Here is a 57,671-nt window from a genome sequence, read left to right on the forward strand (position 1 = left end):
CAGTGGGGATCATTTACTGTACAAGCAAGCCGTACTAACGATCCCGAAGCGCAGTGGCAAGCCTTTCCGATTGTTTCCGCTACGGGAACCAACCCGAAGGTTCCGCTCCGGTTCAGCACCAGCCAGTTTTTAGCCGTGAATAAAAACTATAAGCATCCTGAAGCGCTCGTGCAGCTGTTTAATTTGCACCTGGAGAAAAATTGGGGCGAAACTGCGGAATACGATACCTATTACAGTAATCCGTATCCCGTATGGAAGATTTCCCCTGTAACGCCATATCCCATTAAGAAAAACCAGGAGGCCTTTCAACAAATCGATAAAGCCCGACGGACAGGCAATCCAACTCAGTTAAAGAACGAAGCGAAAAGCATACAAAAGAAAATCGACATTTATTTATCAGGAAATGCCAATAGCGAATCAGGATGGGGATGGGAACGGACGTATGGTCCTGAGGGCGCTTTCGCGGTACTTGAACGATACGAAGCGAACAATCAGTTAATGTATGAAAAGTTTGTTGGGGCTCCTACGGCAACGATGGTCGAGAAGCAGACGATTTTAACTAATTTGATGCATGATACCTATGTCAATATTATACTAGGCAGTTCGATCAACGAGTTTGATCGTTTTGTGGAAGGTTGGAATAAACTAGGCGGGGAAAAGATAACTGCCGAAGTAAATGAGTGGTATGCTGCAAAACAAAACAAGCAGGAATGAATTATTTAGAAAAGAGCAGCAACGGAGGCGGTACATTGCTTAATATGCCGGCTAAAATAGGGAACTCCATTTTTGTACGACTTGTGATTACTTATCTTGTCATCATCGTTCCCATTTTGTTTCTAGGGTTGTATTTGTATAACTGGAGCTATAAAAATGCGAGCGAAGAAATATCCAGAAATACAAAGGCTCAGTTAACGTCCTATTTAGCTGACTTAAACCGTGAGATTGAATGGCTGGAAATTCAGCAATTTGATATTTTACAAGATAATGAGCTTAATAAGCTTGTAGTTACCTGGGAGATGATGGATAGCGTTGAGCGAAAAGCGAGCATGAATTATTTATTAACTCGATTGAATTCTATTAAAAATAGCAGCAACTATATAAAGGATATTTATGTGCATATTCGAAATCTCGATAAGTCAGTTTCATCTGTTAATGCGGTTCATGAATTTGAGACCGACAAGTATAACGAAATGTTGTCTACTATGGAGCAGAATAAAGAGCGATTGTATACACAGGACAAATACCTGTATTTAAGTGCTCCTAAATTTGGAGGAATTAAGGGCGCCGAGCCTTTATACATTGTTCAGATCGAGGTGGACACGAATAAGCTGAAAACCTCCTTGGAGCAACTGAGGATATATCCTGAAGGCGGTTTATTTCTATATTCCGATCAAAGTGGATTTTCTTTAGGCAGTGATGAATTTGCCGAGTTAATTAAAAGTTACTTCATCAGGCAGAATGATACCGAAGCGAATACGTTGTTACTCTTCGGCAGCAGAAAGTATTTAATTGTCCAGGCCTGCTCCGAACAGCTTGGACTATCCGCAGTCGCCTATTTGCCGGAAGCAGCGGTCAAACGGCCGCTCACAAAGTTCAAGGCTTGGGTCTGGATTTTTGCAGCAACGTCATTGTTAGCTATTTTTATATATTCTTATTCTACCTATAAGCTTGTTCACAAACCCGTGCTGTTTCTCGTTCAGAGCTTTAGAAGAATGGAGGAAGGCACGCTGAACATCCATATTGTACATCGGCGAAAGGATGAGTTTGGATATCTGTATGAACGTTTTAATTTGATGCTTACGAAGCTGCAAAACTTTATCGACCAGGATTACAAGCAAAAGATGATGATGCAAAAAGCGGAATTGAAGCAGTTGCAGTCACAGATTAATCCACACTTTTTATACAACAGCTTTTTTATACTCCATTCGTTGGCAAAGACCAGAGATACGGGACGGATTGAACAGTTTACGAATATGCTGGGTGAATATTTTAGATTCATAACTCGTAATGGAAATGACAATGTATATTTGTCTGAGGAAATCCGGCATTCGCGCATGTATACCGACATACAGACACTGCGGTTTTCAAGACGCATTCGAGTGCAGTTTGATGAGTTGCCAACGGAAATGGAACGAATACAAGTACCTAGGCTCGTGATTCAGCCTATTATCGAAAATGCCTATGAACATAGTTTGGAGAAAATGATGGATGAGGGCCTGCTGCGTATAACTTTTGAGATAAACTCCGGGGAAGCACTAATTATGATAGAAGATAACGGAGATCGCCTTGAAGATTCTGAACTAGAGGCATTGAAGGAACAATTGAACAATGTCGGGGAATCTGTCGAGATGACAGGCATGATGAACATTCATCGCCGCATTGTGCTTATTTATGGAGAAGGAAGCGGCGTGTTTCTGTCAAGAAGCGAATGGAACGGTCTAAAAGTCGTTATTCGAATCCAACTGAAGGAGCAGATGGGAAATGTATAGACTGTTGATAGTGGATGACGAGGAGATTATTACGGATAGTCTATATGAGGTGTTTCACCAGTTGATGTCAAATCAGCTCGACATTTGTAAAGCTTACTCTGGCAAGGAAGCACTCGACTGGTTATCCCGAACGCGAATCGATATCGTTCTAACCGATATCCGGATGCCTGGCATTGGCGGTTTGGAATTATCAGAATATATCAGACTGCATTGGCCAAGATGCAGAATTATATTCCTGACGGGCTACGGCGAATTTGATTACGCTTATAAAGCGATTCAAATTCCGAATGTTCGCTATATATTAAAGACAGAAGGTTATGACAAGGTAACAGATACAGTAAGCGAAGTGGTTGGCGAAATTCAGCAGGGGAATAAAATGCTTGATTTATTGCAGCAGTCTAACGAGCAGTATGCCGCACTGAAAATGATGACCCAAGGAGACTATATCCGTTATTTGCTGCAGGATGGCAGCATTTTGTTCGACGAACCGGAGCTGCTAGGCAAGGAGTTCGGAAAATTGCACATCGATTTGGAACCGAAACACAAAGTCCTGCTTGTACTTGGCCGTATTGCATTTAACTCCGGTACGACGTACACCGAAAGAAGCGAAGCATCGGCTGCTGCACGATTCATCTGGAATTCGTTTTTGTCCGAGCATACGCGAAGCGTCGGAATAGTGGATAAGCAAGGAGATATGCTGTGGTTCATACAGCCGTCCTCTCTTGCCTCGAAGGAGAAGCCGGGTAGTCCATTGCTGCGTTATGTGGAGGGTACCCTTGAACTTATCCAGGAAGCTATGCTCTCTTCGCTGGGCTTGTCCATTGCTTTTACGATCAGTGGTGCCAGCTGCGAGTGGAGACACGTGACACAGCAATATGAGAGGCTTCGCCAGTTGCAACAGTTGAAATTTGGCGACGGCATCTCGATGATTTTGAAGGATCATACTGAAATGCTTGATTTGTCGACCGACAAAGAAGGGGGCATGATGGCTCATAAAGCCGCAATGCTCGAGTCTCACTTGGAAGCAGGAAGAGCCGCAGAGTTTTTTGCCGAACTTGGAGAAATATCCGATTCCGTAATGTATGACAAAGGGAGCGTCCAAAGATCGATCGAAGCGTATTATTCCATTGGGCTTGTTTTGCTTTCCTATATAAACCGCACTGGAATCCATGGACAAGTTGACGATTATAGCAAGCTCATGCGATTGGATGACCACTCTACAATAAGAGAAGGATTCAGATATTTGCTCCAAATAGCCGAATCGGTATTTCGTTATAAACAATTAGATGAACGGGACCGTACAACCCAAGTCATTTCGCGCATCTGTCAATTTATTGAAGAGCATATTAGCGAAGATTTGTCTCTCGTTCGGTTGGCCGAAGTGCATTATTTCAATCCGTCGTATTTATCCCGCTTCTTTAAGCAGGAATGCGGCATCAATTTATCCGAGTATATTGACAAATGCCGGATAAGAAAAGCAAAGGAACTGCTGATCGGCGGTGATTTGAAAGTGCGTGAGGTGGCGGCATCGGTCGGGTATGAGGCATCTCATTCCTTTACCCGCTTTTTTAAGAAAATGACGGGCCTGACCCCACAAGAATACAGGGAGGCTCTTCTGGAAAAATAGCACATGGAGAACAACGGCAACGGCAGACAGAAGACTCGGATCAAGTCTTTTGCTGCCGTTTTTTTTACATTAGGCTGTTTCATTTACGGCATCGGTATCGAGCGCTGAAGGCATTCATAGTTTGTATTTTATCAATCCGGTTATTGGCAGTTCAGCAAATAAAGCTTCGTTGTCGCTTTCCGATATTGATTCGCGCTTCTACCGGTATATGACTTGAATTTTTTATAGAACCAGTCCATTTCCGAATAGCCGACTTTGTTGGCGATTTCATAAACTTTCATATCCGTATTTTCTAAAAGAGTTTTTGCTTTTTCCATTCGCTGCTGCAGTAAGTACTCATTAAAGGTCATTTTTTCATGATCTTTAAATTTCTGCCCTAAGTACGAGCAGTTATAATGCAGAACGTTCGATATTTCTTTTAACGTAATATTTTGATGGAGCGCATCTTCTACATACTCTTTCACCTTATCGATAATGTTATCAACTGCTTGAGGCTTTTCATCGGAAATCGGGTAGAGCAGCGATTGGCCTTTGCCAGACGCCTGATCAAGCTCCCGTCTGATAGTTTGTAAACTCGTTATTAATTCATCAGGTGCCACAGGATCAGGCAAGTAGTCGCTTACATGATAGCCAAGTGCCCTCCGGGCCAGTTGAAAATCATTGCTGCCGCCGATAAGTATAATCGGTATGCGGCTATGTCTACGAATTTGATCACAAAGGTTCAATCCGTTCGTATGTTCATTCATGCTTATTATTACGAGTGAGAATTGTTGCATGCGGAAAATAGCGCCAGCTTCCTCCGTATTCACGATAGAGCTTTCCAATGAAAATCCAATTTGGCTCCACTCTATCATGGCGTGCAGCTTATCCCTCCATCGTTGATTCGAATCAATAATCAGCACTTTATACATATTGGCTCCCTCCCCTTGCATTCACAGATCCCGAATATTGAGCTTCGAAAAAATGATTACGCTTTCATTATGTGAATTGGCCAGGCTCAATACAACGTGCTTTTTTTTATATTGCTAGCAGCTTTTTACTTGTTGATGTAAATCATCGAGCGGAGAAAATGCGATCTATACTTTGACGGGTGAACAACTAAGTTGTGACAGGTTGTTGATCCTGATATGAAAGCGCTACACTTTCGGTGTAGTAAATTCGACAAGGGGGATTGGATATGCGAAATCGCAAAGTGATGATTTTATTATGTGCGCTAGTTATGGTGCTGGCGGCCTGCAGCAATGGATCAAAGCAAAGCGGTACTAATGATGCGACCCATAACGGTACGAACAATAGTACGGCTAACGAGACGAAAGATGCTGCCGAAAATAGCCTCAAGGAAACGAATAGTACGCCTGAAATGGAGTTCGATTTGAATGGAAAAACAATCAAAATTGTATCGTGGTGGGACATGACGATCCCTGAGGACAACCCGGACAACATTCAGCGTAAAAAAAACCTGGAAGAGCTAATGAAAAAGCACAATTTCAAGGTTGAATACGTGGCGATTGATTACGGCGAATATCAACAAAAAGTGACCGCATCCTTGCTTGCCGGCGAACCGATTGGAGATATTGTCAGATTGGGCAAAGCCTATACCATTCCGGCGCTAGTGAAGCAGGATTTGTTATGGCCGGTAGATGAGTACACGAAAAATGACAACGTTTTCAATCAAAAGGTGACGAATGAATATATGCAGTATGAAGGAAGAGGCTACGGCTTTACGGAAAATAAAGCGAATTTGGTACAGGGGATTTTCTATAACCGTACACTTATGAGCAAGATGGGGATTAAACCGCTTCAAGAATATGTGAATGAAGACAACTGGAATTGGGATACATTTATTAAAGTTATCAAGGAAGCTAACAAAGATACAAATAACGATGGCAAATTGGATATGTGGGGCTTGGCGAATTCATCGCTTATTGACCAGGCGCTGTACTCTAACAATACGGAGCTTACCAAAGGAAATAAGCATAATCTGGATGACCCGGCAACGCTTGAAGCATTAAACTTTATGTCCAAGTTGGCGACTGAACAATTGGCTAGACCAACGGAGGGGGGAGATTGGAGAGAACCGGGCCAGTTTTTCCGGCAAGGCAACACTTTGATGTATGCGGGGGCGTTACATGAGCTTAATGGAATCAAAACGGATATGCCGGATTATGAATTCGGGTTTGTTCCATTCCCAAAAGGACCTAGCGCTGACGAATATCATTCAGCCGAGGCGCTGTTTCAATCGCTAACCATTCCCAAATCTGTTCCGAATCCAGAGCAGTTGCTATATATCTGGGAGAAGATTAATGACATCGAATCTGTATACGATTATCCCGACCAAAGCTCGTTTGAAACTTTATTTACTAATGAAGACGATATTAACAATGCCAAGATGGTAGGAGCAGGAATGATCGTGCTTGACCATCATACCTTCCCGAATTTGAAATTTTATGATTTTGTAGGGGAGATCAACAACGGCGTTTCTGTCTCCACTGTCGTTGAGAAATATAAAGCGACGTTCCAGGCCGCCATTGATGAGGTTTACGGCTCGAAATAGCGGGATCGCCTTGATACAGCCCCATTTTAAATTTTTTATATTCGGGGCTGTACTCTATTTATAACTCACAATAGGAGGGAGAACCGTTGAGCTTTGGGAAGAAGAAATACGCCATTGTCCTCATTGTTCTTGTTTTATTTTTCTCGTCCATATGGGCTTTCTACCCTTCCGATCGATCCGATTCCAGGCGTGTTAAGGCGATGCCTGATTTCGTTGCCATTGCGGAATCGTCCGGAGAAGACAGCTACGATGCTTACTTAGAGAAGCATTCGAACGCAGTGCGCCCTGCTGAAGCGATTCGGATACAGGGAGAGGATTATTTTGCAGCAACCGGAGAAGGCTTTGAAATAGTGAGTGAGCTGGACGGGCTGGACGGAACAGCGGTAATGACACCGGAGACAGGCACGATGGACTGGAAGGTTCAAATTAAAGAGGCTGGCCTCTATCATATCCGCATTCATTATTTGCCTATTAAAGGGAAAAGCTCTGCGATTGAGAGGAAGCTAGCGATTAACTACGAAGTTCCTTTCAAGGAAGCAGAAATTATTTTGTTTGATCGGGTCTGGGGAAATCGCTATGCAGAAATTGAGCGAGATGACCGGGGAAATGATTTGCGGCCGAGACAAGTAGAGAAGCTGGTATGGCAAACCAAAGCAATATCAGACCGAAACGGGTACTATGATGAGCCCTATTCTTTTTATTTCGAGCGCGGAGATCATATCCTTTCTTTGACGGCCCTTCGGGAACCCATGGCCATAGATTACATTGAGTTATATCAAGATCAGGCTCTAAACAACTATCAGGACTTGAAAAACGAATATGAAGCAAGCGGGATTCGTCCTGTCCAGAATCAATACATCGTTATTCAAGCAGAGGATGCGATTTATAAATCCTCGCCCACCTTATATCCGGTATCAGATCGTTCTAGTCCGACCGTAATTCCATACGATGTTTCAAAAATTAGAATCAATACGATCGGAGGAATCAATTGGAAGCTGCCAGGACAGTGGATTGAATGGGAATTTGAGGTGGAAGAGGATGGTTTGTATCAGATTGCCTTAAAGCAAAAGCAGGATCAACTCCGAGGTCTTTATGCTACGCGAAGCTTAATGATTGACGGAAAGCACCCTTTTGCGGAAACCAGGCGAATGAAGTTTGATTTCAGTATGGACTGGAAAATGGATGTGCTCGGAGAAGCGGATGAGCCCTACTTATTTCATTTAACGAAAGGGAAACATCGCATCCGAATGATGGTTTCTCTCGGTGAATATGCTCCATTAATCCGGACAATCGAATCAAGTGTACTGCAGTTGAACGAACTGTACCGGAAAATACTGATGATAACGTCGAACACACCAGATCCGTACCGTGATTATCAGCTTGAGAAGCGGATTCCGGATATGATCGAGACGCTGCAGGAGCAGGCGGGGATCATTCGGAACGTGGCTCATTATCTGGAACAATCCACTGGAGAAAAAAGTGATAAGGTAGCCCCGCTTCATACGATGGTCGATCAATTGGAAGAGATGGCAGAAAAGCCAGAGACAGTCTCTAGGCGTTTGAATGCATTTAAAATAAATGTCGGCGGTCTTGGAACGTGGATCCTTACAGTTCGAGAGCAGCCGCTTGCGCTTGATTATCTGGTTGTCTCTTCTCCCGATAGCCAGCTTCCGAAAGCTAAGGCAACGTTTTTTGACAAGATCAAGCACGAGCTTGGCGCTTTTATAGCCTCTTATACGGAGGATTATGACAGCATCGGCAGCACGAATCAGGGGGGAAACCGATCGATAACGGTCTGGGTAACTACAGGGCGAGACCAAGCGCAAGTATTGAAAAGCTTGATCGATGAATCCTTTACGCCAGAAACCAACATTTCAGTAGAGCTAAAGCTTGTACCAGGCAACATACTATTGCCGGCTACGCTCGCTGGAGAGGGACCAGACGCAGCGATGCAAATCGGCGAAGATGTGCCTGTCAATTATGCCATGAGGGGCGCTGCGGCAGATTTGTCAGTTTTTGACGATTTTGATGCCATTGCTTCACGGTTTCATGAGAGCGGACTCGTACCTTACAGATATAAGGGGGGAACCTATGCGCTGCCGGAGCAGCAATCGTTTCCAATGCTGTTTTACCGTAAAGACGTTCTCGAGCAATTGAACTTGGAGCCGCCACAGACCTGGCAGGATATTTATAACATGATCTCTGTCTTGCAGAAGCACAATATGGAATTTTATTTGCCGATTGAGGCGGCCAATGCCAGTTTAGTACCGAACGCAACATTTTCCATGCTACTTTTTCAAAATGAAGGCAAATTTTATCGCGCTGGCGACAACAAGAGCGCGCTGGATTCCGAAATCGCTATGGATGCTTTTAAGAAATGGACGCAATTTTATACCAGCTATAAATTTCCCCTTCAGGCAGATTTTCCGAACCGTTTCCGTACGGGTGAGATGCCAATCGGCATTGCAGATTATACGACGTATAACATGCTTACGGTATTGGCCCCCGAAATAAAAGGGTTGTGGGACTTTACTATCGTGCCTGGAACAAGGAAAGATGACGGTACAATCAATCATGAAGTTGCCAGCCATACGACAGGCGTTATGATGCTTGAGAATGCCGAGGACAAAGAAGCGGTATGGGAATTTATGAAATGGTGGATCGGCAAGGAAACGCAGATTTCCTACGGACGCGAGATGGAAGGCATAATGGGCGAGGCGGCGCGATACCCGACAGCAAATATCGAAGCACTTGAAGAATTGCCATGGCCAGTAAAAGATTTCAACAATTTGGAGAGCCAGTGGCGATGGGTAAAAGGGATTCCTCAGGTGCCGGGAGGCTACTTTACCGGCAGACATTTGGACAATGCCTTCCGGAAAGTTGTAAACGCAAATCAAAATCCTCGCGAGGCTTTATCAGATTACATCTTGTACATTAACGACGAAATTGATATCAAACGCAAAGAATTCAATTTGCCGAACTAGGGGGGAATCCATTGCAAGCCGAGACAACCCGTCAAGCTATGCCGAACCTCATTCGTCCGGAAAAAAAATCGAGATGGGCTACTTTACGTAGAGAAGTGACTAAGAACAAACACTACTACATATTAATGAGCCCGTATATGCTAATATTTTTTACCTTTACAGTCATTCCGGTCGTTTTTTCGATGGCGCTGAGCTTCTTTTATTTCAATATGCTTGAATTTCCGCGATTTGTCGGATGGCAAAATTATGCAAGGTTGTTTTTGAATGATGACATATTTATGATGGCGCTACAAAATACGTTTATGTTTGCGGTCATTACAGGCCCCGTCAGTTATATTGCTTGTTTTATTTTTGCATGGATTATCAATGAATTGTCCCCGAAAGTCAGGGCGTTAATGACCTTAATTTTTTATGCGCCTTCGTTATCAGGCAATGTATTCTTTATTTGGCTGATTGTCTTCTCTGGAGACAGATATGGTTATTTGAACGGCTTCTTAATTAAATTCGGGTTTATGCTGGAGCCGATTCAATGGCTGACGGATGAAAAATATATTCTTGCCATCGTTATCATCGTGCAGCTCTGGCTCAGTCTGGGCACTAGCTTTCTGGCTTTTATCGCCGGTTTGCAAAACGTTGACAAATCTATGATTGAAGCTGGAGCGGTGGACGGGATCAAAAACCGTTGGCAGGAGCTGTGGTTTATTATATTACCTTCGATGAGACCTCAATTGATGTTCGGGGCTGTAATTCAAATTACGGGGGCACTGGCGGTTGCTGATATTTCAATCGCTCTTGCGGGGTTCCCGAGCGTCAATTATGCGGCGCATACCATTGTAACGCATCTGATGGATTATGGCACAATCCGTTTTGAGATGGGTTACGCATCGGCGATTGCAACGATTCTCTTTGGAATCATGATCGGGACGAATAAACTGACGCAAAAATTGTTGAGAAAGGTAGGTGAGTAACGGATGGTCATAAAAAAAATAGCCGTGCTCCGCGTGCCTCATAAGTTAAATCGTTCCTTTTCCGTCAGCTTTTTGCTGTTTTTGCTCCTTGCCTTATTTGGAGCCTTTATGGCCTTGCCCTTACTCTATGCCGTGAACAATGCATTCAAGCCGTTAGATGAACTGTTTATTTTCCCTCCACGGTTTTTCGTGAACAATCCGACAATGGACAATTTTTATGATCTTGTCGCTTTAATGGGCAACTCTTGGGTCCCTCTCTCCCGGTACATTGGGAACACCTTGTTAATAACCGTAATTGGCACTGCGGGACATATTCTGTTAGCTTCAGCAGCGGCTTACCCGCTGGCCAAATATCAATTTCCCGGATCGAAGGCCCTCTTCTCTATTGTGGTGCTGTCGCTCATGTTTTCAGGTCATGTCACCGCCATTCCAAACTATATGGTGATGTCATGGCTCGGCTGGATCAATACCCACGCATCCATTATCGTACCGTCGCTTGCTTTCTCGTTAGGGTTATTTCTGATGAAGCAATTTATGGAGCAGATTCCGAATGCTTTGCTTGAAGCAGCCAAAATTGATGGAGCGAATGAATATCGGATTTTTTGGAATATTGTTATGCCTAACGTGAAGCCGGCCTGGTTAACGCTCATGATATTACAGTTCCCCGCGTTGTGGGGAACCGATGGAGGCAACTTTATTTACAGCGAAAAGCTGAAAACGCTCCACTATGCCTTAGGTCAAATCACAGCTGGCGGGATTGCCCGTGCTGGCGTTGGAGCAGCAGTCGCACTCCTTTTGATGGTCGTTCCGATTGCACTTTTTATTATCTCGCAAAGCAGCGTTATGCAGACGATGGCGACATCAGGACTGAAAGAGTAGAAGGAGGCCTTGCACGATGTTGAAGAGCAAACTAATTAGAAGGAAGCATTTCCTTTTGGCGCTTTGCTGTCTGCTCGGCATTAGTATGGGAGGGGGGCCTGTCCAGGCGGACGGTGCTGCAGGGTCCTATAATTATTCCTCTTGGGGAGATACTGTTGCATCCCCGGCCTCCTATGAAGCGACAGCTTTGATCGATGGAGCTAGTCTAGGCGTGGGAGCTTTCGATCATCCAAGCGACCTGCATGTTGCTTCTGATCGGAAAATATATGTACTGGATACTGGCAACAATCGGATCGTTGTTCTAGATGAGCGTTTCGAACCGCTTTCGATCATTGACTCGTTTGAACGGGATGGACGCAAGGATACATTTCTGAATCCCCAGGGGATTTTTGTAACGGATTCCAATCATGTGCTGGTCGCAGATACGGGTAACAAACGGATCGTTCATATCGATCAGAACAATCAACTAGTGAAAATGATCGATGCCCCAGAATCCGATCTGCTGCAAGCCAATTTTGAATTTCAGCCTGTCCGGGTTGTCGTGGATAAGGCGCAGCGAATTTATGCGAGGTCACTCGGCGTATTCGACGGTTTGATGGAATTTAATACGGACGGCGCATTCACCTCCTTTATTGGTGCGAATCGCGTTAAAGCTGATCCGATCGAGCTGATTTGGAAAAGGTTGTCAACAAAGGCGCAGCGAAGCCAAATGATCATGTTTACCCCGACAGAATTCACCAATATGGATATCGACGAGGAAGGCTTTATTTATGCTACGAACGGGGACACTTGGGGAGACAACATAAAGAAGCTAAATGCCCAGGGTAGCGATATTTTAAGAAGAACGGGCTACTACAGTCCACAGGGGGACATTCGATATTCGCGCGATATCGGACCCTCCAGGCTGGTTGATATCGATGTTACAGACAGCGAGATCTATTCTGTGCTTGATTCGAAGCGAGGCCGGATATTTACTTATAACGGCGATGGACATTTAATTTACATCTTCGGAGGCTTGGGCAATCAGTTAGGAGAGTTTGATACACCTGTTGCGATAGACCGAATCGGAGATGATATCCTGGTTCTCGATAAAGGGACGGGCGAAATTACGGCATTTCAAACGACCGAGTATGGCCGGGTCTTAAATGAAGCGATAAGAAGCTATTATCGTGGTGAGGAAGATCAAGCCTTTCAGTTATACAGCCAAGCGATTAATATGAACGCCAATCTGGAGTTTGCTTATTCCGGGATCGGAAAAGCGCTGCTTAGACAGGGGGACTACAAACAGTCGATGCAGTATTTCAAACAAAGCATGGACCATGAAAATTATTCGAAGGCGTTCTTGCTGTATCGCAAGCAGTTGTTTAGAGAGCATTTCGATACGATGATGACCGTAATAATTGTGCTGATGGCCTGTGCCCTTCTATTTAAAAAATATCGGAAGAGAGTGAGGAGAAAGAGGGGGATATCGATTGAATCGTGAACTGCTTAAATATCCGTTTTATCTCATCATGCATCCCTATAACGGTTATTGGGACTTAAAATATGAACACAGCAGGAAGACGAATCTGAAGCTTTCCCTTGTCATATTAGGTCTGATGGTTGTTACTAAAGTTCTGAGCAGTCAATATAGCGGATTTCTCGTTAATTTTTACAATCCAAATGAGTTCAACAGTTTAATGGAAATATTGTATGTCATTGTTCCTGTTCTGTTCTGGTCGGTTGCCAATTGGTCGCTAACGACGTTAATGGACGGAGAAGGAAAGTTTGTAGAGATATTCACATCAACCTGCTTTGCGTTATTTCCGATGGTGATCATTAACTTTCCGTGGATCTGGTTAAGCAACGTCATTTCTATGCAAGAGACGACTTTTTATTATTATTCGAGCAGCTTCGCGATCCTCTGGTCCCTGTACTTGTTATTTGTAGGAAATATGACAGTCCATCAGTTTACCCCTTCGAAGACGATCGGAACGATACTATTAAGCCTTGTGGCAATGGGATTCATGGCCTTCTTATGCTTATTATTCTTTAGCCTGATCCAACAGATCGTTTCTTTTATCTCCGTTATTTATCAAGAAATCGTCATGAGGAACTAAGGAAGGAGGACCGAAGATGCGAACTGCCAGGTTTAAACAATTGCTGTTGTTGAAGCTCGCCGCGCTACTCTTGATTTCTGGTTGTTCTGGTTATAATTCAGTTGGTCAAGAGGATGAGGGCGTTCAGTTAGAAACAGCCTTTGCAGAAGGCAAGGCTCTGAATGCCTCCTTCATGGATTTTCGCCTTACCGGGATGAAAGGGGTGGCCGAGAATGAGCTGCTTCGCTTGTTCATCGATGAGGCTTCGGGTGAGATAGCCGTACTTCATAAGCCAACCGGGGATATCTGGTACAGCAACCCACCTGATCGCGAAGCAGATTCCATAGCTGCGGGGGTTAACAAAGATTTGCTGTCAGCCCAATTGAAGCTCGATTATTATAATAGCTTTGGACAGCTGAATTCCATCAATACATTCTCGGATAGTGTTGCCCACAGGCAGATGAATATTGAGGCTATTCCAAACGGTCTCAGGGTGACTTATCAATTCGGCACGGCCCAAAAAAGCGCTGCGGACCTGCCTCTAATGTTAAGTAAATCACGCATTGAGGAGTTAGCGAGCAAGTTAGACAAAACGGGCCAGCGTGCCTTGACCATCGCTTATACGTTTGATGATGAAAAATCAGCTTACGTGCGAAATGACAACGCCTTGAATGGGCTCCAATTGGATCGGGCCTTTAAAGCCTTTGAGGATGCAGGTTATACCGAGGAGCAGCTGCAGCAGGATATGGAGGAGCTCCAATTTACCCAGGAGAAGCCTGTGGCAAGAATTTTCAGGGCAGCAATCGAGTATATGCTGGATGCCGACAGCCTTGTAGTTAAAGTTCCAGTATCGAGTATCCAATATCCTAAGGCTTATCCTGTCGGTAATATTTCAGTGATCAGCTTTTTTGGTGCCGGAGGGTCAAAGGAGGAAGGATCGATTTTTGTGCCGGACGGTTCTGGAGCGCTCATTCATTATAACAATGGGAAAATTAAGTACCCGCCCTACCAGCAATCCGTGTATGGAGCAGATATGGCGATGGAGGTCGTTGAGAATGCCGTAAAAGAGCAGACGGTCCGGCTGCCGGTGTTCGGTATGATTCGGGAAGGCTCTGCGTTTCTGGGCATTATTGAAGAAGGTGCGGCGGAAGCAGTGATCAATGCGGATGTTAGCGGCAGACTAAACAGCTACAACTACGTTTATCCGACCTTTACCGTGCTGAACAAGGGACAGGTCACGCTGCAAGCGAACGGGCAGGAGCGGACATTGCCTAAGTTTCAAGAAAAGCCGATGCAGAGCGACTTTACGATTCGCTATGCTTTTCTACATGGGAATGAAGCTTCATATCAAGGAATGGCCCGCTATTATCAGCAATATTTGGAGCGCAGCGGCGGACTTCCCGAGCGGAGGAAGGAGAACACACCAGCGTCTATGCCTTTCTACTTGCAATTGGTCGGAGGAATTTCCAAGAGGAAGCACTTTGCTGGTATACCCTATACTACAGTCGAATCACTTACGACTTTAGAACACGCACGAAGCTTGATCCAGGATATGGAGGAACGTGACATAGCCAACATTAAGCTGAAATATACCGGCTGGTTTAATGGCGGGATGGATCATCAAGTTCCCGCTCACGTGAAGGTAGACTCTGCCGTCGGGGGCAGTAAAGAATTCGGAGATTTTATCATGTTTACTAAGGAGCAGGGGATATCTTTTTATCCAGATGTCGCCTTTCTAACAGCGCATTCTGGCAAAGGGTTTGATGAGGCAGATGAAGCCTCACGTACGCTGCAGGGTGTCCCGGCAAGGTTTTATCCGCTAGATATGGCGTTAAACCGGCGCGATAGGAACAAAACGCCATCTTATGCCGTATCGCCGCGGCTGATCGACCGGTATTCAGCAACGATGCTGGAGGAATTGCAATCCTACGGGGCGGATGGAATTTCCTTGCGTGACCTGGCTGACCAATTGAATAGTGATTTTCGAAAAAATAGACAGATCGATCGAACTGAATCGGAAGAGTTGTCGGTTCAGGCGCTGAGCGGCATTCGTAACGGAGCCTTGCAGATTTTGGCTGACGGCGGCAATGCTTACGCGCTTCCTTATGTGTCGGATATTACGAATGCGCCTCTATTCAGCAGTCAGTTTAAGCTGGAAGATGAAGAAATCCCCTTCTATCAGATGGTCATTCGCGGATATATCGACTACACGGGCGCTCCTTATAATTTATCCACCTACACGAATGTTCAACGATACCTCCTTAAATGCTTGGAGTATGGGGCTGGAGTGTATTTCGAATGGATTTATGAGCCGAATTACAAAGTGAAAGATACAGAACACAACAATCTTTATTCCGTCAATTATGACTTATGGATGGATCAGGCCGCCGAAATTTATTACACAGTAAATCATGTTTTGAGGGGCGTTCAGAACGAGCGGATCATTGGGCATGAAAAGCTTGCGGAAGGCGTATTCAAGACAGTATACGAGAATGGTACGTTCGTCATCGTGAATTATAACCGGACGCAAGTGACGATTGACGGCAAGACGATCAAAGCCGAAAGTTATATGATTGGCGGTGAGCAGGTTGAGTAAAATCAGCAAATTTAGTGTGAAGCAGCTATCATATACGCAGCAGAAAGCTTTATGGGGCATGCTCTATGTTTCGCCTTGGCTTTTTGGATTTCTCTTTTTCTTTTTCATTCCATTGATATATTCCTTAAGGTATAGCTTCAGCTCCATCAAGGCGAATGCAAGCGGGATGAGCATCGAGTTTACCGGTCTTGCGAATTATGTAGAAGCTTTGACGGTTAATCTGAATTTTAACCGCACCTTGGTGGAATCTATCGTAAATATGGTCATCAATGTTCCGTTAATCGTCATTTTCAGCTTGTTTCTTTCGGTAATTTTGAATCAAAAGTTTTTTGGCAGAGCTGCTGCCAGATCGATTTTCTTTTTGCCTGTCATATTGGCCTCCGGCGTTATTGCGAACCTGGAGATTTCCAGTCTGATTCAAATGCTCAATGAACAGAATGCCAGTTCAGGCAGCTTCATAAATGCGCTAGGCTCAGACGAACTGGCACGGATGATGCTGCGATCGGGAGTAAATGAAACGATCGTCAGTTATTTGACCGGGGCAGTCGATCGGATCCACCAAATCGTAAGCCAATCTGGCGTTCAAATTTTAATCTTTTTGGCAGGTATTCAGACGATTTCTCCGCAACTGTACGAAGCGTCCAAAATTGAAGGGGCGACGGGTTATGAAACATTTTGGAAAATTACGTTTCCGATGGTCAGTCCGTTAATTCTAGTCAACGTAATTTACACGATTATAGATTCTTTCTCCAGCAATGAGATGACCGCCTTAATTAAGGAGACGGGCTTCACGAATTTTAATTTCGGGCTTAGCTCAGCGATGGCGTGGATTTATTTCCTGGCGATCATGATTGTACTGCTGGTCAGTACGTACTTTATTTCTAAACGGATCTTCTACCAGGAATAGAAGGAGGGGAGCATTATGATAATGAGACGTTTGTTATCCTTGGAAAATTGGCAGCGATGGCTATGGTCATTAGTAAGATTCGTACTGATTGCCGGACTGTCGTTCGTCATACTTTATCCGATCATACAGAAGCTGTCGACGGCGATTAAAGATAAAGCAGATCTTTATTCACCGATCGTTGTCTTTATTCCGCAGCATTTCTCGCTAGATAATTTTAAGCAGGCTATTACCATTATGGATTACTGGAAAACATTGCTGAATACCTTTGCGCTGTCTGGAGCGACAACGGTACTGACCGCTATTTCCTGCGCGCTTGCCGGCTATGCCTTCGCACGGCTTAAATTCAAAGGCAGCAAATTCCTGTTTGCAGGTGTTATTCTGACCATCCTTGTTCCGCCTACAACGATTATTATTCCGATATATATGAATTTGAAGGAATTTAGCCTGATGGGGTTCATCCCGCTTATAACCGGGAAAACGGTAAATTTGCTCGATTCTTATTGGCCGTTTATTTTAACCTCCCTTACAGCGAACTCCCTGAAAGCAGGGCTGTATATATTTATTTTCAGGCAATTTTTTAGAGGTATCCCTAAAGAGGTCGAGGAAGCGGCGTATATAGATGGAGCGGGAATTGGCTCGACGTTTTCGCGGATTATGCTCCCGAACGCTGTACCCGCCATCGTTACCGTTCTGCTGTTCTCTTTCGTATGGCAATGGAATGACAGCTTCTTTACGACAACTTATTTGACGTCCAGCAAAGTGATGTCTACCCAGCTATCATCTCTGCCATATAACTTATCGATCATGCTCGAAGGCGGAATTACGACGAACAAGGATCCATTCTATATGAGCATGGTGCAGGATACCGGAATTTTGCTCGCTATTTTGCCGCTGACCATTCTCTATTTATTCGTACAGCGGTATTTCGTCGAAAGTATCGAACGCACCGGAATTGTCGGATAGCTCCATCGCGAACGCAGCACATTACTCCGCCTTGCAGAACTGGTTACGTTGCCGGCTTTCGCAAGGCGGTCTTCGATTTTTCGGCGATAAATTTAAGCTGGCTGGAAAGGCGGTCCTATCTATGTTTCAGGCAAAGGATAAACGAACATATATGATTTTTGGCGCAATAGCCGTACTGATCCTGCTTATCGCTATGTTACTTTTGATGAATCGATCGGAATCGATTCATCAGCAGGCGGATCGTGCGCGAGACACCAGGCTGATCAATCAGGGGGCTACTAACGATGAGACTGGAAGAGCAGAAAACGCGAAAGCGGAACAGCCTCTGGAGCGTTCCGTTGAAATGAATATCCCGTCTCTGTCGGAGGCGTATTCGGATGATTTTCCGATTGGAGCCGCCATTGAGCCGTTTCAGACGGTGGGGGTAAAGGCGGAAATGCTCAAAAAGCATCTGAATTGGCTGGTTGCGGAAAACGCCATGAAGCCGGACGCGATTCATCCTGCCGAGGAACGCTTCAACTGGGACAATACGGACCGACTTGTCGAATTTGCGGAGGAGAACGGCATGGAGGTGCGCTTTCATACGCTGGTATGGCATACCCAGATTGGAGATTGGTTCTTTAAGGATGCGGAAGGCAAATCGATGGTCGACGAAACAGATCCAAAGAAGCGTGCAGCGAACAAGAAGCTGCTTCTGCAGCGTCTCGATCAGCATGTCCGAGCGATTGTTGGACGCTATAAAAACAAAATAAAATCCTGGGATGTGGTAAATGAAGTCGTCGAACCTGGGGACCCAGATGGCATGCGGGCCAGTGATTGGTACAAAATCACAGGAACCGACTATATTGAAACGGCTTTTCGTGCTGCGCGGGATGCGGGCGGCCCGGACATTAAACTATACCTCAACGATTACGGGACGGATCATCCTGCAAAACGCGATCGAATCTATGAGCTGGTGCAGGAGATGTTAGATAAAGGGGTTCCAATTGACGGGATCGGCCATCAAACGCATATAAGCATCCATTCCCCCTCCATCGATTCGATTATCGAATCCATGCAGATGTTTAGCGGGCTTGGGCTGGATAATCTGGTGACAGAGCTGGATATGAGCATCTACGCCTGGAACGATCATCGCGATTTAGGCTCAGATATACCGGAGGATCTGCTGCAAAAGCAAGCGGAGCGCTATCAGGAACTGTTCGAGGCGCTTAAGGCGAATAGAAGCATGATTGGCGGTGTTGTCTTTTGGGGGATTGCGGATGATCATACCTGGTTGAGTTCTTTTCCGGTGAAACGCACGGATGCACCGCTTCTATTTGACCAGCAGCTGCAGGCAAAACCGGCATTCTGGGCGGTCGTCGATGCCTCGCGGGTTGTAGATTAAGGAAGAAAAAGTGTCTGAATTCTATAATTCATGGAAAATTTACTAAACATTGACAGGTTGTTTCTAATTCGTACTCAGGCTAAAATTTGGGAAAGCAGCTTTGGATTAATAGCTATGTAAGGTTAGCGCATGAGAACTTAGTTGGGGCTCCGAAGGAACGGTTTGTACATTAATGGAGGTGTAATTACGATGGTAACTTTGGCGGAAGGGTTCAAACAGGACTTTTTGATCGGCGCAGCAGTAAATACGAGAACGATTAATACCCAGCGCAAGTTGTTAAAAGAACATTATAACAGTCTCACGGCGGAAAATGAGATGAAATTTGAAAGGCTCCATCCAACTGAGCATCTGTATACGTTCGAGGAAGCAGATCAAATTGCTGCTTTTGCTCGTGAGAACGGGAAGAAGCTGAGAGGGCATACGTTAGTGTGGCACAATCAGACGCCGGACTGGGTTTTTGAGGACGCTAATGGCGGGGCGGCAGACAGGGAGACCGTTCTCGCGCGTATGAAGTCGCATATTGAGGAAGTGGTAACCCGATACCGCAATGACATTTATTGTTGGGATGTTGTTAATGAAGCGATTTCCGATGAAGACGGGGAGTGGCTGCGTCCCTCGAAATGGCTGCAAACGATTGGTGAGGATTTTATAGCGGAAGCGTTCAGGTTCGCACATCAATCATCCCCTGAAGCACTGCTGTTCTATAACGATTATAATGAATGCCATCCTGTGAAGAGGGAGAAAATATACCGGCTAATCAAGTCACTGCTTGATCAGGGGGCGCCAGTCCACGGGATCGGCCTTCAGGCCCATTGGAACATCTTCGACCCGTCCCTGAACGAAATTCGCGATGCCATCGAACGCTATGCTTCGCTTGGCTTGAAGCTGCAAATTACAGAGATGGACGTATCGGTATTTGCTTTTAATGACAGACGTACCGATTTGACATCTCCTACTCTCGAAATGATCCGGCTTCAAGAGGAGAGGTACGAACAATTTTTCCGATTGTTTTGTGAATATCGTGATGTGCTGACAGCTGTTACGTTTTGGGGAGCGGCGGATGACTATACATGGCTGGATCATTTTCCGGTTCAAGGGCGGAAAAACTGGCCGTTGTTGTTTGATACGGAGCAGCAGCCCAAGGGAGTGTTACATAAAGTATTAAGTCAAGCAGGCACTGTGCGGGAGAGTGAAGTGAAGTAACCAAAACTAAATCTAAAGAAGCCGGCTGCACTCTTCCATTAATCTAGTGAAGAGTGCAGCCGGCTTCTGTTAAGCATAAGTCCCAAGGAACATCTCCATGTCATCCTCGACGTTCGTGATCCCGCCGATACCGAACTGTTCCACCAGCACATTGGCCACGTTAGGTGAGAGGAAGGCAGGCAATGTCGGGCCAAGGTGGATGTTTTTAACCCCGAGATAGAGCAGGGCCAGCAGCACGATGACCGCTTTTTGCTCATACCAGGCAATATTATACGAGATGGGCAGCTCGTTGATGTCATCAAGTGCCAAGATCTCTTTCAGCTTCAGCGCAATGACGGCGAGGGAGTAAGAGTCGTTGCATTGGCCCGCATCCAGGACGCGCGGAATGCCGCCGATCTCGCCGAGATCGAGCTTGTTGTATTTGTATTTTGCGCAGCCTGCGGTCAGGATGACCGTGTCACGAGGGAGCTGCTGGGCAAACTCAGTGTAATACTGACGGGATTTCATACGTCCATCACAGCCGGCCATGACGAAAAATCGTTGAATATCTCCTGCTTTAACGGCATCCACCACTTGATCGGCGATGCTTGTCACAGTGTTATGGGCAAAGCCGCCGATGATTTCTCCGGTCTCCAGCTCAGTAGGGGGCGGACACTGTTTCGCGAGGGCGATCAATTCAGAGAAATCCTTAGGCTGGCCGTCAACGCTCTCCGGAATATGCTGTAAGCCAGGATAGCCGGTGTTACCCGTCGTAAAGATGCGATTCACATAACCTGGCTTTGGCGGCACGATGCAGTTGGTCGTCATCAGGATCGGCCCGTTAAAGTCTTCGAACTCACTAGCTTGCTTCCACCAAGCATTTCCGTAATTCCCGACAAAGTGATCGTATTTCTTAAAGGCAGGATAATAGTGGGCCGGCAGCATTTCACTATGGGTATACACATCAACGCCAGTTCCTTCGGTTTGCTGCAGCAGCTCCTCCAGGTCCTTAAGGTCATGTCCGCTGATAAGAATGCCAGGCCGGTTGCGCACTCCGATATTCACTTTGGTAACCTCGGGATGGCCATAAGCGCTTGTATTTGCTTGGTCAAGCAAGGCCATGGCATCCACGCCGAATTTGCCCGTCTCCATCACGAGTGCGACCATTTGATCCACGGTTAATGTATCATCTAATGTAGCGGCAAGCGCTCGCTGCATAAATTGCTCCACTTCGCGGTTCGTATAATTCAGTTGATAGGCATGATACTGATATGCGGCCATTCCTTTAAGCCCATAGGTGAGCAGCTCTCGCAAGGAGCGGATATCGGCATCTTCCGTAGCGAGCACGCCAACCTCCTGCGCTTTGGCATCCAAAGCATCTTCATCGCTGCCATGCCAAACCGCCGCATCCGGCAATAACGTCTGGCTGACTAGCTGCTGCTGCTCCCAATGTTGACGTACTTCATCGCGAAGATCGAGCGCTTCCCGTACTTTCGCGACGAACACGTCCCGGTCAAAATTGGCGTTTGTAATTGTAGAGAACAACGAATCCATAATAAAGATGGATGTCCGGCGTTCCAGCGCTTCAGGCAGCTTTGTATCCACGCTGAAGAAAGATATGCCTTTTAAAATAAAAATGAGCAAATCCTGAAGGTTGGCGACATCAGGCGTCTTCCCGCAAACGCCTACGATGGTGCAGCCGACGCCTTTAGATGCCTCTTGGCATTGAAAACAAAACATGGGCATTTCCCTCTCTGGCTTATTTAATGTAGCTTGATCCATCTATTTTACCTCCTAATTTTCAATTGTTAAAAACGGTTTGTGCAATTGTGCACATTACCAATCCATCAGAAGCATAACGCAGCAGAAAAGGCGACTGAGTGATTGGAATCACAAAATATAAGTTTGTTCCAAAGTATACATAATTAGTAAAATAAAAGAACGGGTGTTTATCTTTTATAAAGACAGATGTTTTTAAAACATCCTATACAAATTAGGATTTGAATTTTAGAATGGATAAATAATAGCAGCTATGAAATCACTGGAGGTTATGTTGTGAGTAGATGGAGGACCATGTTCTCATGGTTTGGACGATTACAAATCATGCACAAGATTATTCTTATATTCCTTCCATTGATTTTTATTCCACTCTTTATTTCGGGCTATCTCTCTAGCTACAATTTCAGCCAATCTACCATCCAAAATATGGAGCAAAGTGCCCTGGATGAGTCAAAATTAATAGTATCTCAAATCGATTCTATTATTAGCAATGCAGAGAACAGCGCTAATTTTATTGCTACTGATATTAATCGCATCATTGCCAGCTCCCCTGAGCAGCGTGATTCGGTACAAGAGCTGAAGTTCAGACGGCAGATTCAAAGCAAACTATCCACGGATCTTATTCTGTTTCCCGATGTCGATTCTGCCATTTTTATCGATAGGAACGACCATATTCATACTTCATACTCTCGCATAAACGAGGATGAGCATCTGATATTTGATAGCGGAATGATCGAACAGGTGACTCGGGTGGGGAGCTATGGAAGGAATCGCTGGTTTTCAATGGAGCAGCGTAATTTTCTGGTCAGTGACCCGGCGGTTCCCGTTCTTACTCTCGGCAAGGTCGTGATCGATGTAGATAGCGGCAATAAATTAGGCACCTTATTTATCAATGTGAAGGAGACGACGTTCTCTTCATTTCTCGGCACTGAGAATGATCAGAGTATTTCCAAAACCTATTTGCTGGTGGATACGGTTCAGAGAATTATTTCCAGTTCGAATCCGGAATATGTTCTAGAACCGTTCGATCACTTAAAGATGAAGCGGCCCTTGACGCTTCTTAATGAACCCTATTCAGAAATGATCGATCGTGACCAAGGGCAGGAATTCATCAGCGTATATCCTTACAACAGGATGAACTGGAGCCTGGTAAATATGAACCCGATGACTGCGCTAAAAAGCATGATCAGTCACAATGTCTGGATGACTGTCGTGATCGGGATGGTTTGTTTATTGCTTGCATTCCTAGGGATAGCTCTATTATCCAAGATCCTAGTAAATCCCCTGCTTCAGCTTGCTAAATCGATGCGCAGAGTCAAGGAAGGCGATCTGAACGTTACAGCGGCTATTCGCGCGCAGGATGAGACCGGACTGCTAGCTACCGTATTCAATCTCATGATCGACCGCATAAAGCAGCTTATCGCCACCGTAGAGAATGAGCAGCTCCGTAAGCGGGAATACGAGCTGGCGCTGATGCATGCCCAGATAAAGCCGCATTTCCTCTACAACACCTTAGATACGATTTATGTACTTGCTGACATGGAGCGAACGGAAGAGGCCAGAGATACAACCAAAGCTCTTGCGGACTTCTATCGCGTCATTCTGAGCAAAGGCTATGAAATTATTACGCTGGAAGAAGAGGTGAAAATCGTTAATGACTATTTAACGATTATGCAGGTTCGTTATCCTCATATTTTACAATATGATATTGCTATTCCTGACGAACTCAAGGGAATCCATATTCCCAAGCTGTCGCTGCAGCCCCTGGCCGAAAATGCGATTTATCATGGACTGAAGACGAAGGACAGCAGCGGCTTTATTCGGATTCGTGCGCATGCGGACAGCGAGCATGTGATCATTGAAGTGGAGGATAACGGCGTAGGAATGTCCCCCCAGCTTATATCCCGTATTACTGATTTCAAAGAGGATTCGGCTAAGAGAACATCGATTGGCATATTTAGCGTGCATGAAAGACTGAAGCTGTATTTCGGGGACATCTATGGTATTCATATTGAGAGCAGAGAGGGCCAAGGAACAACGGTTAAACTCATTCTTCCCAATAACTACAGCAAAGGTGAGCAGAATGTATAAAGTTATGATTGTTGATGATGAACCATTATTCAGAGACTATATGCGAAGCAAACTGGACTGGGCTAGCCACGGATTTGATATTTGCTGCGAGGCGGCTAATGGAAGAGAAGCGCTGGAGGAAGCCAAGGAGAATCGCCCGGATCTCGCATTCATTGATATATCCATGCCGTTTATCGACGGGCTCCAATTGGCGGAATTATTGAAGCAGACGCAGCCTGATATCTCTGTCGTCTTTGTGACAGGGCACAGCGAATTTGATTATGCGAGGCAGGCGGTTCGGCTCGGGGCACAGGATTATTTGCTTAAACCGTTCAATAAGGTTGAATTTTCGACAACGCTTCAGCGGGTAAAACGTACGTTGGATGAACGCTCCCGGCCTTCTTTTCAGGAGCAAATCCCCCCTCAGAAAGCGGCAAACCTTGGAGTTCTCCCATTTGATGTGCAGGAGACGCTGATTTTGACCCTCAGGATGAGGGAGATGGATGCCGTCCACGAAGAGCTGAGCCGAATCTGGCAGGTGATTCACAAGATGGATACTTCCATTTCGAGCGCTAGGGGACAGAGCTATCTGGAGGCCATCATCCACCTTTGTCGTGCTTATATCAAAGAGTCCGAGCTGAGCCCGGAAGAAGTGTGGGGAACGGACAGCATGCTAGAGCAGCAGCGGCAAGCGCTGCCATCCTGGGAAGAGGCCCTGGGATGGATCGCCGAGCTGTTCAGCAGAGCGGTTAACTATAGGGAATCTTTTAGGCCTTCGAAATCGTATCAATTATTTACGGCTGCCAAAGCATATATCCAGCAAAACTATTCAGATTCAGAATTGACTGTAGAAGGTGTGGCACAAGCCCTATATGTCGATGCCAGTTATTTGCGCAAAGTGTTTAGGAAGGAAGCTAGCGTTTCAGTCGTAGATTATATCACCTACATTCGCATGAAGGAAGCGAAGGACATTCTGCTAACCAGACCAATGAAGCTGTCGGCTGTGGCAGAAAAGGTAGGATATAATGACCCGAATTATTTCTCCAAATGCTTTAAAAAAAGATTCGGTCTAACCCCTTCCGAATTCGAGCAGCTCCATGCAAATAAGGCGAATCCTGAGTAGATTCGTCTTTTTTGTCCTGTTTATTCCTTATGATGCTCGATTATTGCATTAATCAAAATGATGAACAATTTTATAATAAACATACACCTTGAAAGCGTTGCCAGCAGAAGGTGAACAGCACGTTTAATCCAGAAAAGAGGGGTAACAGCATGAAAAAAGTTTGGTTCAAGTCTTTAACAGCTCTAGTCACCGTCGCCATGTTATCTTTGTTGCTAGCTGCTTGTTCAGGAGGGGATTCGAGTCAGGGTTCGACAGGCTCAAGCGGTAATTCAGGAGAAGAGAAGGTTAAGCTAAAGGTGTATGCTCAGCATTTTGACGACGACACCTCCAAACCGTTTGACTATGCAGTAGAAGAACTGAAGAAGGAAATGCCGAATGTTGAAATCGTGCTGGATCCTGCGGTACAGGATGGATACCAGAAGCTAAAAACCTATGCCGCTACCGGGAATATGCCGGATATATTCGAAACAGACTGGGTAACTTTGCAAACGTTTGCCAAATCTAAAAACGTTCTTTTATTAGATGAATTTGAAGAAACGGCAGCTTTTAAGAATAAATTGAATCCTGGGGTTGAAGGAAGGTTAATTGCACCAGACGGTCATGTTTATGCTTTTCCATTTACCGGCATCGAATTCCAGATCCTCTATTACAACAAAGAAATATTTGAAGAGGCGGGTATTGAAGTTCCGATCAAGACCGTGGATCAGTTAGCAGAGGCGGCCAAAAAGCTGAAGGAAAAAGGGTATGTTCCGCTATCTATTTTTGCTAAAGAGAAGTGGATCCCTACAGCGCTTTATCAAGGCTTTGTTACGCGCGAGGAAGCCATGGGCTACGGCAAGCTGGATGAAGCCGGTGTCACTGAACTGCCCGAGTCCTTCATCACTGCAGCTCATCAACTAAGAACATTGCAAGAAGCTGGGCTGTTTGATGTAAACGCTACAAATACGAACTATGATCAGGCTTCTTCCTTGTTCTACACGGGTAAGGCAGCAATGTTCGTAAACGGACAATGGGAAATTTACAGCTCTCAAGAAAAGCTTGGCGATAAAGTGGACTGGATGTACTGGCCCGCAAAGGATGAAGAAACCTATGAAAAAACAAAATATGCAGTCAACGGTTCTCCATCCCCTGGCGGTTTTGCCGTATCTCAATCGACGAAAGATCCGGAGCTGACGGTGAAGGTAGCCAGCTTCCTAGCTCAAAAGGCTGCCGAGTATAAATACGCTCAGCTTGGCAGTCCGATCGTATCCGTAAAAGTGGATAAAGAAATTACGGCGGAAATCCCGCCGATGATGCAGCGCATTGCCGATGAAGTACTTCCAAATGCTACCGATTATGCGGTCGCCCTGAACAATGTTTCGATCAAGAATGTGCTGGATGACAATACGCAAAGTATGCTGATCGACGGCTTCTCCACGGAGCAGTTCATTAAAAATCTAAATTCCGTATTGGCTAAAGAGAACAAGTAAGACATAGAGACCCAGGCCGTCCCCCTTGATGCATGTGTTCAATCAGGGGGGATTGCTTCCAGGAAAGGAGTGGGGCTACACCATGGATAGATATTTAAGCAACAAGAAGGCAATCCTGATTTTTCTGCTTCCGGCATTGCTAGCCTATACTGTCGTTCTCATCTCACCGGTGCTGCAAACGATGTATCGCAGCTTTTTTGAATGGGATGGATTAGGTACGGCTGTATTTAACGGCCTTGATAATTATAAAGAAATGTTCCAGGACCCCCTGTTAATGACAGCTTTGCGAAATGGCTTGATTTTTGCAGTTGTTCTGGTCGTTTTTCAAATTGGCCTCGGAACGATTCTAGCGCTGGCTTGTGCCGATCCGCGAGTCAAGTTTAGAAAATTGCTGAAAACGGCTTATTTTGTGCCGGTGATTTTGTCTGTGACGGTAGTTTGCCAGCTTTGGATTGCAATGTACGATCCGACGAATGGTTTGATCAATAAGCTTTTTCAGATCATGGGAATCTCCTATCAGCAAAACTGGCTGACTTCGCCGACAGTATCGATTGTTGCCATTGCTTTTGTTAACGCCTGGCAGTTCATGGGCTATCAATTCAGCCTCCTGTATGCAGGAGTGAAATCGATCCCCGAGCAATACTATGAAGCGGCAACCATCGACGGCTGCAGCAAATGGATGGCTCACCGTAAAGTAACGCTCCCTTTGATGAAAGAAACCTTTAAGTTCTGCTTTATCATTGCGATCACATCAGGAATCGGCGCTTTTGTACAAATGCTTATTATGACGAATGGCGGACCAGGCACGAGCAATTATACTTTAACCTTCATGATTTACCGGTATGCCTTCCTGGAGAATAAGTATGGCTATGCCTCGGCCATATCTGTATTATTGGTCGCCATCTCACTAGTAGCGACGATGATTATCAACAAGGTGTTTGATCGTAAAGATGATTAACATGCATCTTAGAAGGAGAGATCGTTATGCAACGGGTTAAATCATTCCTCATCCAGGTTCCTTTATGGCTTTATTTCATTATTTCTGTTTATCCGCTGTTCTGGATGATTTCCTATTCGCTCAAGGACAACAATGAAATATTCGTTACCAATCCATTTGGGCTGCCGACCCAATTTCGATATGAAAACTACATTAACGCTTGGACTCAATTTAATCTTCCGCAGTATTTTATGAACAGTGTGGTCGTTTCTACGGTGGCAACGTTATTTATCGTCATTTTAGCGTTAATGTTCTCGTTCGCTATCGCCCGGCTGCGCTGGAGGTTTAGGGAAGCGGTCCGGCTCTATATGCTGGTGGGCATGTTCATGCCATTGCAGGTCATTATGATCCCTCTTGCTATTCTCGTAAAAGACTTTCACTTGGCGAATACGTATGGAGCGCTCATTATTCCTTATATCGTGATTGGATTGCCATTTTCATCGCTTATTTTCTACGGGTTTATGCGCGATATTCCTTCCGAGATTGAAGAAGCGGCATGTATGGACGGAGCGAGTGTCTATCGTCTGTTCACTAAAATTATAGTACCCGTAGTTGTTCCGGCAATCGCGACGGTGGTCATATTTCAATTCTTGAACAATTGGAATGAGTTCATGCTGGCGAACATACTTATTTCCGATGAATCGATGAAAACACTACCCCTGGGACTATTGTTCTTTCAGGGTCAATATAGCACCGACTGGGGCGGAATGGGGGCAGTGATGACGATTGCCAGCCTTCCGATGGTGATCATCTATCTGTTCTTCAGTGAACAGGTTGAAAGGGCGATGACCATGGGCTCTGCGGTAAAAGGATAATAGGCATGGCTAAATTTAAAGGCCTGAACCCGGAAGAATACCGGGGTCAGGCTTTTGATGCCTAACGGCCTATTTTCGCTTTTATATCAAACTGTCTAGCATGCATCAGGTGACTGCTGCTTTCATGAATGTTCCGTTTGTGGAAATGTCCGAAGCCCTGCTCCGCCAAGTAAGCCGCCAAATTCCCCGCGTCTGTTTTGAAAACCAGGTTGTTATAAAAGTGCTCATGGTTATAATTAGATGCAAAGTGACATGTATTCTATCGGACATCGAGGAAAAGAGATGATACCCTTGAGAACCTGGCGCAATCTGATGCTGCAAACGAAAATTCTGATCGCTTTTATTCTCGTTCTATTTGTCGTGATCGGTTTAACCTGCCTTATTTTCTACTATGGGAATATGAGAGATACGAAGACGCATACCTACTCGATGTTAAATACGCTCAGCGGGCAGTATAGCAGAACCGTCGATTTTTTTATGGATGACATTGAGAAAATCTCTCTATCGATCTTCAGCGACCCCGCCATACAGGGTATTCTGGCCAATCATGCCCAAATCGGTCCTAAGGAAGGCTTGAAGGTAAGGAACGAGCTCTTTGCCTTGCTCTTCAACTATGCCCATCCCCGTCCGGAAATTGCCGGAATCCGCCTATATACGACGGATCATATTTCCTATCATTACGAGGCAGGATCAACCGTAAACGCCGAAGTATTGCAGGAAGAGCTTTGGCAGACCCGGCTGGATGCGATGTCCAAAAGCGGTTATTTGCTGCTCCCGCCGTCCTCCTCCAATGAAGAAGGCTACAGGGAGAAAAATCTTTCCCTTGTGCGCCATATCTACCGGATTCCCAGGAGGGATAAAATTGGCTCGCTCAGGATCGATATTAACGCCCATGAAATGGGACGATTGCTCGTATACTCTGGCTCCGACCCGCTTGGCGAGCAAATGCGTGTATTCATCGTCACGGATGAAGGCGCTGTCATATACGACAATGAGGATGCCTATACGGGACAGCGCGTTGCAGCCTTCGCTCATGCGCTAAGCACGGACGAGAGGAAGTATTCCGGGGAAATCGATTGGCTGGATAAGAAGTATTTGTACACTTCCGAGAAATCCGATTACACCGGCTGGAACATTCTGATTCTGCTGTCTAACGATTTCCTGGTCGCCAAACAACAGGAGGCACAGATCATCCTTGTCATTGTCGGGCTTATTGCAGCCGTACTTGCATCCATAGTCGCCTACCTGATTGCCCGTCATGTGACCAAGCCTTTAAGGGAGCTGATTACCGAGATGAACCGGGTCGAACGGGGCGATTTAAGTGGAAGGATGGATATTAAAAACAGGGGCGAGCTCGGGGTGCTAAGCCGTGTGTATAACAACATGCTCAACAGTATATCGCGCCTAATCACGGAGGTATACGAATCCAAGCTTGCTGAGAACGATGCCAGGCTATCCGCGCTGCAAGCGCAGATCAATCCGCATTTTCTTTACAATACACTGAATATTATGAAGTCCATCAGCCGTTTAAAGGGCGTTGAAGAGGTCGCGGAAATGTCCGAATCGCTGGCTGACTTATTCAAATACACCATGAAGAATTTGCAGCTTCCCGTTTCGCTTCGGCAGGAGCTGGAGCATGTGGCTAATTATATGAACATTCAGAAGCATCGCTTTGGCGACCGGTTTGCGTTAAGAATGGAAGTCCCTGAGCAACTGATGAACGCCTCCGTCCTCAAGCTCACGATACAGCCGCTAGTAGAGAACGCAATCATCCATGGCTTCAGCCGGAAGAAAGCGGATGCTTTTATAAATATCAAGGTATGCACGGAAGGGGAGCTGCTGCTGATCTTAGTCAGCGACAACGGATTGGGCATGGAGGAGCAGGCGCTCAACAAGCTGGAGCAGCGCCTTGCCGAGTACAGTAAACGCAGTAAGCATGATGTTCAGGAGGATGGCGAAGGGATTGGACTCAGCAACATCCATCAGCGCATTCAATTGCTGTACGGTAAAGGGTACGGCGTTAAGATTGCGGGCTCACAGGGAGCAGGAACAACGGTGACGTTGATTTTTCCTTACAAGGTTTTTACACCAATGCTGGCAGAGGAGACGAGGCAATGAACATCTTTTTAGTGGAGGATGAGCGCTGGGCGCTTGCAGAGCTAGTGGAGTTGTTTAAGGCATATGAGCCGCGGCACCGGGTTTACAGCTATGACAATGGGGATGACGCGCTTGAAGCGGCGGTGAGAATCAGGCCGGAGCTGGTCGTCACCGATATCACAATGCCGGGCATTAGCGGTTTGGAATTAGTCGAGAGGCTTGCTGAATTGGATTCAACAATCAGGGCGGTCATTTTGAGCGTACACGATCAGTTCTCTTATGCCCAACAAGGCTTGAAGCTTGGCGTTATCGATTATTTGCTGAAGCCCGTCAAAAAAGAGGCACTTTACGACACGATCGATCATGCCATCGAGCGCATTCAAAGCGATATGAAGTTAAGGAGCGCCAAGAATAAATGGCTTCTGTCGCAAATGCTGCTTCATTCGGAGCCTGTCGATTCTCCGCTTTTTGATGAGATCTACGAGCAGTCCTATTTCATAGTTCTGGCTATGGCAGAGCAAGGTTTGGCCCATATGCCGTCTGCTGCAGAAGAAGGGTTTCGTGAATTTGTAAATCATGCGGCCGGCGGCAGCTACATGGTGGAGCTGGACGCGCAGCGAAAGATATTGCTTCTCCCTTTCAACGACCAGGGGCAGATCAAACGATACGAAAATGACTTGCACGAATGGTTCCTGGAAGCGAAGCAGGATGGGCCCATACATGTCGGCTGGGACCTGAAGCAGGCGAAGGCCTCTCTACATGCCGTCTACAGAGGATTGGACGAAAGAGTGGAAACGAACCGGAGATTTGCCCAATCTACTTGGATTGGCCGGAATGAAGCGGTCTCCGAGGTGAATCTCAGCGATCTATGGGACGATATCAGGGTGCTGGAAGCCTTCATCAAGAAAGGCCAGATGACCAAAATTAAAGAAACCGTCGCTACGGTGGTCGCCAAGATTGCCAACAAGCGGGTGGCCCGGCACCAGCTGATGATTTTCTTGAATGACATGGCCTACTCGCTTCGATATAAATTGCAGCAGGGGGCGGTGGATTGGCGGCAGACGGATTCCGAAGTGCAAGGGAATTTCGAGGGAGTAGCGACATACGAGGAGCTCGGGCGTCATTTGGAGCATTTCGCATTAAGCATCTGTGCCCAGACGGTCTCGTCGGATACGCTGCCTAAAGAGTTGATCCCCGTGCTCCTGAAATGGATCCATCAGAATTATCACCAGAACATTTTTTTGCAGCAGTTCGCTAGCGAACATCATGTCAGTCTGGGATATCTGTCGCGGCTGTTCAAAGCCCAGACCGGGCAGTCCTTCTCGGAATATTTGGCAAGCTACCGGATGGAGAAAGCGAAGGAATTTTTGGCTGGCGGAATTGAGCGGATTCAGGATGTCTGCCAGATGGTCGGTTACGAGGACGTCAAATATTTCAGCCATCTGTTTAAACGAATTGTGGGCATTACGCCGACAGAATATCAGAAGAAGCTGCAAGCTCAATAAAGCCGGGCATCTGTTTGCCTGGCTTTTGGCTTAAAGGAAAATCTCTCCCCCTAAATACGAAAAATCCCCCGCTGTGTTCCGTTCATTTTAAAATTAAACTATATATGTAAGCGTTTAACGGACGCTTCGCTTAAGGGAACCCGGGCCCTTTTGGCGGTAATGGAATGCAAATAAGATGGGGGCACATGTCCAAAAGGAGGATTCATTTATGACGTTCAGAAGAAGAGCAACCTGGTTAAGTCTGACACTGGCTTTACTGCTGATTGTATTGTCCGCTTGTGGCAAAGGCGGGAACATTGCCGGAAGTTCCGGCAATAAATCTGCGAAGGAGGCTGCGGATACCGAGAAAACGACGCTCACGCTGCTTATCGACAACCAGACCGCGATTGACGGCATTCAGGCGGTAGCAGATGAAATCAAGCGGGAACTGAACATTGAGACCAAGATCGAACTCCGCCCTGGCGGTACAGAGGGAGATAACGTCGTAAAGACGCGCCTGGCGACAAGCGATATGGCGGATTTAATGTTCTACAACTCGGGTTCCCTGTTCAAAGCCTTGAATCCGCAGGAGTATTTCGTGGATCTGACGAACGAACCGTTTATGGACCATGTGCTGGATTCCTTTAAAGATACGGTCTCGGTAGATGGCAAGGTATATGGCATTCCAGGCGGATCAACAGTGGGCGGAGCCTGGCTGTACAACAAGAAAATTTATAGCGAGCTGGGGCTGTCGGTGCCAAAGACGTGGGATGAACTGTTGGCGAACAACGATAAAATTAAAGAAGCCGGATATACCCCGGTCATCGGTTCCTTTAGCGATTCCTGGACCTCCCAGCTTGTCGTACTGGCTGATTATTATAACGTGCATTCCCTGGCTCCGAATTTTGCGGAGGATTATACCTATAACAAAGCAAAATACGCCACGACGCCAGAAGCGCTGCGCAGCTTCGAGAAGCTGCAATCGCTACGCGACAAGAAGCATTTCAATGATGACGCTACGGCAACGAAGCTGGAGGATGCGCTGGCCATGCTGGCCGAGGGGAAAGCGGCCCATTATCCAATCCTGACTTTAGTTTTGACGAATATTAATGCGAATTACCCTGAAATGATGGATGATATCGGCGCGTTCGCCCAGCCGAGTGATACGGCCGATGTCAACGGCTTGACGATTTGGATGCCGGGCGGTATTTATGCAAATAAAGAGGGCTCTAAAATAGACGCTGCCAAAAAGTGGATGGAGTTCTTCGTCTCTCCAGAAGGCGTTAAAGCATACTTGACGGCTATGAAACCGGAAGGGCCGATGCCGATCAAGGGCGTGGAGCTGCCTGATGATACTTACTCTGCCGTAAAAGAGATGCTGCCTTATTTTGAATCCGGCAAAACGGCTCCGGCGCTGGAATTCTATTCTCCCATCAAAGGCCCTTCCCTGGAGCAGATTACCGTTGAAGTAGCAACGGGAATATCCTCCGCGGCGGAAGGCGCGGCCAAATATGACAGTGATGTCGAGAAGCAGGCGCTCCAACTCGGTCTTGAGGGCTGGTAACGGCTATTTGGTAACAATTGGCCCTGCGGCAGCGGCTGCGGGGCCGGCAATTCCGAGGAAGGAGTGAAGCCTGAATGAAATCAACGAAATCTTTGTACAGCTATGGATTTTTGCTTCCCGCGGGCATCATCTTCTTTATTTTTTTTCTGCTGCCGACGATCGTGTCCTTCTTCTTCAGTATGACGCGCTGGACGCTCACGGACTGGGAATTCATCGGCCTTGATAATTTTATCATGTTCTTCAAGGAGTCTTCGCTGAACATCGGATTTCGCAATACGTTCATTTACGCCGTGATGACTAGCGGAACGAAGGTAGTGCTCGGCCTGCTGCTGGCGGTGCTGCTGACCTCTGGCATCAGATCGAAGGATTTTCTGAGATCGGTCGTTTTTTTTCCAACTTTGATCAGTACGATTGCGGTCGGGATTACATTTAGCTACTTGATGCATCCGTCCCGCGGCTTGATTAATACGGCATTGGCGGCGCTCGGCATTCAGGGGCCGAACTGGCTTGGCGACCCGGCGCTCGCGATTTATTCGGTCGGACTCGTGGATATTTGGAAAGGCGTCGGTTTTGCTACCGTCATCTATATTGCGGGCATGATGTCCATTCCGGCCGATTATTACGAGGCGGTCGATATCGACGGCGGGAATGCCTTTCGTAAATTTTGGCATATTACGCTGCCGCTAATCCGGCCGGCGATGAATTCCGTAATTATCTTATCGTTTATCGGCGGACTGCGGACATTCGATTTGGTCTGGACCATGACCAAGGGGGGACCCGGCTTCAGTTCTGACCTGATCGCATCGATCATATACAAGCAATATCAAGGCGGATTTTACGGATTATCCACGGCAGGCAACGTCATTCTATTCGTGATCGTCGCTGTGCTGGCCTTCCCACTCTACAGATTTCTCACGAAAAGGGAGGTCGATCTGTAATGCGCAAATCCGGAAAAATCATAGCGGAGCTTTTCGCTATTTTGCTAACAGTGATCTTGTTCATTATTCCGTTTTATTTCATTCTGATCAATTCCTTCAAGAACAGCAGGGAAGCTTCCAAGATGAATCTGCAATGGCCGAACGTATTTCAAATCCTTGACAATTACCGCGAAGTGATTCAGGCCCAGGACTACATGCTGATTCGCGCTTTTTTCAACAGTGCATTCATTACGGTCGTTTCGATCGTCATTTTGGTTTTCGTCTGCGCGATGGCGGGATTTATTTTACAGCGCAGAAAGAGCAAGCCGCTGACCATCGTCCATTTTTTATTCCTGGCCGGACTCATGATTCCGCCGGCGGTTGTGCCAACGATTTGGGTCTTGAACGGGATCGGCATGTTCAAAACGATGGCCGGGCTCATTCTGATCGAGGTTGCAATCAATATCCCGTTTGCGATCATTTTGTATTCCGGCTTTGTGGCTACCATTCCACGGGAAATCGATGAAGCGGCACTCGTTGACGGCGCAGGGAGCCTCAATTTTTTCTTCCGTATGATTTTGCCGCTGCTTAAACCGGTCACATCCACGATTATCGTGCTGACCTCGGTCAACGTGTTCAATGACTTCGTCAACCCGCTATATTTCCTGCCGGGTGCAGAGAACGCAACAGCGCAGCTGACTTTGTACAACTTCATGAGCCTGTACAACACATCATACAATCTGCTGTTTGCCGACGTCGTTCTGTTGACCATTCCGCCGCTGCTTCTATTTCTCATTTTCAATAAACGGATCGTAGCGGGAATGACGGCTGGCGCGGTGAAAGGGTAATTCTTCAACAAAGGGGAGTCCCTGAACAAAGAGAAATGCCTGAACAAAGGGAAAATTGGCGAAAAATATACGCAATCGAACTTATCCATGAGGAGGATGGCAATGTTTAAGATCACGGACGTCAGGTGTGAATATAAGGTCAATCCGATCGGTCTGGGTATACCGCATCCACGGATTAGCTGGAAGCTGGAATCGGATCAGCGGGGAACAAGGCAGCTGGCTTATCAAATCGTCGTATCGGCAGATGAGCCGGGGGACGAGGTGCTCTGGGATTCCGGCAAAGTCATGTCGGACGCATCGATCCAGATCGAACTGGACAGCATGACGTGCGAGTCTGGCAAACGATATTATTACCGCGTTCGGGCCTGGAACGAGCAGGAGGAGTGCACCGCTTGGTCGGACACGGCTTATTGGGAAATGGGTCTGTTGTCTCCGCAGGAGTGGGAGGGGGAGTGGATTCAGGCTCCCGGCGTTGCCGGGCTTGAAACCGATCAGTGTCCGATGCTGCGCAGAAGCTTCCGGATCGAAGGCAAGGTGAAATCGGCGCGGATTTATGCGACGGCGCTGGGTCTGTATGAATTGAAGCTGAATGGCCGGAAAGTGGGCGACAGCTACTTTAATCCGGGCTGGACGAGTTACCATGAGCGGCTGCAATATCAAACCTATGACGTTACGAACCTGCTGCAAACCGGAGAGAACGTCATTGGAACATTTTTAGGAACAGGGTGGTACAAAGGCCATCTCGCCTGGGAAGGACTGCATTCCATTTACGGTGACCAGTTGGCTTTGCTGCTGCAAATGCATGTTGAGCTGGAAAATGGAGAACGGCTGACGATCGTATCCGACGGCGAGTGGAAGGCAGCGGGCAGCCCGATCCTGATGTCGGAAATCTATCACGGGGAAAACTATGATGCCAGGCTGGAGCAGGCGGGCTGGTCGGAAGCAGGCTTTAATGATCGGGATGGATGGCACCCGGTGGAAATTCTGTCCCACTCCAAAGACATTCTCGTTGCTCAGGAGAGCGATCCTGTACGTATCGTTAATGAGCTTAAGCCTGTGGAACTTATGAAGACGCCTAAAGGCGAACTTGTCATCGATATGGGGCAGAACATGGTCGGCTGGGTCCGCTTAGAGGTAGAGGGCGATGCCGGGAAGGAAGTTATGCTGGAGCATGCTGAGGTGCTCGACCGCGAGGGCAATTTCTACATCGGCAATTTGCGTAAAGCGAAGCAAACGATACGTTATACATTGAAAGGAAAGGGCGTTGAAGCCTACGAACCCCATTTTACATTCCAGGGCTTCCGTTATGTGAAGCTGACCGGTTTTGACGAAAGCAAGGTACGGCTTGAGCAATTCAAGGGAATGGTATTGCATTCCGACATGGAGCGGACGGGTTACTTCGAATGTTCGGACCCGCTCATAAATCAGCTGCAGCATAACATCGAGTGGGGTCTCAAAGGCAATTTCCTGGACGTCCCAACCGATTGTCCGCAGCGTGATGAACGGCTCGGCTGGACGGGGGATGCGCAGATGTTCATCCGTACGGCGGCATATTTGCACGGTACGGTGGACTTTTTTACGAAATGGCTGCGCGATTTAGCTGCAGATCAACTCTATAACGGCGGCGTCCCATTTGTCATTCCGAACGTGCTCGGCAAGAAAGGCGGCGAGGAGTTCAAAGATCAGCACAGCTCGGCGGCTTGGGGAGACGCAGCGGTCATTAACCCATGGACGATCTATTTAGTTTATGGAGACAAACGTCTCTTGGCCGAGCAGTACGACAGCATGAAAGCCTGGGTGGAGTATATCCGCAGCCAGGGCGAGAACGAATTTTTGTGGAATACCGGCTTCCATTTCGGGGATTGGCTGGCGCTGGATGCAAAGGAAAACAGCTATGTTGGCGCAACTGATCGTGATTATATCGCCACGGCATTCTATGCGTACTCGGTATCCCTAGTGTTGAAGGCGGCGGAAGTGTTGAACAAGGTGGACGACGCTGAGAAATATGCGGAGTTGTATCGCAATGTGCGGAAGGCGTTCCAAGATGAATTCGTCACCCCGTCGGGAAGGCTGGCCGTAGGTACGCAGACCGCGCAGGTGCTGGCTCTAATGTTCGGGCTGGTAGAGGGCCCGGCGAAGGAACGTACTACCCGGAAGCTGATAGAGCTGCTGGAGGAGAGCGACTATCATTTGACGACCGGCTTTGTCGGCACGCCGTATTTGAACTTCGTACTAAGCGACAACGGCTATAATGATATCGCATATAAGCTGTTGTTCCAGCAGGACTATCCTTCCTGGCTATACCAGGTTACGAAGGGCGCTACGACAATCTGGGAGCATTGGGACGGCATCAAAGAGGATGGTACCTTCTGGAGCGATGATATGAACTCCTTCAATCATTATGCTTACGGAGCGATCGGCGATTGGCTGTACCGAGTCGTGGCGGGCATCGACCTGGATGAGACGGTTCCGGCCTACAAGCGGATTGTTATTAAGCCGCAGCCGGGTGAGGGCCTGCATTGGGCGGACGGCCGCTTGGAGAGTATGTACGGCATGATCCGCAGCGCATGGCATAAACTGGATGATGGCAAGCTTCGCCTTGATGTTACAGTGCCGGTCAACACTACGGCCGAAATTCTGCTGCCTGCGGCATCGGATGAGAGCCAGGTTACCGAAAGCGGAAAACCGTTGAACCAAGCGGAAGGCATCGAGAAGGTCGAAACAGTGGAGCAGGGAATTCGGGTTACTATTGGCTCCGGGTCGTACACGTTTGAATTCGCACAGGTGAAATAAGGGGGAGGAGATTTTCCAAACCTTGTCCTATATCGCTATGGAGCTCCGGGAAACCGGAGCTTTTTTCGTATATCCAATGTCTATGGCCTTGTTTCAATTCGGAGCTAATCGATGATTTGAATGATAAAATTTGATGATATTTCTGGAAAAAGCTGATTGTTTGCGTTTTCATTGTACAGTATGCTTAAATAAGCCGAATAAGTTTATTCAGGAGTCGGAATAATTATCGGAAAGCAAGGAGGCATATAATGAAGAAAATTATGAACCGAACGGACAGCCTTGTCCGGGAGATGTGCAGTGGCATAGTTTTGGCCCATCCGAGCCTCACATTTGACAGTAAATATAAAGTCATCTCCAAGCGCGTAATCGATCAGGACAAAGTAACGCTGATTAGCGGCGGCGGAAGCGGTCACGAGCCCGCGCATGCCGGATTCGTTGGAAAAGGGATGCTGGATGTAGCGGTATGCGGCGACGTATTTGCTTCCCCCTCCCAAATTCAGGTCTATCAAGCGATCCGTAATTCCGCCAGCAGTAAAGGAACGCTGTTAATTATTAAAAACTACAGCGGAGATATAATGAATTTTAAAAACGCAGCCTATCTCGCCAGCGAGGACGGCCTTGAAGTGGACTACGTCATCGTCGATGACGACATCGCCGTGGAGGATAGTCTCTATACGGTGGGCAAAAGAGGGGTAGCGGGTTCGGTGCTCGTCCATAAAATCGCAGGAGCCGCAGCGGAAGCAGGCTTATCGCTTGGCGAAGTTAAAAAGGCAGCCGAGCATGCCATTGGCCATATTCGAAGCATCGGCTTTGCTCTTACTTCGTGTACCGTTCCTGCCAAGGGCTCGCCTACGTTTCAGCTTGGAGAGCATGAAATGGAATACGGCGTCGGCATTCATGGCGAACCCGGCATTCAGCGAGAAGCTGTAGCATCAGCCGATGAATTGGCCCGGCGAATGGTGACGGCTTTGCTGAGCAATTTGCAGATGGACGATGACCGGGAGCAGGAGGTAGCGGTGTTAATCAATGGGTTCGGCGGCACGCCGCTGCAGGAACTGTATTTGCTCAATCATTCGGTGACGCGTGAACTAGCGGCCAAACACAAAAAAATCTACAAAGCCTTTGTCGGAAATTACATGACGAGCATCGATATGGCGGGAGCGTCGGTTACGATTATGAAGCTTGACTCTGTGTTGAAAAAATGGCTGGCGGAGCCTTGCAACACACCTGCGCTCGTCATCCAAGAGCCTTTCGAGCCTGTAGTCTTTACGGAGATTGTTCATGATCAAGACGATCATGGGGAGAAGCAAATTGTTTCGTACAAGAATGAGACGGACCCAGCGGATGCGATAATCGAACATAACCAGCTTTCCCTTAAAAATCTCATCTATTTGATCGATCAGATGAGCGAAATCATCATCGACAATGAGGTTCCCTTCTGCGAATTGGACTCGCATGCAGGAGACGGAGATTTTGGCATGAGCATTGCTAAAGGCTTCAAGCGATTGAAGGCAGAATGGCAGGACATTTTGTCGCAGAGCACAACGGATATCGGCAGCTTCCTGGACGCTTGCTCATTAATTATTATGGAGCATTGCGGCGGGGCATCGGGACCGATTTGGGGCTCTGCCTTCCGGGCGGCCAGCAAGTATGCAGAAAATAAGCACCAGCTCTCCGTAGATGAGGTTGCCGGAATGATGGCCGCCGTTGTCAAAGGGATTCAGGAAACCGGGGAAAGAACATTCGGCAGAGGAGCGGTTGTCGGCGATAAAACATTAATCGATGCCCTTGTACCTTATGCAGAGTCCTGGGAATATAGCGCAGGACAAGGTGAAGATATGAAAACGGCAGCGGTGAATGCGGCAGAGGCTGCCGTACAGGGCGCAAAGCAAACCGAGGCTATTGTCGCCCGCATGGGAAGAGCCGGTACGGTCGGCGAACGCAGCATTGGTTATCCAGATGCAGGGGCTTATGCGCTGGGGGTTATTTTTACGGAGCTGGCAAAAGCGATAAAAAAGGGCTGATGTTCCGAGAGATTTTGTCATACCGAAGGTTTGGTCCGTGACTACTGGGAAGCGAACGGTAAGTAGTCGTTGGAGAATGTGAGAGATTTGCATAAAGAGGCTAGCTTAATCCCTGTACAGGGCAAGCTAGCCTCTTTTTCTAGGCAGGAGCAGGCGATACAATGGCTGTTTAATCAAGGGTGGGGGAAGGTTCAATGCTTCAGTTCTCTGTTGTGATAAAAGAATTAAAGTAAAGAAATTAAAGTTCATACTATGGAAACTTAACAATGTAAGCGATTTAAATGATAGCGTGATTGAAAATTATATAATGATACTAAAAAGTTAAGTGACCATTCAAAAATCTGACTATAGATAGGGGACAAGGTTCATGTTCAATGTGTTGTTAGTCGATGATGAGGTTTTTGTTCGTAAAGGACTTCAAAAGCTGATTCAATGGGAGAAATACAAGTTTACCGTTGTTGGCGAGGCAAAAAACGGTGGAGAAGCTCTGGATATGATCAACCGTCTGAAGCCGGATTTGGTAATCACGGACATATTGATGCCGGTGTTGGATGGGCTTGGCCTAATTCGCAGCGTGAAGGAAACGGCGCAGGCAGATCCTGTATTTGCCATTATCAGTGGTTATGATGACTTCAAGTACGCCCAGCAGGCAATACGTTATGGGGTTCACGATTATCTCTTAAAACCCATTGATGAAGACGAAATGGCGGATACTCTTCAGAAACTGGCTATCACTATAGGCCAGAAACATTTGACAGCGCTCACAAACAAGGGGGGGACAGTTGGTTCTATTCTGGAGGCATTGATACATAATAACCTTCAGGAGGAGGATGCGGTGAAGTATGCCGACGTGCTGGGACTGGATGGAGCATCCGGATTCTTATACGCATTAGCTGAAATCCACATTGCTCCGGGAGAACCTTTAATCGGTATGAAAGAGTTTCAGAAAATTCTATGTTCTTGTGATGAATCAGGGGCTAATATTTCTGTACTTGAGCAACAGCCGGGTCAATTTGGGATGCTGCTGAGTACAGAGCGGCTAAGGAGTTGGGGCAGTGGAATTCCACAGGCTCTTGAGGTGCTCCGAACTGAAATATCCAGACAATTGAACACAACTGTAACGATCTATGCTGGCGACATCGCGGATAGCATGGCTCATGTGCGGTGGTCCTATCTCAGCGCCAACGAAGTACTTAGGCACAAGTATGCCGAGGATGGGCAAAGTGTCATTCTTTACGAGCAAGTAAAGGGCAAACCTCTATATAGCTTCGACATGAACCAGAGTATTTACAACCATTTAATGGTGACGGTGGAGGAGAATAATAAAGAAGCCTACGGCAAGATGATCGATCATATGTTTCAGAACTTTCGTGATCAGCGATTTACCCCGCAAGCCGTTGACAACTCCCTTTCCCGTTTCATTACAGGGGTTATGGAGGTAGTAAAGGAAATGCACGGAAATGATGAAGAACAGCAGAGGTTGTGTAAGCTTCTTGAAGGTAGGTATAACAGCTGGAGTCTATATCGGTTGAAGGAGTGCTTTACGCTATTTGTAACAGAAGCGGCGGATTATATAGCAAAGCTGCGTAAGGAGCAATTGAAAGGCGACATAGAGAAAATAAAGAAGTATATCGATTCCCATTTCAAAGAAAACATTAATCTTAAAAGCATTGCTGCCCAATTTTATATGAATTCTGTTTATCTGGGACAGCTGTTCCGAAAGACTTACGGTGTCTATTTTAATGAATATCTCCTGAAACTGCGGGTGGAGGAAGCCAAAAGACTACTGCGCCAAACGGATATGCGGATGTATGAGATTGCGACATGGGTGGGGATTCGGAATGCAAACTATTTTGTGAGCCAGTTTGAGAAGTTGGAAAAGCTATCGCCAATAGAATACCGGAACAAGCTGGTCAAGAAAGAATAGGCAAGGAGTACTCCATGAGAAAATTTCTGAATAATATGAAGCTGCGCGATAAATTGCTGCTTATGTATTTGCTGTCTGTATTCATTCCCATTGTGATGACCAATGTCGTCTTCTACAATGTTACCACAACGAATGTTCGCAACCAGAAAATCCATGACTCCAACCTGGCTTTGGAGAATATCAAAGGAAATCTGAAACTGTTAATTGACCAAGCCGCGGGATTGTCCTATTCATTTTACGTAGACCGGACATTCAACAATATCCTTGCCCAACGCTTTCCAAGCTCTAGCGAATATGTCGAGGCTTACAATTCTACGCTAAAGGAAGCGTTCTCCAATTCCGATAAAAATGGGCTAAATTCAATGTCGTATAGGGTGTATACGGACAATCCTACGATCCTGTCCGGCTATATTGAACCTCTGACCGAAGAGGTGAAAAGCTCCGATTGGTATATTCAGTTTAAGTCTTTTTCTGCCCCTTATCCCACTTTCATCTACTCGGACCAGTCTTTCAGTGTAATTCAGAGGTTAGACAACTACTATACCAACGGTTTCAATCAGATTCTCAAGATCGATCTCGACATGGATACAATTAGCCACCACTTCTATAATAACGGCTTTGACGGTAAGGTGTATCTCGTCGATCCTCCTGGCCGAATTCGATTCAGTAATGATTCAGAAGTCGATTGGGAAGCGCAGATAGTATCGTTCCAAGATATCCCATTTTCACATAAATCTATGGAATTCAAAACCTCCTATACTGGAATCAATTATTTGGAAGGTTGGACTTTGCAAGGCGTATTAAATAATGAGATCGTTTTGAATGAAGTTCGAAACTCACGCTCCTTCGTCGTTATACTGACATGTATTAATTTCGTGGTTCCATCGATTATCATAGCGGCCATGTCCCGGTCTCTTCATGTCCGTCTGGTGAGGCTTCTCGTTCATATGAAGAAGGTGAAGAACCAAAACTTCCAGACGATTCCGCTCGGGGAGGAGCGAGACGAAATCGGGCAGCTCACCAACGAGTTCAATCGGATGACGGAGAGAATCAATAATTTGATTACTGATGTTTACAAAGCGGATATCCAGAAGAAAGATCTGGAGTTGAAGCAGCAGCAGGCCCAGCTACATGCCTTGCGCAGCCAGATCAATCCCCATTTCCTTTTTAACACTCTAGAATCGATACGTATGAGAAGTTTGCTCAAAGATGAAGTAGAGACGGCAAAAATTGTTCGTAATATGGCCCAAATGTTTCGTAAATCTATCTCCTGGAGCCGTGACTGGATTACAGTAGGCGAGGAATTGGAGGTTATTCATTGCTTTCTGGAGATTCAGAAATACCGTTTCGACGATGAGTTTGAGTACGACATTCAGGTGGATGAAAAGGCGTTAGGATGCAAAATTCCGTATATGGTATTTTTGCCCTTCGTGGAGAACGCGAGCATTCACGGAATCGAATCCAATCCAGATAAGGGGATTATTCGTATCTGTATCCATGTGGGGGGAAATGAACTGAAGTTTTCATTGGAGGATAATGGAATGGGTATCTCTCCACCTAGAATGGAAGAAATTCGCCAATATCTAGCTCAGGAGGGTGTTATGGGAGATCAGGTCGGAATAAAAAACACAATCTATCGCCTGAAGCTTTATTACCAAGATTGCTTTACCTTCACCATTCATAGCATGGAAGGGGAAGGCGCGCGCATTGAAATTACGCTGCCTTTACTCATAGAGTAAAATTAAAAGAGCAATGTTTTATTAATGGGAATATTAACAAAGTGAACTACAATGATTAATGAAATCATTAATTAAGTAGTCGAATTAAAGGAAACTAAACCTAACTTTAAGTTCATTCCAGTACAGATAATAGGGAGGTTTTTTAGCATATTAACTGGTTGACGAACAATAGGAGATATGCATATAATCTTAATGAGTATATTAATTAATTAATATATACATTAATAAATGAGAGGCGGCTATTCTTATGGTTAACCGCGCAATACTTAATACTGATTTACGTAAAGGTAAGATTAATCGTAATATTTCCGGGCATTTTTCCGAGCATTTGGGACGATGCATCGCGAAATCGGTGATGCCAATTGATTTGCGTGGATCAGAGGGACGCAGCTTTGATGTGGCAGGAACGGTGCTAACGGGGGATACAATTGATGCCCACAATACATTTGATGTACCGGATACGGTAGTACCTCAACCGTTCAACGGCTTCCAACTCACAGAAAATCTTTTAACGGTGGAATTGCCGCCTATGTCCGTAGCAGTGCTGGCTTTGACGCCAAAGGCTTAGGTTTATGGGGGGAATGAAGATGAATAAAACGGTTATTACCAATCCGATTATGTGGGCGGACGTTCCCGACATCGATCCGATTAGAGTAGGTAATGCTTACTATATGGTTAGCACCAGCATGCATTCAATGCCCGGATGCCCCATCATGAAATCGGAAGATTTGATGAATTGGGAAATCGTAAGTTATGTATTCGATACGCTAGAGGATAATGACGAGCATAATCTGATAAACGGACAAAATATATACGGCCAAGGATCCTGGGCCGCAAGCCTACGCTATCATAAAGGCAGGTTTTATGTCTGTTTTTCGTGCAACGATACACTTTGCTTTTATGTGTACAGCACAGACAATATTGAGAGTGGATCATGGAAGCGTTGCGTTATCGAAGGATTAAGGCATGATCCGGGATTATTGTTTGACGGGGATCGTGTGTTTGTCTTTTATGGTAATGGAAACATTTACATTTCTGAATTGACATCTGATGCATCGGCGATTAAACCGGGAGGAATCAACCAACTCTTATTCGAAACGGAGCGCGAGGGAATTGGGCTGCGATGCGAAGGATGTCATGCCTATAAAATTAACGAATATTATTATTTACTGTTTATCGAATGGCCGTTGGCCGGTGTCGGAAACGGGCGACGCAGGCAAATATGCTATCGTTCCCGAGAGCTGCTCGGTCCATATGAACGCAAGATTGTATTAGATGACGATATGGACTACCACAACAAAGGAGTTGCCCAAGGAGGCATTTTCAATACGCCAGCAAACGAATGGTTTGCGATGTTGTTCCAGGATCACGACGCTGTTGGCAGAATCCCTTGCTTGGTACCTGTGACCTGGGAAGACGGGTGGCCCGTCTTTGGAATCAATGGCAAGGTACCTAAAAAAATTGAGGTCGATCTACCGTATTCATCGAAAAAACCGCTTGTCATCAGCGACGAATTTACATACAAAGACAATAGGCTCGCTTTGAATTGGCAGTGGAACCATAATCCGGACAACCGACTCTGGTCAGTGACAGAGCGGCCGGGGTTCCTAAGGTTAAGGACCGGAAGCATAGCCGACAGTGTGGTTCGGGCGCGTAATACGTTAACGCAGCGCACGGAAGGAGCAGCTTGTACAGGAGAGACCATGCTTGACACGACACACATGAAACCTGGTGACCATGCTGGCTTGGTTGCCCTTCAAAATCATTTCGGCACAGTTGGCGTTAAAGTGGCGGACAACGGAGATCGATTTATTACCATGAGTGTTAATAGGGGAAATGGCGAGGAAAAGGAACTGGAAACGATTTGGTTTAACGGAAGTGTGGTTTATTTAAAAATTGCTTTCCAATTCGAGGAAAGCGTGGATCTGGCAAGCTTTTATTATTCCGCCGATGGAGGGGATTGGTTGCAGATTGGCGAATCCTTGAGGATGCAGTATACTCTGGATCATTTTATGGGATATCGCATTGGCCTATATCAATATGCAAGCAAACAAATAGGTGGGTATGCCGATTTCGATTATTTCCATTATTCGAAAAAATGATTTTAACGGCCATCAACCCGGTACGATATTCTGTTAGTCAGGATAAGCGATAACCTTCTATACTAAGTACATTAGTGCCCTATCCAATGGATAGGGCACTGCTTTTTTTGTGCATTGCTATGATTTCTTAAATAAGCTGTTGATTAGCTTCAGCCTATCAAACGATGCACTAGAATCACTATACTTTTCATACTACGTACTAAACTTTCTTACTTCATTCACTTGCTATAATGAAAGCGTATTCATAATGGAAATAGGAAAGGGGCAATCGGTCAAATGTTCGGAAAAAAAGTTTTGGCTTTGGGGTTAGTAGCTATAATCATGGCTGCAGTTGCACTGTCAGGATGCAGCAACAATAACAAGGAAAACACTTCATCATCACCTGTAGAATCGACAGATGCGACTAATGATCCGGTAACGTTTAATTATTTCAGTTTTGGCGCACCCAAAAAGGCTATCTTGGCAAGCGAAACAGATATTGGCAAGGAATTACAGCAACAAACCAATGTAGATTGGAGAATGGAATATCTTGTTGGTGATGGTGACACCAAAGTGGGAGTCATGATTGCCAGTGGCGACTATCCGGATATTATCGATTCCAGTGGTCAAATGGCTAAGCTGATGGATGCAGGAGCATTTATTGAGCTGGATGATCTAATTGAGCAGTATGGCCCCAACATCAAGCGTGTGTACGGTCCTTATTTGGATAAATTCAGACAGAAAGACGGGAAAATCTACTTTTTTCCTTATACGGCCAATATCGGCTATCTTTCGGAACCTAATTTTCAGACTGGCTTCTATATTCAGCGTTCTGTACTGGAGGAGTTCAATTACCCGGAAATCACCACACTAGATGAGTATTTTGACATAATTAAGCAGTACAAGGATAGATATCCACAGGTGGACGGCAAGGATACGATTGGTTTCGCTACCTTAGCTGGTGAGCCGAGCAGCTTCTTTACCTTGCAAAACCCGGCCATGCACTTGGCAGGTTATCCTAATGATGGCAGTGTCATGGTGGATATGGAAACCCATGAGGCCAAGCTGGTGGCCGGCAGCGATTACCAGAAGCAATGGATTAAGAAGCTGAGTGAGGTAAATGCTCAAGGCTTGTTTGACCCTGAGTCCTTCACGATGAACAGGGATCAATATTTAGCGAAGCTGACCTCAGGACGCGTACTGGGTTATTTTAGCTACTCCTGGCAGGTTGGGGAGGCTACCGACAACTTAAAGAAAGCCGGAATTGATGAGAAACGCTATGTTGCGATGCCTATCGTTTTCGACAAAAGTATCAAGGATCAATATATTGACCCGCCTGGATTTGTCAACAATTACGGAGTCGGTATCTCGGTTAAGGCTAAGGATCCAGTTCGCATTATCAAGTACTTCGATAATCTGTTAAAAGAGGAAAATCAGATATTGGTTCAATGGGGCATTAAGGACAAAACGTACAGTGTGGATGAGAACGGACGCTTCTACTACCAGAACGATGAGCAGCGGAGATACCATGAGGAAGTTGAATTGAGTCATTCATTCGGGTTCGCATATTTCAATTACTCCTGGCCACGCTATGGCAACAATTCCGTTCTGGCAGATGGTAATGCCTATGGTCCGGGCAACCAACCGGAGGTGGCAACCTTCGGATACACGGATGGTGACAAGAAACTGCTTGAAGCATATGGTGTGAAGACATTCAGTGAGCTGTACAGTAACCCTGATGAGCGGCCTTGGTCTCCCGCTTGGTCGATCAGTCTAGAGCAGGGCTCGCCCGAACAAATCTTCATCACCAGGTCAGATGATCTGCAAAAGAAATATTTGCCGAAGATGATTCTGGAATCCCCGAATACATTCGAATCTACATGGAACGAATATTTCGGTAAGCTGAACTCGCTGGATAACAAGCAAACGTATGAAGATATCATTACCCAGGCTGTGAAAGACAGGGTGGCCGGAGAGTGGTAGGCTCTTAGATTGAGGCCGGCCGACGACAGAGGGTTGGAATATGAAAGGAATTTTGGCCCTCTGTGCTTTTTAAGGATGCAGGGGAGGAGTTTAACCTAATGGAGAAACATACAGTGACCGTAATTTCGTCAGAAACGGCGACTTCGGATCATCAAATAAAACTGCCGCTTTTTTGGAAAAGGATTTTTCAACAGCGAGTCCTTGTCTTCATGTCCATTCCCTTCGTGCTTTGGGCCTTTGTATTTAAATATGTCCCGTTGTGGGGTTGGACGATGGCTTTCCAAAATTACAAGCCTGCACGGAGCTTTTCTGAACAGGAATGGGTCGGCTGGAAATATTTCAAGTTTCTGTTTCAGGACGAAACCTTTTACCGCGTATTGAGGAACACCATTGTAATGAGCTCGATCAAACTGGTGCTGGGCTTTGTTACTGCGATTTCGCTAGCTATTCTCCTGAATGAATTGAAGAATATTCTATTCAAGCGGATTGTTCAAACCGTAAGCTACTTGCCCCACTTTATCTCCTGGGTTGTGGCGTCAAGTATCGTTTTGACCGTACTATCGCCCGATGGAATCGTTAATTTGCTGCTCATGAATTTGCATATTATTGATCAACCGGTGCTTTGGCTGGCCAAAGGGGAGTATTTCTGGGGCATCCTCGGTCTTACCGAAGTGTGGAAGGATGTCGGTTGGAATACGATCATTTATTTGGCGGCCATTACCACGATTGACCCGAGCCAATATGAGGCTGCTGAAATCGACGGTGCTAACCGCTTTCAGCGTATCCGCCATATTACTCTCCCGGGACTGAAGCCGGTTTTCATCATTTTGCTTATCATGAGCATGGGTAACATTCTGGAATCGGGATTCGAGCCGCAATATCTGCTGGGAAATGGCATGAACGTGGACTATTCCGAAAATCTGGATATATTTGTGCTGAAGTATGGGATGGCTATGGGCAACTATTCGCTGGGGACGGCAGCAGGGATGTTTAAGACCGTGGTTAGTTTCATATTCCTTTTCTCCGCCAACTTCATAGCTAAGAAAATGGGCGAAAGCAGATTATTCTAAAGGAGGACTTCCATCGTGGGAAAAATGAAAACGACCCGCTTAGGCTATTCCAGTCGGAGTGATAAAATGTTTGATATTTGCAACATCATCATGATGATTTGTTTGATGATTGTCACCTTATACCCGTTCATTAACATGATTGCCGTTTCATTTAATGATGCAAACGATGCCATCCGGGGTGGCATTTACATCTGGCCGCGAGTGTGGACCCTGGAAAACTACAGGTATATTTTTGGAGAAGCTTCTATTTACCATTCCACAGCGATATCAGCGCTGCGAACCATCATTGGGACAGTGATTTCCGTTCTATGCACGGCTATGCTGGCCTACACCATTGGCCGCCAGGATTACGTGCTGCGCAAGTTCGTTACCATGTTCTTCGTATTTACGATGTATTTTAGCGGCGGACTGATTCCTGTTTATTTGCTGATCAGAAATCTGGATTTGATCAATTCCTTTTGGGTTTATATTATTCCCGGCGTTATCGGTGTGTTCAACATGATCGTCATACGATCCTTTATCGAGGGACTTCCTGAAGGGATTCTGGAGTCGGCTCGTATCGATGGCGCCGGGGAATTCACGACCTTTGTCCGCATCGTGCTGCCGCTCACGATTCCGGCTTTGGCTACTGTCTCTCTATTCGTAGCGGTCGCGCAATGGAACTCCTGGTTTGATGTATTCCTGTACAATTCCTCCAATCTGAAACTGAGCACCCTGCAGTACGAGCTGATGAAGATTCTGCAAACTTCCACCACATCGTCCACTCAGTCGGCAGGTGATGTTTACGCGCAAAGCGGAAACATCACCATAGTTACTCCTACGTCTATCCGGGCAACCATGACGATTATCGCCAGTGTTCCGATTCTGGTGGTGTACCCGTTCTTGCAGAAATTTATTGTTCAAGGGATGACCGTCGGGGGCGTAAAGGGCTGAACAGCCTGAAAGTAAAGATTAGAGCTGGAAGACTCAGCGGGAAAAAAGAGCTTTGGGGGGAGAAGGAATGAGATTTGTATTGGGAAGAAGCGCTGCGGATACTTCCGTCAGTGATAACCGCGCAATGTTCTACGCGGAAGAAGAGGCATACCCCGGGGTTCACAAAATTGTGGATAAAGTACCTGGGTCCTGTCGAAAGTTATTATACCAAATAAGGGAACATAGGATTTTACGTTTACGAAACCAGCAGTTATAGTATCAGGGCTTTCAGGCGAGCAGTCTAGCTCCGGGAAACCGGAGCTTTTTGCTATTCAACAGCACCTACTCTTCTCAAGAGCACCTATTTCTATTCAGTAATACCTGTCCAGCTGTAAAACCTCCTCTACGTCGTCCATTTGGACAACAAGCAGTTCAAATTCTTCGCCATGGCGGGCATAAATTTGCGGAAGGAGAACTCCAAGGCAGTTGTCCTTGTCCGTCTGGCTCACCAAATCCTCCAATAAAACCGATACGCCCTGTTCATCGCCGTAATCCTCGGCCTCCAAGGGCTCGAGGGGAGCGGGCAAAGATATGTATAGTGTCTCGGACCAAACCAGCTCACCCGGATTACACTTGATCACAAGCTGAAGAGGCCGGAAGGCTTCGTCATAAAAATCGCAATAGACCCGAATTCGCAAAGTGCTTCACTCCTTGTCCGATGATAGCTGCTTCTCCAACTGGGAAAGAATCCGCTGCGTTTCCAGCGACCATTGCACCTCAGGCTCCGACTGCCTTCTTTCAGCCTCTTGAGCGGCGGCAATCAGACTGCCTTGCAGAACGCGGCGCTGAATTTGATCGAGCCGCTGCTCGGCCAGATCAAGCGGAATACGGAACGTATCCGCGATATAGGGTATGGCTTCGTTCCGCCTATCCGGTATGGGCAGCTTAACAAACATGTAGAAAGGAACAGCGGCGTACAGTACGAATTGATCAGCTTCTGCTTCCTGGGCATGCTTGAACAGACTGGGCATACTGCGCTGGTCTCCCGCATGTCTTAGGACATGGCACAGTTCATGAAAAAAGATGACCCGGGCCATAACATCATCGGTATGCTTATTCAAGAAAATAACCCGTTCCTCGTTATCCGAGAAGGATGGGCACGCCGCGTATACCAGTTCTATGTCAAAAACCTCGGCAATCCGCTCAATATCGTGCTGCTCTACATCAAGCAGGCCACAGTTTTGATATTTAGAGTTAATCCATTGCTCCAGACTTGTCTCTTGATAATAGGAAAATAACATATAAAATCACCTCTTATGGGAATGTGTGTTCGGTCAGAGGGTGTAAATAAAGGTCCTTAACTTCAGGACCTAAAACTATGCAGCCAAAGTGGCGCTGTGCTGCCTTCATTATATTCACTAATGGGATCGGTTGTCCAGCAGCTTCTTTTTTTGTTCCCGGTAAGCCTTCAGCGCCGCTTCCATCATGGCGATTTCGTCCGCCGTATAAGCTTCGGGTCCGCCGTAAAAAGACATGTTCGCCTGCATTTCCTCTGTCGGCGAAGAATCGGACGTGCGTCCCAGCAAGTAATCTCCGTTCGTATCCAGCGCGTCGACAATTCTTCTTAGCGAATCGGGATCCGGCTTCCGATCATTTGTCTCATATCTCGACAATTGAACAGTCGTTAAGCCTGCTCTGGAAGCGAGGTCTTTTTGGGTTATGTTTTTCAGTTCTCGAAGATACTTGATCCGATCGCCTAGTGTATGCATAGACACTCCCTCTTTTGACTTTACTTATAAGCTATATAACACATCACAATTACCATACTGGTATGGCAGGGTGATAATAATTACGAAATGTAAGATGTTGACATTACCAAATAGGTAATATATAATGCAAATTATATTACCAAAACGGTAACAAAAAACGGCTTTTGGCGGCTTGATACTTTTATTTTACCTTGTTCACAGTAGTAAATCAACATTTTCATCAGTGATTATGAAAAGGAAAGTGGCGGTTTTGCAAATTTTCTTGTCTATTCCAAGAGGTTGATTGCCGTATTGGCAATGTTGATTTGTTTTTAATTATTGTTCATGGAGGGATATGAAATGGGAAGAAGACATATCAATTCTTTTACGGTTTTTCATACTTTGCCGGTGGATGAGGCAGCGACTCGAGCGGCGGTAATCCGATTTCTCGAAGAAGTGAGACAGTATCGGCAAATTGGCTATATCCGTGAGTTAGCGAATGTAACGCATGGTTATTCTCCGAGATATCACGGAGCAACTCAGGTCATCCATAAGCCGACCGAGCGGGTTGCGATTCGCAACATCGATAAAGAAGCGGAGCTGCAGCGGAAGTCGGAACTGTTGGATCAGGCGATGAACGGGCTGACCAGCATCCAACGGGAGGTAATTGAACGCAGCTACCTGGATGATGAGCGCGAATATGACTTTATCAGCTGCGGCGAAATGGGCATTAGCGACCGGACGTATCGGCGCATTAAATCCACTGCACTCAAGCTGCTTGCCATTGCGATGAAGCTGGAAGTAGTTCGTGAGCATAGGAAATGAAATCGGCTCCGGATTTTTTATTTTTGTGAGAAGAATTATAGTCTTAAGCTGTAAAATAATGCAAAATACTCTTTATGCTTGTTGAAATAAAAGAGAGGCGATATTTTGGATTATAAAAACTATAACAAACTATCCATTCCTATCCTTATGCTTTCCTTGCCGCTCCTATCTTTCGATTTATTATTGCAGAAAAAATGTCCCTCTGGGAAATTAAGGAAATATCTGAAGAACTTATTGAACAATTAAATAAGTTTATAGAACAGGATAAGAAATAAAGAATAACGACAGGAGAATATGCGGTGGAAAATAAGTAGAAAATAACGCTCGAATTTCCAGGGATCGTTGTTTTTGATCCAATGACACTTTCTAGTTTCATTCAAGAGAAAAAAATTATTAATACTGATCTAATAAGCTATTTCAATCAATATGAAGTGGTGGGAGAGGATGCTATTAAGCAAGGAGTAATAGTTCCTATTTACCCCATTCCTAACTTAGATTACACAATTGTTATAAAAAAAGAGTATGATTCTTCAACAAGTGTACCTATGGATTGGAGGATCTTTAAAACCGAACCGTTTCCTTTGAAAATATCTAGTGGTTTGTTTACTGTGATCCTAAAAAAGGGATTAGAGGCTGATTTCGGTTATATTCTTGATTTTCAACGAATTGAGGAATTACCGAACTTTAATTTTAATAAAAGTATTGATGAATATGACTTTATTGTCGACCCGTTGAGTAAATAGTTACATTATGGCCTTTGTCAATATAGAATAACGGGTGAATGATCTATTCAAATCTTACTGTTTTACAAGTGTAGATTAACAACTCAGGGTACGGATAATTGTTGATTCAGGCGAATAGAGTTATAACATTATTTCCAGTGAGAGGAGGGGGAGACGATATTTGACATTGCATTTTCTATAAAACATACATCTACAATGGTTTCTGGATTTGACTTAGGACATATGATAATTACATCAGACAATATTACGATCTCATCGTGTAATAGAGTTCCAGATCAGTCAATGATGATATTCCCAACAATCGTCGATTTGTTAGATGGTTTAAGAGTGTTTTTGAAAGACAAGAAGATTAAACAATATAAACTTGTTTGTGCTGATTCTTCATTTGCGATATTTTTTATGAAAAAAAAGGGGTCAGAAATATGTATTAAAGTGGATGACAAAATAGTTTCTGAGTTGAATGAAAAATTACTGGCTAAACAAATTTATAAATCGTGCGATAACTTTTTTTTAGAGAAAAAGATATATATGTCGGAAAATGATCCTCTTATTGAGGATGTTGAAGCGGCGTTATCCTCGTATAAGATAAGTTTAAATATTTAACGACTGTTCTTGGTATTAAGGAGAGAAGAACGAACATGTCATCATGCAGTACAATCCAAGACAACAGGTGCTGGGTACAGCGGGATCACATCCTGTTACTCCGAAGTAGTAAAAATTATTCCTATAGCACATTATTTGTTTGCAATTGCTTTTAGCGAATAACTAATTATATCTCCTGGACTCCATCAGATGAATTTAATAATTTTCATTTTGGGCGATAATGCGGAAGATTCAGAAGAAGAACTAAGTGCTGCAGAGATAGTTGAAAGTACTTAAATATAAACCTGCCCAGCAGTCATGATTTACAGCCGAAGGTCATTACTGACCACCTGGGAAAGTTTATTCTTAAGGGCGATCACAACCGCTTGGATTGTCTGGGAATAATCCGACGTTGTATGGGTATGTGAATGACCCGATTATTTGGGTGGATGCGTTTGGGCTTAGTGGCGGTTGTGGAGATAGAATAACTAAGGGTTTAGATAAAACGGTTAAACCAAATGATGTAGTCCCTTATAGACCAAGTAATTCGCCTTTAGAAAATCACCATGGTGTCATGGATGTATGGGCTAAGCATAATGTTCCAAACTATGTAAGTAGGGGAGCTAATACTCCAACTGTAGCCTTAACTAAAGAACTACATGATGCTACAAAAGCTGTTTATAGACAATGGCTATATCAAAAAACGGGTAAAAAAGTTGGAGGGAAAATCGATTGGAAAGCAGTTACACCTAGGGAGATACAAAAACTTGCTGAAAAAATGTTTGATGCAGCGAAAGTTCCTAAATCAGCTAGACAAGAATATTATAATGCCTTTAATAAATATAATTATCGGGAGTGAAGTAAATGGAAAAGATAAAACAGATACTCACACAAATAAAAACTATACCGCATTGTCGTATCTTTGAACCTACTGGATTACCCGTTATTAATGAAGCAAGGCATATTTTACCTAGTGATTTAAACGAGTTTTATAGACTTTGTGGGGGCTTAGTCTTATTTGAGAATGAGGAGTATCCTATCTATGTTGTGTCGCCTGATAAGTTGGTCTTGGCAAATCCAATAATTGTAGGAGAATTATGCGAAGAAGATATTTCATCTAACTGGTATATCATTTGTAATGACGGAAAAGATGAATACCTAACAATTGACCTTAGCGAAGATAGGCTCGGTAGATGCTATGATAGTTTTTTTGATCGCCATGGACTTGCAGGTGAATCTCAAATAATAGCCACTTCGTTTACTGATTTACTTGAGCGACTTATAAAAAATAAGGGTCAATACTGGTATTGGCTAAGAAGTGATTTTATTTCTTTAGGTGATGCATATGATGAAATTGAATAGCAAAAATCAATTAATATAAATAATGGAACCTTGGTTGGCAATTTGCCTTCAAGGTTTCTTTTTTTGTGTAGCGTGCCAGATAAGCAAATGTCGCCAAACTGAAGTAATGATGAGCAAGGTCGTCCGTCCCGACGGCAAGGAAGTTATTTTCACGTATGACAGTCTGGGAAGGCGGATTGGGAAGCATTTTGACGGTGTAGTACACTGTTATGTGTGGGATGGAAATACAATCCTGCATGAGTGGGAAGCCGAGAGCGGATTGACTGGGAAAGTAAGGATCTGGGGGATGGCGACTCTGTGTTTGGGGAGTCTCAGGCCACTTTTGGAAAATCAGGGCAAGAACCCGACCCAGCAAGTCTCATCACTTGGGTCTTTGAAGACGGCACCTTCCATCTGGCAGCGAAAATTACGTCAGAGGGTCATTACAGTATCGTCACCGACCATCTGGGTACTCCTGTGGAAATGTATGATGAGCACGGGGAACGGGTATGGTCTTGTGAACTCGACATCTACGGGAATGTGAGAAAGTTTATTCTTAAGGGTGATCACAACGCCTGTCCGTTCCGCTACCCGGGCCAATATGAGGACGTGGAGACCGGGCTGTATTACAACCGTTTCCGCTACTACTCGCCAAATGAAGGTATGTACACGCAGCAGGATCCGATCGGGTTGGCTGGGGGCATGCGTCTGTATGGCTATGTGGATGATCCGTATATTTGGGTGGACGTGTTTGGGCTTAGTAGTGGTTGCGGGGTAAGATACCTAATGGTACGGGTAAAAAGATACATGGAAATTCATTAGATTCTCCAAAACCAACTGATTTATATGTTGTCAGGGAAAGAAGAACAGGTGAGATAATCAGATTTGGTGAAACTACACAAGGTTTTAAAAAGCGAGGACAACAACATGCAAGAAGATTTTCTAAACTAGGTATTGAAGTAGAAACAACATTGTTAAAGGGTGGATTAAGTAAGCGTCAAGCAAAGGCTTTAGAAACACGGTATATTAGAAGTTATGAAAAAGTATTTGGAAATAAACCACCTTATAATAAAGGTTACCATTAAAAGGAGTTATAAAATATGAAAATTTCATCAAGACCTCAAACATCAATTAGGATGGTTTCTAAGAAGTTTAGGTTATTATATTCTCTAGAAGATAAACTTAATAGCTTCATTGAAAGAAGTGAATGTGATACAGGAGGGATTGACACATTACAATTATTTTTTGATACTGACTTAACTGACGCTGATGAAGTGAATATTTTAGACCTTAAAGGTGGTATTCTTCAAGTAGAGACTTCTTTGAATTGGGATGAATTTTCTCAACTTAAATTTTCAGAACAACAAGTAGAGTTTATAAATAAAATATACGTAGCTGTAAAAAAGGTTGTTGAGGTTTATAATTTAAGCCAAGACATGTATGATGAGGCATTTAAAGAGTTATTAAATGAAATAAAGTAAATCTATAAAGACAAAGCCCTAAGAGTTATTCTTAGGGTTTTTCTTAATAAATAATTAGATATGACAAAGCTCTAGTGATTAAGAAGGAATTTAACTAATACATTAGGCAAATGAACAAAAAAAGAAATACAGAATTTTTGAAAGGGACAACATTAACGATATTTTCTCTGAAATTCATAACTCATGATGGTTGTACCACCATGGAGTAGCGCTTTAATTATAGCGAGAATCGTGAGGTTCTGGTTCAATATCGCTACAACGAAGCCGGTGATCTCAGCGCCGTGACGGATGCGCTTGGTCAAACGACTCTTTTCCATTATGATCAGCACTTGATGGTGAAGATGACCGACGCAACGGCTACAGCTTCCATTGGCGTTACGACGGCCCGACTACGGGCGCGCGGTGCGTTCATACATGGGGCGATGACGGGTTATTGGAAGGGCGAATCGCTTATCTGGACGGTTACAATGAGGTGGCGAACAGCCAGGGGCATATGACAAGGTATGAGTATACGCCGGACTATCTTTGCACCCGGATTGTTGACCCGCTCGGCGGAGAATGGCAGTACAGCTATAGCGACGCGGCGGATTTGCTGAGCGAAACCGACGAGGAAGGCCGGATGACCTGGTACGAATATGACGAGGTTGG

The 57,671-nt window shown here is 45.6% G+C and carries 46 protein-coding genes and 1 pseudogene (2 of these 47 only partly in view); 42 read left to right on the forward strand and 5 right to left on the reverse strand.

The window, feature by feature from the left end:
• The 3 genes in view from G358_RS0109155 to G358_RS0109165 are tightly spaced (each overlapping or abutting the next) and all read left to right on the forward strand, a layout consistent with a single transcriptional unit that may run on beyond the window.
• A protein-coding gene (locus G358_RS0109155) for an extracellular solute-binding protein (protein ID WP_019636914.1) crosses the window boundary here: on the forward strand, positions 1-714 show its final stretch. 975 nt of this gene lie to the left of the window's left edge; 714 of the gene's 1,689 nt are visible here — the last part of the coding sequence; the start codon falls outside the window, past its left edge; it ends in the stop codon at positions 712-714.
• Complete coding sequence (locus tag G358_RS0109160) at positions 711-2,489, forward strand: sensor histidine kinase (protein ID WP_019636915.1); 1,779 nt, start codon at positions 711-713, stop codon at positions 2,487-2,489. The genes G358_RS0109155 and G358_RS0109160 overlap by 4 nt, the downstream gene beginning before the upstream one ends.
• Entirely contained in the window at positions 2,482-4,116 is a 1,635-nt protein-coding gene (locus G358_RS0109165; RefSeq protein ID WP_019636916.1) for a response regulator transcription factor, read from the forward strand. Before G358_RS0109160 ends, G358_RS0109165 begins: the two co-directional genes overlap by 8 nt.
• Positions 4,117-4,256: 140 nt before the next feature.
• Here G358_RS0109165 and G358_RS0109175 read toward each other — a convergent pair whose 3' ends face one another.
• Positions 4,257-5,027, reverse strand: a complete 771-nt coding sequence (locus tag G358_RS0109175; RefSeq protein WP_019636918.1) for a helix-turn-helix transcriptional regulator — start codon at positions 5,025-5,027, stop codon at positions 4,257-4,259.
• A 266-nt stretch (positions 5,028-5,293) separates the two neighbouring features.
• Between G358_RS0109175 and G358_RS0109180 the strand changes: the two genes are divergently transcribed.
• From G358_RS0109180 to G358_RS0109230, 11 genes are all read left to right on the forward strand, one after another.
• Complete coding sequence (locus G358_RS0109180) at positions 5,294-6,670, forward strand: ABC transporter substrate-binding protein (protein WP_019636919.1); 1,377 nt, start codon at positions 5,294-5,296, stop codon at positions 6,668-6,670.
• An 86-nt stretch (positions 6,671-6,756) separates the two neighbouring features.
• Positions 6,757-9,654 (forward strand): extracellular solute-binding protein, encoded by a 2,898-nt coding sequence (locus tag G358_RS0109185; RefSeq protein ID WP_019636920.1) that lies wholly within the window; start codon positions 6,757-6,759, stop codon positions 9,652-9,654.
• 11 nt (positions 9,655-9,665) lie between these two features.
• On the forward strand, positions 9,666-10,622 hold the full coding sequence (locus tag G358_RS0109190; protein ID WP_019636921.1) for a carbohydrate ABC transporter permease: 957 nt from the start codon (positions 9,666-9,668) through the stop codon (positions 10,620-10,622).
• 3 nt (positions 10,623-10,625) lie between these two features.
• Entirely contained in the window at positions 10,626-11,501 is an 876-nt protein-coding gene (locus G358_RS0109195; protein WP_019636922.1) for a carbohydrate ABC transporter permease, read from the forward strand.
• Positions 11,502-11,517: 16 nt separating this feature from the next.
• Complete coding sequence (locus G358_RS0109200; RefSeq protein WP_019636923.1) at positions 11,518-12,984, forward strand: hypothetical protein; 1,467 nt, start codon at positions 11,518-11,520, stop codon at positions 12,982-12,984.
• A 28-nt stretch (positions 12,985-13,012) separates the two neighbouring features.
• A complete protein-coding gene (locus tag G358_RS0109205) occupies positions 13,013-13,600 on the forward strand; it encodes a Yip1 family protein (protein ID WP_084662735.1) in 588 nt (195 codons plus the stop codon).
• A gap of 16 nt (positions 13,601-13,616) precedes the next feature.
• Complete coding sequence (locus G358_RS0109210; protein ID WP_019636925.1) at positions 13,617-16,175, forward strand: DUF5696 domain-containing protein; 2,559 nt, start codon at positions 13,617-13,619, stop codon at positions 16,173-16,175.
• Between the two features lie 58 nt (positions 16,176-16,233).
• Positions 16,234-17,082 (forward strand): carbohydrate ABC transporter permease, encoded by an 849-nt coding sequence (locus G358_RS0109215; protein ID WP_157274311.1) that lies wholly within the window; start codon positions 16,234-16,236, stop codon positions 17,080-17,082.
• Positions 17,083-17,097: 15 nt separating this feature from the next.
• Positions 17,098-18,045 (forward strand): carbohydrate ABC transporter permease, encoded by a 948-nt coding sequence (locus G358_RS0109220; RefSeq protein ID WP_019636927.1) that lies wholly within the window; start codon positions 17,098-17,100, stop codon positions 18,043-18,045.
• Positions 18,046-18,166: 121 nt separating this feature from the next.
• Entirely contained in the window at positions 18,167-19,429 is a 1,263-nt protein-coding gene (locus G358_RS0109225) for an endo-1,4-beta-xylanase (RefSeq protein WP_019636928.1), read from the forward strand.
• 189 nt (positions 19,430-19,618) lie between these two features.
• Positions 19,619-20,632: an endo-1,4-beta-xylanase gene (locus tag G358_RS0109230; RefSeq protein ID WP_019636929.1), complete on the forward strand. Its 1,014-nt coding sequence runs from the start codon at positions 19,619-19,621 to the stop codon at positions 20,630-20,632.
• A gap of 69 nt (positions 20,633-20,701) precedes the next feature.
• Here the strand turns inward: G358_RS0109230 and hcp are convergent, their stop codons facing one another.
• Positions 20,702-22,393 carry a hydroxylamine reductase gene (gene hcp, locus G358_RS0109235; protein ID WP_019636930.1) on the reverse strand — a complete coding sequence of 564 codons (1,692 nt, stop codon included), beginning with the start codon at positions 22,391-22,393 and terminating at the stop codon, positions 20,702-20,704.
• A 273-nt stretch (positions 22,394-22,666) separates the two neighbouring features.
• Here hcp and G358_RS0109240 point away from each other — a divergent pair, with 273 nt between their 5' ends.
• From G358_RS0109240 to G358_RS0109335, 19 genes are all read left to right on the forward strand, one after another.
• Positions 22,667-24,481 (forward strand): cache domain-containing sensor histidine kinase, encoded by a 1,815-nt coding sequence (locus G358_RS0109240; RefSeq protein WP_026342166.1) that lies wholly within the window; start codon positions 22,667-22,669, stop codon positions 24,479-24,481.
• Positions 24,474-25,583 (forward strand): response regulator transcription factor, encoded by a 1,110-nt coding sequence (locus G358_RS0109245; RefSeq protein WP_019636932.1) that lies wholly within the window; start codon positions 24,474-24,476, stop codon positions 25,581-25,583. The genes G358_RS0109240 and G358_RS0109245 overlap by 8 nt, the downstream gene beginning before the upstream one ends.
• Positions 25,584-25,732: 149 nt before the next feature.
• The gene (locus G358_RS0109250; RefSeq protein WP_019636933.1) at positions 25,733-27,052 is read left to right on the forward strand and encodes an ABC transporter substrate-binding protein; all 1,320 of its coding nucleotides are present in this window, start codon (positions 25,733-25,735) and stop codon (positions 27,050-27,052) included.
• Between the two features lie 82 nt (positions 27,053-27,134).
• Complete coding sequence (locus G358_RS0109255) at positions 27,135-28,010, forward strand: carbohydrate ABC transporter permease (RefSeq protein ID WP_019636934.1); 876 nt, start codon at positions 27,135-27,137, stop codon at positions 28,008-28,010.
• A 26-nt stretch (positions 28,011-28,036) separates the two neighbouring features.
• Positions 28,037-28,864, forward strand: a complete 828-nt coding sequence (locus tag G358_RS0109260) for a carbohydrate ABC transporter permease (RefSeq protein ID WP_019636935.1) — start codon at positions 28,037-28,039, stop codon at positions 28,862-28,864.
• 291 nt (positions 28,865-29,155) lie between these two features.
• Positions 29,156-30,982 (forward strand): sensor histidine kinase, encoded by a 1,827-nt coding sequence (locus G358_RS0109265; protein WP_019636936.1) that lies wholly within the window; start codon positions 29,156-29,158, stop codon positions 30,980-30,982.
• Entirely contained in the window at positions 30,979-32,466 is a 1,488-nt protein-coding gene (locus G358_RS0109270; protein ID WP_019636937.1) for a response regulator transcription factor, read from the forward strand. The genes G358_RS0109265 and G358_RS0109270 overlap by 4 nt, the downstream gene beginning before the upstream one ends.
• A gap of 208 nt (positions 32,467-32,674) precedes the next feature.
• Positions 32,675-34,009 (forward strand): ABC transporter substrate-binding protein, encoded by a 1,335-nt coding sequence (locus tag G358_RS0109275; protein ID WP_019636938.1) that lies wholly within the window; start codon positions 32,675-32,677, stop codon positions 34,007-34,009.
• A gap of 74 nt (positions 34,010-34,083) precedes the next feature.
• On the forward strand, positions 34,084-34,947 hold the full coding sequence (locus tag G358_RS0109280) for a carbohydrate ABC transporter permease (protein ID WP_019636939.1): 864 nt from the start codon (positions 34,084-34,086) through the stop codon (positions 34,945-34,947).
• Entirely contained in the window at positions 34,947-35,774 is an 828-nt protein-coding gene (locus G358_RS0109285) for a carbohydrate ABC transporter permease (protein WP_019636940.1), read from the forward strand. Before G358_RS0109280 ends, G358_RS0109285 begins: the two co-directional genes overlap by 1 nt.
• Positions 35,775-35,876: 102 nt before the next feature.
• Positions 35,877-38,567 (forward strand): family 78 glycoside hydrolase catalytic domain, encoded by a 2,691-nt coding sequence (locus tag G358_RS0109290; protein WP_019636941.1) that lies wholly within the window; start codon positions 35,877-35,879, stop codon positions 38,565-38,567.
• A 248-nt stretch (positions 38,568-38,815) separates the two neighbouring features.
• Entirely contained in the window at positions 38,816-40,591 is a 1,776-nt protein-coding gene (dhaK, locus tag G358_RS32245) for a dihydroxyacetone kinase subunit DhaK (protein WP_019636943.1), read from the forward strand.
• Between the two features lie 367 nt (positions 40,592-40,958).
• Entirely contained in the window at positions 40,959-42,518 is a 1,560-nt protein-coding gene (locus G358_RS0109305) for a response regulator transcription factor (protein ID WP_019636944.1), read from the forward strand.
• Positions 42,519-42,532: 14 nt separating this feature from the next.
• Entirely contained in the window at positions 42,533-44,257 is a 1,725-nt protein-coding gene (locus tag G358_RS0109310; RefSeq protein ID WP_019636945.1) for a sensor histidine kinase, read from the forward strand.
• Between the two features lie 247 nt (positions 44,258-44,504).
• Positions 44,505-44,825, forward strand: a complete 321-nt coding sequence (locus G358_RS0109315; RefSeq protein WP_019636946.1) for an alpha-L-arabinofuranosidase C-terminal domain-containing protein — start codon at positions 44,505-44,507, stop codon at positions 44,823-44,825.
• Positions 44,826-44,844: 19 nt separating this feature from the next.
• Positions 44,845-46,359, forward strand: a complete 1,515-nt coding sequence (locus G358_RS0109320) for a glycoside hydrolase family 43 protein (protein WP_019636947.1) — start codon at positions 44,845-44,847, stop codon at positions 46,357-46,359.
• A gap of 276 nt (positions 46,360-46,635) precedes the next feature.
• Positions 46,636-48,321: an extracellular solute-binding protein gene (locus G358_RS0109325; protein WP_019636948.1), complete on the forward strand. Its 1,686-nt coding sequence runs from the start codon at positions 46,636-46,638 to the stop codon at positions 48,319-48,321.
• Positions 48,322-48,419: 98 nt separating this feature from the next.
• The gene (locus G358_RS0109330) at positions 48,420-49,391 is read left to right on the forward strand and encodes an ABC transporter permease (protein WP_019636949.1); all 972 of its coding nucleotides are present in this window, start codon (positions 48,420-48,422) and stop codon (positions 49,389-49,391) included.
• Positions 49,392-49,415: 24 nt separating this feature from the next.
• Positions 49,416-50,324, forward strand: a complete 909-nt coding sequence (locus G358_RS0109335) for a carbohydrate ABC transporter permease (RefSeq protein ID WP_033403906.1) — start codon at positions 49,416-49,418, stop codon at positions 50,322-50,324.
• Positions 50,325-50,674: 350 nt separating this feature from the next.
• On the opposite strand, the gene G358_RS0109345 is transcribed toward G358_RS0109335, so the two are convergent.
• The 3 genes from G358_RS0109345 to G358_RS0109355 all read right to left on the reverse strand — a co-directional run bounded on the left by G358_RS0109345 (position 50,675) and on the right by G358_RS0109355 (position 52,072).
• On the reverse strand, positions 50,675-51,001 hold the full coding sequence (locus tag G358_RS0109345) for a hypothetical protein (protein WP_019636952.1): 327 nt from the start codon (positions 50,999-51,001) through the stop codon (positions 50,675-50,677).
• A gap of 6 nt (positions 51,002-51,007) precedes the next feature.
• Complete coding sequence (locus tag G358_RS0109350; protein ID WP_019636953.1) at positions 51,008-51,604, reverse strand: ImmA/IrrE family metallo-endopeptidase; 597 nt, start codon at positions 51,602-51,604, stop codon at positions 51,008-51,010.
• A 117-nt stretch (positions 51,605-51,721) separates the two neighbouring features.
• Complete coding sequence (locus tag G358_RS0109355; protein WP_019636954.1) at positions 51,722-52,072, reverse strand: helix-turn-helix domain-containing protein; 351 nt, start codon at positions 52,070-52,072, stop codon at positions 51,722-51,724.
• Between the two features lie 339 nt (positions 52,073-52,411).
• On the opposite strand from G358_RS0109355, the gene G358_RS0109360 reads away from it, so the two are divergent.
• The 9 genes and pseudogenes from G358_RS0109360 to G358_RS31250 all read left to right on the forward strand — a co-directional run.
• Positions 52,412-52,876: an ArpU family phage packaging/lysis transcriptional regulator gene (locus G358_RS0109360; protein ID WP_019636955.1), complete on the forward strand. Its 465-nt coding sequence runs from the start codon at positions 52,412-52,414 to the stop codon at positions 52,874-52,876.
• Between the two features lie 356 nt (positions 52,877-53,232).
• The gene (locus G358_RS31625; protein ID WP_019636956.1) at positions 53,233-53,619 is read left to right on the forward strand and encodes a hypothetical protein; all 387 of its coding nucleotides are present in this window, start codon (positions 53,233-53,235) and stop codon (positions 53,617-53,619) included.
• Positions 53,620-53,946: 327 nt separating this feature from the next.
• Positions 53,947-54,222 carry a hypothetical protein gene (locus tag G358_RS0109370; protein ID WP_157274308.1) on the forward strand — a complete coding sequence of 92 codons (276 nt, stop codon included), beginning with the start codon at positions 53,947-53,949 and terminating at the stop codon, positions 54,220-54,222.
• A gap of 469 nt (positions 54,223-54,691) precedes the next feature.
• Positions 54,692-55,060: pseudogene (locus tag G358_RS32250) on the forward strand (sugar-binding protein); the annotation flags it as partial.
• Positions 55,061-55,065: 5 nt separating this feature from the next.
• Positions 55,066-55,563, forward strand: a complete 498-nt coding sequence (locus G358_RS0109380; RefSeq protein ID WP_019636959.1) for an SMI1/KNR4 family protein — start codon at positions 55,066-55,068, stop codon at positions 55,561-55,563.
• Between the two features lie 297 nt (positions 55,564-55,860).
• On the forward strand, positions 55,861-56,364 hold the full coding sequence (locus tag G358_RS34260) for an RHS repeat domain-containing protein (RefSeq protein WP_051107661.1): 504 nt from the start codon (positions 55,861-55,863) through the stop codon (positions 56,362-56,364).
• Positions 56,310-56,627, forward strand: coding sequence for a hypothetical protein (locus G358_RS32255; protein ID WP_084662737.1), 318 nt, complete (start codon positions 56,310-56,312; stop codon positions 56,625-56,627). Before G358_RS34260 ends, G358_RS32255 begins: the two co-directional genes overlap by 55 nt.
• 15 nt (positions 56,628-56,642) lie before the next feature.
• Positions 56,643-57,023: a hypothetical protein gene (locus G358_RS0109390; protein ID WP_019636960.1), complete on the forward strand. Its 381-nt coding sequence runs from the start codon at positions 56,643-56,645 to the stop codon at positions 57,021-57,023.
• A 433-nt stretch (positions 57,024-57,456) separates the two neighbouring features.
• Positions 57,457-57,671, forward strand: the 5' end (the start) of a protein-coding gene (locus G358_RS31250; protein WP_051107662.1) for an RHS repeat-associated core domain-containing protein. The gene runs 2,500 nt beyond the window's last position; only the first 215 of its 2,715 coding nucleotides appear in the window; the start codon lies at positions 57,457-57,459; its stop codon lies off the right edge, out of view.

This window comes from Paenibacillus fonticola DSM 21315 (assembly GCF_000381905.1).
Classification (GTDB): Bacteria; Bacillota; Bacilli; order Paenibacillales; family Paenibacillaceae; genus Fontibacillus; species Fontibacillus fonticola.

Bases quoted from the DNA above. Each gene is read 5' to 3' on its own strand.
- G358_RS0109355 (WP_019636954.1), bottom strand. From the start codon at position 52,072: ATGCATACACTAGGCGATCGGATCAAGTATCTTCGAGAACTGAAAAAC.
- G358_RS0109270 (WP_019636937.1), top strand. From the start codon at position 30,979: ATGAACATCTTTTTAGTGGAGGATGAGCGCTGGGCGCTTGCAGAGCTA.
- G358_RS0109360 (WP_019636955.1), top strand. From the start codon at position 52,412: ATGGGAAGAAGACATATCAATTCTTTTACGGTTTTTCATACTTTGCCG.
- G358_RS0109230 (WP_019636929.1), top strand. From the start codon at position 19,619: ATGGTAACTTTGGCGGAAGGGTTCAAACAGGACTTTTTGATCGGCGCA.
- G358_RS0109310 (WP_019636945.1), top strand. From the start codon at position 42,533: ATGAGAAAATTTCTGAATAATATGAAGCTGCGCGATAAATTGCTGCTT.
- G358_RS0109225 (WP_019636928.1), top strand. From the start codon at position 18,167: ATGTTTCAGGCAAAGGATAAACGAACATATATGATTTTTGGCGCAATA.
- dhaK (WP_019636943.1), top strand. From the start codon at position 38,816: ATGAAGAAAATTATGAACCGAACGGACAGCCTTGTCCGGGAGATGTGC.
- G358_RS0109315 (WP_019636946.1), top strand. From the start codon at position 44,505: ATGGTTAACCGCGCAATACTTAATACTGATTTACGTAAAGGTAAGATT.
- G358_RS0109210 (WP_019636925.1), top strand. From the start codon at position 13,617: ATGCGAACTGCCAGGTTTAAACAATTGCTGTTGTTGAAGCTCGCCGCG.
- G358_RS0109325 (WP_019636948.1), top strand. From the start codon at position 46,636: ATGTTCGGAAAAAAAGTTTTGGCTTTGGGGTTAGTAGCTATAATCATG.
- G358_RS0109165 (WP_019636916.1), top strand. From the start codon at position 2,482: ATGTATAGACTGTTGATAGTGGATGACGAGGAGATTATTACGGATAGT.
- G358_RS0109160 (WP_019636915.1), top strand. From the start codon at position 711: ATGAATTATTTAGAAAAGAGCAGCAACGGAGGCGGTACATTGCTTAAT.
- G358_RS0109275 (WP_019636938.1), top strand. From the start codon at position 32,675: ATGACGTTCAGAAGAAGAGCAACCTGGTTAAGTCTGACACTGGCTTTA.
- G358_RS0109330 (WP_019636949.1), top strand. From the start codon at position 48,420: ATGGAGAAACATACAGTGACCGTAATTTCGTCAGAAACGGCGACTTCG.
- G358_RS31625 (WP_019636956.1), top strand. From the start codon at position 53,233: ATGACACTTTCTAGTTTCATTCAAGAGAAAAAAATTATTAATACTGAT.
- hcp (WP_019636930.1), bottom strand. From the start codon at position 22,393: ATGGATCAAGCTACATTAAATAAGCCAGAGAGGGAAATGCCCATGTTT.
- G358_RS0109350 (WP_019636953.1), bottom strand. From the start codon at position 51,604: ATGTTATTTTCCTATTATCAAGAGACAAGTCTGGAGCAATGGATTAAC.
- G358_RS0109205 (WP_084662735.1), top strand. From the start codon at position 13,013: ATGCATCCCTATAACGGTTATTGGGACTTAAAATATGAACACAGCAGG.
- G358_RS0109320 (WP_019636947.1), top strand. From the start codon at position 44,845: ATGAATAAAACGGTTATTACCAATCCGATTATGTGGGCGGACGTTCCC.
- G358_RS0109290 (WP_019636941.1), top strand. From the start codon at position 35,877: ATGTTTAAGATCACGGACGTCAGGTGTGAATATAAGGTCAATCCGATC.
- G358_RS0109215 (WP_157274311.1), top strand. From the start codon at position 16,234: ATGCTCTATGTTTCGCCTTGGCTTTTTGGATTTCTCTTTTTCTTTTTC.
- G358_RS0109200 (WP_019636923.1), top strand. From the start codon at position 11,518: ATGTTGAAGAGCAAACTAATTAGAAGGAAGCATTTCCTTTTGGCGCTT.
- G358_RS0109305 (WP_019636944.1), top strand. From the start codon at position 40,959: ATGTTCAATGTGTTGTTAGTCGATGATGAGGTTTTTGTTCGTAAAGGA.
- G358_RS0109180 (WP_019636919.1), top strand. From the start codon at position 5,294: ATGCGAAATCGCAAAGTGATGATTTTATTATGTGCGCTAGTTATGGTG.
- G358_RS0109260 (WP_019636935.1), top strand. From the start codon at position 28,037: ATGCAACGGGTTAAATCATTCCTCATCCAGGTTCCTTTATGGCTTTAT.
- G358_RS0109245 (WP_019636932.1), top strand. From the start codon at position 24,474: ATGTATAAAGTTATGATTGTTGATGATGAACCATTATTCAGAGACTAT.
- G358_RS0109195 (WP_019636922.1), top strand. From the start codon at position 10,626: ATGGTCATAAAAAAAATAGCCGTGCTCCGCGTGCCTCATAAGTTAAAT.
- G358_RS0109280 (WP_019636939.1), top strand. From the start codon at position 34,084: ATGAAATCAACGAAATCTTTGTACAGCTATGGATTTTTGCTTCCCGCG.
- G358_RS0109335 (WP_033403906.1), top strand. From the start codon at position 49,416: ATGAAAACGACCCGCTTAGGCTATTCCAGTCGGAGTGATAAAATGTTT.
- G358_RS0109175 (WP_019636918.1), bottom strand. From the start codon at position 5,027: ATGTATAAAGTGCTGATTATTGATTCGAATCAACGATGGAGGGATAAG.
- G358_RS0109390 (WP_019636960.1), top strand. From the start codon at position 56,643: ATGAAAATTTCATCAAGACCTCAAACATCAATTAGGATGGTTTCTAAG.
- G358_RS0109380 (WP_019636959.1), top strand. From the start codon at position 55,066: ATGGAAAAGATAAAACAGATACTCACACAAATAAAAACTATACCGCAT.
- G358_RS0109250 (WP_019636933.1), top strand. From the start codon at position 25,733: ATGAAAAAAGTTTGGTTCAAGTCTTTAACAGCTCTAGTCACCGTCGCC.
- G358_RS0109285 (WP_019636940.1), top strand. From the start codon at position 34,947: ATGCGCAAATCCGGAAAAATCATAGCGGAGCTTTTCGCTATTTTGCTA.
- G358_RS0109220 (WP_019636927.1), top strand. From the start codon at position 17,098: ATGATAATGAGACGTTTGTTATCCTTGGAAAATTGGCAGCGATGGCTA.
- G358_RS0109255 (WP_019636934.1), top strand. From the start codon at position 27,135: ATGGATAGATATTTAAGCAACAAGAAGGCAATCCTGATTTTTCTGCTT.